At 70.3% G+C, this 56,168-nt stretch carries 55 protein-coding genes (2 of these 55 cut by a window edge); 31 read left to right on the top strand and 24 right to left on the bottom strand.

Annotated features, from left to right (window positions below; genetic code table 11):
* Positions 1–1,258, bottom strand: the 5' portion of a protein-coding gene (locus F4558_RS22715) for a serine/threonine-protein kinase (RefSeq protein ID WP_167945956.1). Its footprint begins 800 nt before the window's first position; only the first 1,258 of its 2,058 coding nucleotides appear in the window; its start codon is at positions 1,256–1,258; its stop codon lies beyond the left edge, outside the window.
* Positions 1,259–1,464: 206 nt separating this feature from the next.
* Here F4558_RS22715 and F4558_RS22710 point away from each other — a divergent pair, with 206 nt between their 5' ends.
* Positions 1,465–3,048 carry an acyl-CoA mutase large subunit family protein gene (locus F4558_RS22710; RefSeq protein WP_053659335.1) on the top strand — a complete coding sequence of 528 codons (1,584 nt, stop codon included), beginning with the start codon at positions 1,465–1,467 and terminating at the stop codon, positions 3,046–3,048.
* 448 nt (positions 3,049–3,496) lie between these two features.
* A complete protein-coding gene (locus F4558_RS22705; protein ID WP_053659337.1) occupies positions 3,497–4,756 on the top strand; it encodes an amidohydrolase in 1,260 nt (419 codons plus the stop codon).
* Here F4558_RS22705 and F4558_RS22700 read toward each other — a convergent pair.
* On the bottom strand, positions 4,713–5,675 hold the full coding sequence (locus F4558_RS22700; RefSeq protein ID WP_209274571.1) for a DUF4349 domain-containing protein: 963 nt from the start codon (positions 5,673–5,675) through the stop codon (positions 4,713–4,715). The two genes, F4558_RS22705 and F4558_RS22700, sit on opposite strands and share 44 nt — an antisense overlap.
* Positions 5,676–5,768: 93 nt before the next feature.
* On the opposite strand from F4558_RS22700, the gene F4558_RS22695 reads away from it, so the two are divergent.
* The 5 genes from F4558_RS22695 (at position 5,769) to F4558_RS22675 (ending at position 9,598) form a co-directional block, all read left to right on the top strand.
* The gene (locus F4558_RS22695; RefSeq protein WP_053659340.1) at positions 5,769–6,398 is read left to right on the top strand and encodes an MBL fold metallo-hydrolase; all 630 of its coding nucleotides are present in this window, start codon (positions 5,769–5,771) and stop codon (positions 6,396–6,398) included.
* 4 nt (positions 6,399–6,402) lie between these two features.
* Entirely contained in the window at positions 6,403–7,374 is a 972-nt protein-coding gene (locus F4558_RS22690; protein ID WP_053659342.1) for a hypothetical protein, read from the top strand.
* Between the two features lie 86 nt (positions 7,375–7,460).
* Positions 7,461–8,195 carry an SCO6745 family protein gene (locus F4558_RS22685; protein ID WP_053659344.1) on the top strand — a complete coding sequence of 245 codons (735 nt, stop codon included), beginning with the start codon at positions 7,461–7,463 and terminating at the stop codon, positions 8,193–8,195.
* Positions 8,196–8,293: 98 nt separating this feature from the next.
* The gene (locus tag F4558_RS22680; RefSeq protein ID WP_053659347.1) at positions 8,294–8,542 is read left to right on the top strand and encodes a type II toxin-antitoxin system Phd/YefM family antitoxin; all 249 of its coding nucleotides are present in this window, start codon (positions 8,294–8,296) and stop codon (positions 8,540–8,542) included.
* 96 nt (positions 8,543–8,638) lie between these two features.
* On the top strand, positions 8,639–9,598 hold the full coding sequence (locus F4558_RS22675; RefSeq protein WP_167945954.1) for a GNAT family N-acetyltransferase: 960 nt from the start codon (positions 8,639–8,641) through the stop codon (positions 9,596–9,598).
* Between the two features lie 96 nt (positions 9,599–9,694).
* Here F4558_RS22675 and F4558_RS22670 read toward each other — a convergent pair whose 3' ends face one another.
* Entirely contained in the window at positions 9,695–10,150 is a 456-nt protein-coding gene (locus F4558_RS22670; protein WP_053659351.1) for a gamma-glutamylcyclotransferase family protein, read from the bottom strand.
* A gap of 106 nt (positions 10,151–10,256) precedes the next feature.
* On the opposite strand from F4558_RS22670, the gene F4558_RS22665 reads away from it, so the two are divergent.
* Positions 10,257–11,660: an NAD(P)H-quinone dehydrogenase gene (locus F4558_RS22665; protein ID WP_053659353.1), complete on the top strand. Its 1,404-nt coding sequence runs from the start codon at positions 10,257–10,259 to the stop codon at positions 11,658–11,660.
* 38 nt (positions 11,661–11,698) lie between these two features.
* On the opposite strand, the gene F4558_RS22660 is transcribed toward F4558_RS22665, so the two are convergent.
* Together F4558_RS22660 and F4558_RS22655 are read right to left on the bottom strand one after the other, a co-directional pair.
* Positions 11,699–12,349, bottom strand: coding sequence for a DUF998 domain-containing protein (locus F4558_RS22660; RefSeq protein WP_167945953.1), 651 nt, complete (start codon positions 12,347–12,349; stop codon positions 11,699–11,701).
* A gap of 72 nt (positions 12,350–12,421) precedes the next feature.
* Complete coding sequence (locus F4558_RS22655; RefSeq protein ID WP_312877383.1) at positions 12,422–13,117, bottom strand: DedA family protein; 696 nt, start codon at positions 13,115–13,117, stop codon at positions 12,422–12,424.
* Between the two features lie 516 nt (positions 13,118–13,633).
* Between F4558_RS22655 and thrS the strand changes: the two genes are divergently transcribed.
* Positions 13,634–14,851, top strand: coding sequence for a threonine--tRNA ligase (gene thrS / locus F4558_RS22650; protein WP_167945952.1), 1,218 nt, complete (start codon positions 13,634–13,636; stop codon positions 14,849–14,851).
* A 39-nt stretch (positions 14,852–14,890) separates the two neighbouring features.
* Here the strand turns inward: thrS and F4558_RS22645 are convergent, their stop codons facing one another.
* From F4558_RS22645 to F4558_RS22625, 5 genes are all read right to left on the bottom strand, one after another.
* Entirely contained in the window at positions 14,891–16,981 is a 2,091-nt protein-coding gene (locus tag F4558_RS22645) for an ABC transporter ATP-binding protein (protein WP_082377643.1), read from the bottom strand.
* Positions 16,978–18,711 (bottom strand): ABC transporter ATP-binding protein, encoded by a 1,734-nt coding sequence (locus F4558_RS22640; RefSeq protein WP_053659354.1) that lies wholly within the window; start codon positions 18,709–18,711, stop codon positions 16,978–16,980. Before F4558_RS22640 ends, F4558_RS22645 begins: the two co-directional genes overlap by 4 nt.
* Complete coding sequence (locus F4558_RS22635; protein WP_167945951.1) at positions 18,705–19,187, bottom strand: MarR family winged helix-turn-helix transcriptional regulator; 483 nt, start codon at positions 19,185–19,187, stop codon at positions 18,705–18,707. The genes F4558_RS22640 and F4558_RS22635 overlap by 7 nt, the downstream gene beginning before the upstream one ends.
* A 276-nt stretch (positions 19,188–19,463) precedes the next feature.
* Entirely contained in the window at positions 19,464–20,903 is a 1,440-nt protein-coding gene (locus F4558_RS22630; RefSeq protein ID WP_053659358.1) for a GuaB1 family IMP dehydrogenase-related protein, read from the bottom strand.
* A 140-nt stretch (positions 20,904–21,043) separates the two neighbouring features.
* Positions 21,044–22,795, bottom strand: a complete 1,752-nt coding sequence (locus F4558_RS22625; RefSeq protein ID WP_053659360.1) for an acetyl/propionyl/methylcrotonyl-CoA carboxylase subunit alpha — start codon at positions 22,793–22,795, stop codon at positions 21,044–21,046.
* A gap of 147 nt (positions 22,796–22,942) precedes the next feature.
* Between F4558_RS22625 and F4558_RS22620 the strand changes: the two genes are divergently transcribed.
* From F4558_RS22620 to F4558_RS22610, 3 genes are all read left to right on the top strand, one after another.
* Positions 22,943–23,554, top strand: a complete 612-nt coding sequence (locus F4558_RS22620) for a PadR family transcriptional regulator (protein WP_053659362.1) — start codon at positions 22,943–22,945, stop codon at positions 23,552–23,554.
* Between the two features lie 122 nt (positions 23,555–23,676).
* Positions 23,677–24,636 carry an ATP-binding cassette domain-containing protein gene (locus tag F4558_RS22615; RefSeq protein WP_167945950.1) on the top strand — a complete coding sequence of 320 codons (960 nt, stop codon included), beginning with the start codon at positions 23,677–23,679 and terminating at the stop codon, positions 24,634–24,636.
* 18 nt (positions 24,637–24,654) lie between these two features.
* The gene (locus F4558_RS22610) at positions 24,655–25,410 is read left to right on the top strand and encodes an ABC transporter permease (RefSeq protein WP_053659366.1); all 756 of its coding nucleotides are present in this window, start codon (positions 24,655–24,657) and stop codon (positions 25,408–25,410) included.
* A 69-nt stretch (positions 25,411–25,479) separates the two neighbouring features.
* Here F4558_RS22610 and F4558_RS22605 read toward each other — a convergent pair whose 3' ends face one another.
* The 3 genes from F4558_RS22605 to mycP all read right to left on the bottom strand — a co-directional run bounded on the left by F4558_RS22605 (position 25,480) and on the right by mycP (position 28,170).
* Complete coding sequence (locus F4558_RS22605) at positions 25,480–26,133, bottom strand: O-methyltransferase (protein WP_053659368.1); 654 nt, start codon at positions 26,131–26,133, stop codon at positions 25,480–25,482.
* Positions 26,130–26,921, bottom strand: a complete 792-nt coding sequence (locus F4558_RS22600; protein ID WP_167945949.1) for a Maf family protein — start codon at positions 26,919–26,921, stop codon at positions 26,130–26,132. The genes F4558_RS22605 and F4558_RS22600 overlap by 4 nt, the downstream gene beginning before the upstream one ends.
* A gap of 160 nt (positions 26,922–27,081) precedes the next feature.
* Positions 27,082–28,170, bottom strand: a complete 1,089-nt coding sequence (gene mycP / locus F4558_RS22595; protein WP_053659503.1) for a type VII secretion-associated serine protease mycosin — start codon at positions 28,168–28,170, stop codon at positions 27,082–27,084.
* Between the two features lie 917 nt (positions 28,171–29,087).
* On the opposite strand from mycP, the gene F4558_RS32240 reads away from it, so the two are divergent.
* Positions 29,088–29,603, top strand: coding sequence for a hypothetical protein (locus F4558_RS32240; protein ID WP_157552895.1), 516 nt, complete (start codon positions 29,088–29,090; stop codon positions 29,601–29,603).
* Between the two features lie 23 nt (positions 29,604–29,626).
* On the opposite strand, the gene F4558_RS22585 is transcribed toward F4558_RS32240, so the two are convergent.
* Entirely contained in the window at positions 29,627–30,085 is a 459-nt protein-coding gene (locus tag F4558_RS22585; RefSeq protein ID WP_053659375.1) for a hypothetical protein, read from the bottom strand.
* Positions 30,086–30,170: 85 nt separating this feature from the next.
* Positions 30,171–30,365 carry an acyl-CoA carboxylase subunit epsilon gene (locus F4558_RS22580; RefSeq protein WP_053659377.1) on the bottom strand — a complete coding sequence of 65 codons (195 nt, stop codon included), beginning with the start codon at positions 30,363–30,365 and terminating at the stop codon, positions 30,171–30,173.
* 90 nt (positions 30,366–30,455) lie between these two features.
* Between F4558_RS22580 and F4558_RS22575 the strand changes: the two genes are divergently transcribed.
* Positions 30,456–32,432 (top strand): serine/threonine-protein kinase, encoded by a 1,977-nt coding sequence (locus F4558_RS22575; RefSeq protein ID WP_167945948.1) that lies wholly within the window; start codon positions 30,456–30,458, stop codon positions 32,430–32,432.
* An 89-nt stretch (positions 32,433–32,521) separates the two neighbouring features.
* A complete protein-coding gene (locus F4558_RS22570; protein WP_167945947.1) occupies positions 32,522–32,752 on the top strand; it encodes a hypothetical protein in 231 nt (76 codons plus the stop codon).
* Between the two features lie 120 nt (positions 32,753–32,872).
* On the opposite strand, the gene F4558_RS22565 is transcribed toward F4558_RS22570, so the two are convergent.
* Positions 32,873–33,628: a GH25 family lysozyme gene (locus F4558_RS22565; RefSeq protein ID WP_053659383.1), complete on the bottom strand. Its 756-nt coding sequence runs from the start codon at positions 33,626–33,628 to the stop codon at positions 32,873–32,875.
* Between the two features lie 179 nt (positions 33,629–33,807).
* Between F4558_RS22565 and F4558_RS22560 the strand changes: the two genes are divergently transcribed.
* The 3 genes from F4558_RS22560 (at position 33,808) to F4558_RS22550 (ending at position 36,017) form a co-directional block, all read left to right on the top strand.
* Positions 33,808–34,551: a M50 family metallopeptidase gene (locus tag F4558_RS22560; RefSeq protein ID WP_167945946.1), complete on the top strand. Its 744-nt coding sequence runs from the start codon at positions 33,808–33,810 to the stop codon at positions 34,549–34,551.
* 106 nt (positions 34,552–34,657) lie between these two features.
* On the top strand, positions 34,658–35,158 hold the full coding sequence (locus F4558_RS22555; RefSeq protein WP_053659387.1) for a sigma factor-like helix-turn-helix DNA-binding protein: 501 nt from the start codon (positions 34,658–34,660) through the stop codon (positions 35,156–35,158).
* A complete protein-coding gene (locus tag F4558_RS22550; protein ID WP_167945945.1) occupies positions 35,151–36,017 on the top strand; it encodes a hypothetical protein in 867 nt (288 codons plus the stop codon). Before F4558_RS22555 ends, F4558_RS22550 begins: the two co-directional genes overlap by 8 nt.
* Before the next feature lie 39 nt (positions 36,018–36,056).
* Here the strand turns inward: F4558_RS22550 and F4558_RS22545 are convergent, their stop codons facing one another.
* Positions 36,057–37,640, bottom strand: a complete 1,584-nt coding sequence (locus F4558_RS22545) for an acyl-CoA carboxylase subunit beta (protein WP_053659390.1) — start codon at positions 37,638–37,640, stop codon at positions 36,057–36,059.
* A gap of 84 nt (positions 37,641–37,724) precedes the next feature.
* Here F4558_RS22545 and F4558_RS22540 point away from each other — a divergent pair, with 84 nt between their 5' ends.
* Complete coding sequence (locus F4558_RS22540) at positions 37,725–38,600, top strand: biotin--[acetyl-CoA-carboxylase] ligase (protein ID WP_053659392.1); 876 nt, start codon at positions 37,725–37,727, stop codon at positions 38,598–38,600.
* 189 nt (positions 38,601–38,789) lie between these two features.
* Positions 38,790–39,362 carry a PH domain-containing protein gene (locus F4558_RS22535; protein ID WP_053659505.1) on the top strand — a complete coding sequence of 191 codons (573 nt, stop codon included), beginning with the start codon at positions 38,790–38,792 and terminating at the stop codon, positions 39,360–39,362.
* A gap of 67 nt (positions 39,363–39,429) precedes the next feature.
* On the opposite strand, the gene F4558_RS22530 is transcribed toward F4558_RS22535, so the two are convergent.
* The 3 genes from F4558_RS22530 to F4558_RS32380 form a co-directional block, all read right to left on the bottom strand.
* On the bottom strand, positions 39,430–40,209 hold the full coding sequence (locus F4558_RS22530; RefSeq protein WP_167945944.1) for a MaoC/PaaZ C-terminal domain-containing protein: 780 nt from the start codon (positions 40,207–40,209) through the stop codon (positions 39,430–39,432).
* On the bottom strand, positions 40,206–40,922 hold the full coding sequence (locus F4558_RS22525) for a GtrA family protein (RefSeq protein ID WP_053659395.1): 717 nt from the start codon (positions 40,920–40,922) through the stop codon (positions 40,206–40,208). The genes F4558_RS22530 and F4558_RS22525 overlap by 4 nt, the downstream gene beginning before the upstream one ends.
* A gap of 63 nt (positions 40,923–40,985) precedes the next feature.
* Positions 40,986–41,522, bottom strand: coding sequence for a GtrA family protein (locus F4558_RS32380; protein WP_053659507.1), 537 nt, complete (start codon positions 41,520–41,522; stop codon positions 40,986–40,988).
* Between the two features lie 438 nt (positions 41,523–41,960).
* Here F4558_RS32380 and F4558_RS22510 point away from each other — a divergent pair, with 438 nt between their 5' ends.
* The 4 genes from F4558_RS22510 (at position 41,961) to F4558_RS22495 (ending at position 47,397) form a co-directional block, all read left to right on the top strand.
* Entirely contained in the window at positions 41,961–43,805 is a 1,845-nt protein-coding gene (locus F4558_RS22510; protein WP_167945943.1) for a phosphoenolpyruvate carboxykinase (GTP), read from the top strand.
* 37 nt (positions 43,806–43,842) lie between these two features.
* The gene (locus F4558_RS22505) at positions 43,843–44,700 is read left to right on the top strand and encodes a hypothetical protein (protein WP_167945942.1); all 858 of its coding nucleotides are present in this window, start codon (positions 43,843–43,845) and stop codon (positions 44,698–44,700) included.
* A gap of 752 nt (positions 44,701–45,452) precedes the next feature.
* Positions 45,453–46,595 (top strand): NAD(P)/FAD-dependent oxidoreductase, encoded by a 1,143-nt coding sequence (locus F4558_RS22500; protein WP_053655407.1) that lies wholly within the window; start codon positions 45,453–45,455, stop codon positions 46,593–46,595.
* 31 nt (positions 46,596–46,626) lie between these two features.
* A complete protein-coding gene (locus tag F4558_RS22495) occupies positions 46,627–47,397 on the top strand; it encodes an isoprenyl transferase (RefSeq protein ID WP_053655404.1) in 771 nt (256 codons plus the stop codon).
* A gap of 18 nt (positions 47,398–47,415) precedes the next feature.
* Here the strand turns inward: F4558_RS22495 and otsB are convergent, their stop codons facing one another.
* The 3 genes from otsB to F4558_RS22480 all read right to left on the bottom strand — a co-directional run bounded on the left by otsB (position 47,416) and on the right by F4558_RS22480 (position 49,268).
* Positions 47,416–48,240 (bottom strand): trehalose-phosphatase, encoded by an 825-nt coding sequence (gene otsB / locus F4558_RS22490; protein WP_053655402.1) that lies wholly within the window; start codon positions 48,238–48,240, stop codon positions 47,416–47,418.
* 68 nt (positions 48,241–48,308) lie between these two features.
* Positions 48,309–48,662, bottom strand: coding sequence for a hypothetical protein (locus F4558_RS22485; RefSeq protein WP_053655400.1), 354 nt, complete (start codon positions 48,660–48,662; stop codon positions 48,309–48,311).
* Positions 48,663–48,824: 162 nt separating this feature from the next.
* The gene (locus tag F4558_RS22480; RefSeq protein WP_167945941.1) at positions 48,825–49,268 is read right to left on the bottom strand and encodes an XRE family transcriptional regulator; all 444 of its coding nucleotides are present in this window, start codon (positions 49,266–49,268) and stop codon (positions 48,825–48,827) included.
* Positions 49,269–49,532: 264 nt separating this feature from the next.
* Here F4558_RS22480 and F4558_RS22475 point away from each other — a divergent pair, with 264 nt between their 5' ends.
* The 6 genes from F4558_RS22475 (at position 49,533) to F4558_RS22450 (ending at position 54,908) form a co-directional block, all read left to right on the top strand.
* The gene (locus F4558_RS22475) at positions 49,533–49,877 is read left to right on the top strand and encodes a hypothetical protein (RefSeq protein WP_053655423.1); all 345 of its coding nucleotides are present in this window, start codon (positions 49,533–49,535) and stop codon (positions 49,875–49,877) included.
* Positions 49,878–49,908: 31 nt separating this feature from the next.
* Complete coding sequence (locus F4558_RS22470; protein ID WP_053655396.1) at positions 49,909–50,244, top strand: hypothetical protein; 336 nt, start codon at positions 49,909–49,911, stop codon at positions 50,242–50,244.
* Positions 50,245–50,684: 440 nt separating this feature from the next.
* Positions 50,685–52,100 (top strand): RNA 5'-3' helicase PhoH2, encoded by a 1,416-nt coding sequence (phoH2, locus tag F4558_RS22465; protein ID WP_167945940.1) that lies wholly within the window; start codon positions 50,685–50,687, stop codon positions 52,098–52,100.
* A 276-nt stretch (positions 52,101–52,376) separates the two neighbouring features.
* Positions 52,377–53,066, top strand: a complete 690-nt coding sequence (locus F4558_RS22460) for an aggregation-promoting factor C-terminal-like domain-containing protein (protein ID WP_167945939.1) — start codon at positions 52,377–52,379, stop codon at positions 53,064–53,066.
* Between the two features lie 114 nt (positions 53,067–53,180).
* On the top strand, positions 53,181–53,834 hold the full coding sequence (locus F4558_RS22455; RefSeq protein ID WP_167945937.1) for a rhomboid family intramembrane serine protease: 654 nt from the start codon (positions 53,181–53,183) through the stop codon (positions 53,832–53,834).
* A 105-nt stretch (positions 53,835–53,939) separates the two neighbouring features.
* Positions 53,940–54,908: an NAD(P)/FAD-dependent oxidoreductase gene (locus tag F4558_RS22450; protein WP_053655389.1), complete on the top strand. Its 969-nt coding sequence runs from the start codon at positions 53,940–53,942 to the stop codon at positions 54,906–54,908.
* Positions 54,909–54,938: 30 nt separating this feature from the next.
* Here the strand turns inward: F4558_RS22450 and F4558_RS22445 are convergent, their stop codons facing one another.
* The gene (locus F4558_RS22445; RefSeq protein ID WP_167945935.1) at positions 54,939–55,637 is read right to left on the bottom strand and encodes a TetR/AcrR family transcriptional regulator; all 699 of its coding nucleotides are present in this window, start codon (positions 55,635–55,637) and stop codon (positions 54,939–54,941) included.
* Between the two features lie 142 nt (positions 55,638–55,779).
* On the opposite strand from F4558_RS22445, the gene F4558_RS22440 reads away from it, so the two are divergent.
* Positions 55,780–56,168: the 5' portion of an NAD-dependent epimerase/dehydratase family protein gene (locus tag F4558_RS22440; RefSeq protein ID WP_167945933.1), read on the top strand. 529 nt of this gene lie beyond the right edge of the window; 389 of the gene's 918 nt are visible here — the first part of the coding sequence; the start codon lies at positions 55,780–55,782; its stop codon lies off the right edge, out of view.

Genomic DNA, 56,168 nt, shown 5'->3' with positions numbered 1-56,168 from the left:
CCCGCTGGGTGGCGTCCGGGTGTGCGCCCGCGTCCACCCGCTGGGTGGCGTCGGCGTTGCCGCCGTAGGTGCGACCACCTGCGGGACGGCCGGCGGAGGGCATCGCGCCGGTGGGCGTGTGCAGCGGGCCGGCGAGCGCGTCGGCGCTCGTCTCGTCGAGCCCGGCGGCGGCGGAGGCGGCGGCCGGCTGGGGGCGTTCGCCCTTGCGCAGCGAGGCCAGCCGGTCGGTGAGCGACTCGTTCGGGGCGAGCATGGCCCGGCCGCCGATCTGCTTGTCCGGCTTCGACTCCTGCGCGGCGGGCAGGGCGATCGGCGCGGGGCGCTGCTGCACCGGCACCACGGCGTACGGGTCGGTGACCGAGTGCACGGCGGTGGCGGTGCTGCCCAGCGGGCCGGCGAGCAGTTCGCGCAGCATCGCCCGGGAGGTGTGCACGTCCAGCCGCCGGGCCGGGTCCTTCTCCAGGAGGCCCATCAGCACCCGGGTCAGCGGGCCGCTGCGCTGCGGCGGGGCCGGCGGGTCCTCGACAACCGCGTGCATGGTCTCGATCGGGTCACCCTTGTCGAACGGGGGGCGCCCCTCGACGGCGGTGTAGAGCGTCACGCCCAGCGAGAACAGGTCGCTCGGCGGGCCGAACTCCTGACCCATGGCCCGCTCGGGCGAGATGAAGTGCGGCGAGCCGAGCACCATGCCGGGGGTGGTGAGCTGCACGTCGGTGGGCATCCGGGCGACACCGAAGTCGGTGAGCACGCAGCGCCCGTCGGTGCAGATCAGCACGTTGGCGGGCTTGACGTCGCGGTGCAGCACACCGATGGCGTGCGCGACCTCCAACGCGCCGAGCAGCGCGATGCCGATCTTGGCGACCGCGCGGGGTGCCACCGGCCCGTCCTCGATGACCATGTCGGCGAGGCTGCGGGCGTCCAGCAGCTCCATCACGATCCACGGGCGACCGGCCTCGGTGACCACGTCGTACACCTGCACCACGGCGGGGTGCTGGATGGCTGCGGCGGCGCGGGCCTCGCGCAGTGTGCGTTCGTACATGGCGTCGCGGTCGCTGGGGGCAAGGCCCGGGGGAAGGACCACCTCCTTCACCGCCACGTCGCGGCGCAGCAGGGTGTCTGTGGCGCGCCACACCGTGCCCATGCCGCCGTTGCCCACCGCGGACCGCAGCGAGTACCGGTCACCGATGGTGGTGCCGGGCGCCGCTCGTCCGCTGGCGGGACTTACCTGTCCGCCGCTCCACGTCGGGATCTGAGTCACAGAAAAGCCACCGGGGGAAATCGAGGGGGGCTGGGACACAACCCCCCTATCTTGCTGGTTCCGACGCCCGATGCGAAAGCCGACGCGGCGGACGTTTGGTGAAGTCGACAGATCGTGCTTGTCCGTTCACCTCCCGTCGACCGGTCGAGACGCAGTGTGCGGTATCCCTCACCCGGTGGGACGCCGACGCGCCATACCATCCGGAGATGAGCGAATGGCGGCCAAGCGAGTCCGGGTTTCCGATCAACGCCGTCTACACGGCGGCCGACCTCCCGGAGGACCTGGATTCCCGGCTGGGAGGCCCGGGCGAGTTCCCGTACACAAGGGGGGTCTACCCCACGATGTACACCTCCCGTCCGTGGACCATGCGCCAGTACGCCGGCTTCGGCACCGCCACCGAGTCCAACGCGCGCTACCACCAACTGTTGCGGGCCGGCACGATGGGCCTCTCGGTCGCCTTCGACCTGCCCACGCAGATGGGCTACGACTCGGACGACCCGATCGCGCACGGCGAGGTCGGCAAGGTCGGCGTGGCCATCGACTCCATCGAGGACATGCGGCTGCTCTTCGCCGACATCCCGCTGGACAAGGTCTCCACCTCGATGACCATCAACGCGCCCGGCTCGGTGCTGCTGCTGCTCTACCAGCTCGTCGCCGAGGAGAACGGGGTGCCGGGCGCCGCCCTCAACGGCACCATCCAGAACGACATCCTCAAGGAGTACATCGCCCGGGGGACGTACATCTTCCCGCCGAAGCCGTCGCTGCGCCTGGTGGCCGACACGTTCGCGTACTGCCGCAAGGAGGTGCCGAAGTGGAACACGATCTCCATCTCCGGCTACCACATGGCCGAGGCCGGTGCCACGCCCGCGCAGGAGATCGCGTTCACCCTGGCCAACGGAGTGGAGTACGTGCGGGCGGCGCTGGCCGCGGGGCTCGCCGTCGACGACTTCGCGCCCCGGCTGTCGTTCTTCTTCGTGGCCCGCACGACGCTGCTGGAGGAGGTGGCGAAGTTCCGTGCCGCCCGGCGGATCTGGGCCCGGCTGATGCGTGACGACTTCGGCGCCAAGGATCCGAAGTCGATGATGCTGCGCTTCCACACGCAGACCGCGGGCGTGCAGCTCACCGCCCAGCAGCCGGAGGTGAACCTGGTTCGGGTGGCGGTGCAGGGGTTGGCCGCTGTGCTCGGCGGCACCCAGTCGCTGCACACGAACAGCTTCGACGAGGCGATCGCGCTGCCCACCGAGAAGGCTGCCCGGCTCGCGCTGCGCACTCAGCAGGTGCTGGCGTACGAGACGGACCTGACGGCCACCGTCGACCCGTTCGCCGGCTCGTACGTGGTGGAGGCGATGACTGCCGAGATCGAGGCCGCCGCAGTCGAACTGATGGAGCGGGTCGCCGACCACGGTTCGGCAGTGGACGCCATCGAGGCCGGGTTCCAGAAGCGGGAGATCGAGCAGTCCGCGTACCGGATCGCCCAGGAGATCGATTCCAGCGAGCGCGTGGTGGTGGGGCTCAACCGGTTCACGGTGGACGAGGAGGAGCCGTACGAGCCGCTGCGGGTCGACCCGACGATCGAGGCGGCGCAGGCCGACCGGCTGGCCCGGTTGCGCGCCGAGCGGGACGCCGACGCGGTGACCCGTGCCCTCGCCGAGCTGCGGGCCGCCGCCGAGGGGTCCGACAACGTGCTCTACCCGATGAAGGAGGCGCTGCGGGCCCGGGCCACGGTGGGCGAGGTCTGCGGAACGCTGCGCGAGGTGTGGGGGCTGTACCGGCCCAGCGACCGGTTCTGACCGACTCCCGATCGCCCTTGGGGTGTGCCGAAGCGGCTTAGGGGGTACGCCGACCGGGTGCACCGTGACGCACATGGTGTGCGGTCACGGTTTGCCGTCGCATGTGAGCGTCCTAATCCGGTCGTTGCGGAGTGTGGTCGGTTAATTGTCGGAGTGTCAGTTCATCACCCCGACTAATGCGACAATTCGCAGCAAGGGCGTGTGAGTGGGACCCCCGCTCGCTGTCGCCGGTTTTGATTACGCGTTGTAGGAGGTGAGGGGGCGGATGGCAGCGTTCGACAGTGATCTACCTGCTGTCTCACACATCTCCGAGCGTCCTCAGCAGGGCATACGTGACGCTGCGCGGTCTGATCATCACCGTAACGAGGTTGCGCAGCGTCACCGCCGGAGGTCTAGGCTGTCTGCTGTCCCCGATGATCCATCCATCTCCAGTAATCGAGAATTCGACGTGACGAGTGCGTTGACGCTGCCCAATGGCGGCCAGCTGGCGTCGTCCTGGACGGACGCGCCGCCCGGTTCCCAGCCGCTGCCCCGCGACCTGGAGCACCTCCTCGCGCTCCGGGTACCCGGGCTGATCGCCACGCGCCGTCACATCCACTCGCACCCCGAGCTCTCCGGCACCGAGTTCGAGACGGCCGCCCTGATCGCGCGGGAGCTGTCGCTGGCCGGCCTGCAACCCCGGCTGCTGCCCAAGGGCAACGGGGTGATCTGCGACATCAACGGCCGCCCGGACGGGCCTGTCGTCGCGCTGCGCGCCGACATCGACGCCCTGCCGCTGCACGACACCAAGGACGTGCCCTACCGCTCCACGGTGGAGGGCGTCTGCCACGCCTGCGGCCACGACGTCCACACCACGATCATGCTCGGCGTCGGCATGCTGCTGGCCCAGCTCGCCGACCTCGGAGAGCTGGACGGCCGGGTCCGGCTCATCTTCCAGCCCGCGGAGGAGATCCTGCCGTGCGGCTCGCTTGAGGTCATCGAGGCCGACGGTCTGGACGACGTCGTGCAGATCTTCGCGCTGCACTGCGACCCGAACCTGCCGGTGGGCCAGATCGGCCTGCGCGTCGGCCCGATCACCGCGGCGGCCGACAACGTCACAGTCCGGCTCACCGGGCCGGGAGGGCACACCGCCCGCCCGCACCTGACCGTCGACCTGGTCGACGCGCTCGGCCGCCTGATCACCGAGGTGCCCGCCCTGGTCAGCCGCCGGGTGCCGGCAAACAGCGGGCTGCTGTTGGTCTTCGGCCACGCGTCGGCCGGCACCCGTTACAACGTCATCCCCTCCGAGGCGTCCGCCTCGGGCACCCTGCGGGTGATGGACCGGGACACCTGGGAGCAGGCGCCCAAGATCGTGGCTCAGGTGGTGCGGGACGTGATCGCCCCGACCGGTGCCACCGTCGACCTGGAATACCTGCGCGGTCGGCCGCCGGTGAGCAACGACTCCCGGGCCATCCAGGTGCTGACCGCCGCCACCACCGCCGCGCTCGGCCCGGAAGGCGTTGCCGAAACCCCGCAGAGCATGGGCGGCGAGGACTTCTCCTGGTATCTGGAGTACGTCCCCGGCGCCCTCGCCCGCCTCGGCGTGGGCCGTTCCGGCCCCAACGTCGACCTGCACCGCGCGTCCTTCGACGTGGACGAGCGGGCCATCCCGGCCGGCGTACGCGTCATGGTGCAGACCGCGCTGCGGGCACTGGCGGCGGCCCGCTGACCGGTGCAGTGAGCGCCGGGGTCTTCCGCCGCCTGCGCAGCACCAGCAGCAACACCACAAGCGGTACGCCGAGCGCCACCAGCCACGGCAGCAACGCCCCCAGCACGGTGAGCAGGACGGTCATCGAGGCGACGAACGCCTTCCAGCCGCCCTTCAAGCCGACCAGGAAGCCGGTCTCGGCCTTCTCGTCGCTTGTCTTCGCCGCCGGCCCGGCAAGCGAGACGGTGATCGTGGAGAGAGCCGTCAGGTCGGCCAGCCGCCGCTTCTTGGCCTCCAGCGAGGCCAGGTCCGCCTCCCGACGACCCAACTCGTTCTCCAGCGACACCAGGTCGGCGATCGAGGTGGCCCGGGCCAGCAGCCGGCGCGCGCTGTCCACACGCGCCCGCTGACTGATGATCCGGGCCTCCAGGTCGACGGTCTCCTCGGTGACGTCGCGAGTGTTGATGTCCCGGCTCTGCTGCCGGCCGAGCTTCGCGATCTCCTCCACCACCCCGGAGAACTTCGCCGCCGGCACCCGCAGTTGCAACTCCGCCTCGGCGTCCGCATCGGCGCTACGCCGCACGTCCCCGCCGATGAAGCCGCCGGCCCTGGTGACCACGGCGGTGACCTCGCGGGCAGCCGCGTCCACATCGGTCACCTGCACCCGCATCGCTCCGGTGTAGATGATCGCTCGCTGGTCGACCCGTAGGTCCGGAGCGCCGGCCCCGGCCGCCCCCTCCGCGTCGGTGCCGCTGTTCTTGTCCGCCGCTCCGCCCTCCGCGACGGCCCGCTCTGGCGCCGAGGCCGCCGAGTCCCGCGCGCCGCTGTCGTCGGCACCGCACCCCGCCATGGCCAGTGTCGCCGTGAGTGCCATCGCCGTCAGTAGTGCGCCGCGACGCCGTCCTGCCTGTCCGTCCATCCCCGCTCCCATCGTTGTCAGCTGGTGTGGCGATACCTCGGACGTGGCGCGCCCGCCGGCTGGTTCCGGCAGACTGCGCTGAGGACATCACGATTCGATAGTCGAGGAGTCACGATGCGGCTCACCAAGTACGCGCACTCCTGCCTCCGGGTGGAACACGACGGGGGAGTGCTCGTTGTGGACCCTGGGGTGTTCAGTGACCCCCAGGCGTTGGAGGGCGCGGATGCGGTGCTGATCACCCATGAACACCCGGACCACATGGACCTGGCAGCACTGCGTCTGCACCTCGACAGGCGGCCGGTGCCGATTCACGGGCCGGCCTCGCTCGCCGGCACCCTTGGCGACGCGGCCGAGGCGCTGAGCCCTGTCGCTCCCGGTGAGTCGTTCACCGCCGCCGGGGTCCCGATCCGCGCATACGGCGGGCGGCACGCGGTGATCCACCCGGACATCCCGGTGATCGACAACATCGGCTACCTGATCAACGACGTCGTCTACCACCCCGGCGACTCCCTCGTGGTGCCGGAGGAGACGCCTGTCGACACGCTGTTCGCGCCGATCCACGCCCCCTGGTCGAAGTTCTCCGAGGTCGTCGACTTCATCCGGGCGGTCGCCCCGCGCCGCGCGTACGCCCTGCACGACGCCCTGCTCAACGACAACGGGCTGACTGTGCTCAACCGGCAGTACTCGGCCCTGTCCGGCACCGAGTACCAACGTCTGGAGCCCGGTAGCCGGGTGGACGTCTGACGCGATGCCCGGCCCGTCCTCGGAGCTGGTGCAGCAGCTCTACCGCACCCCACCGGACCGGTTCGTGGCGGCCCGGGACGCCGCCGTGGCCGAGGCGCGGCGGGCCGGCGACCCGGGCACCGCCCGCCAACTGGCCCGGTTACGCCGCCCCACCGTCGCCGCGTGGCTGGTGAACCTGCTCGCCATCCACCGTCCCGAACTTGTCGCCGACCTGGTCCAGCTCGCCGACTCGTTGCGGGTCGCGCAGCGGGAGCTGCGCGGGTCCCGGCTGCGGGAGCTGTCGGCCCAACGTCGGGCGGTGGTCGGCGCGCTTGTCGCCGAGGTCCGCAAGCTCGCCGCGGCCGAGCCAGAGGCACCGCCGGCCAGCCGGCTGCCGCTGGGCGAGGTCGAGGCGACACTGAACGCGGCGCTCTCCGACACCGAGGTCGCCGAGCAGGTCCGGGCCGGACGGCTGCTGCGGTCGGCTCACTACGCGGGCTTCGGCGAGGTGCCCCGACCGCAACTGCGGCTGGTCACCGGCGACGACGACGAGCCAGAACCGGAACCTCGCCCCGTCGCCCAGCGCACACGCGCCGCAGGCCCTCGCGCCGACCCGGCCCGGGAACGTGCCGCGCAGGCCGAACGCGCGGCGCAGCGGGCGGCCCAGGCCGAGCGGGCACGGCGGCGTCGCGCACTGGACCGGGAACTGGACCGCGCCCACGCCGACCAGCAGCGGGCCGAGGCCGATCTGGCCGAGGCGACCGGGCAGGAGCAGGACGGGGTCGCCGTCCTCGACGGGATCGAGACCGAGCTGGCCGAGCTGGAGCGGCGGCGGGCTGTCGCGGAGCAGGATCTCAGCCGGGCACGGCTGGCCCGGCGGGCGGCTGAGCGGGCGGTGACTGTGGCCCGCCGACGCGCGGGCGAGGTAGAGGCCGCCGTCGAGGCGCTGGTGGCCGAAGAGGGGGATGCGGACGCGGGTGGTGGCGCGGCAGACTGACAATCGATGGACGACGACGAACGGGGCCGCCGCGTTCCGGCCGGGGCCGCCGCTGGCGTGCCGAGCCGTCTTCCGGGGGTGCCCGGATGACGCCGGAGCAGCTCGCCGCCGCCAGCAAACCCGTCGTCCTCGATCTCGGTGACGCGTTCAGCAGATGCCCGAGCACGCTTCGCCGGGCCCGGCTGCTCGGCATCTCCGGCTGGGCGTTCTACATCAGCGGCCGGGCCGGAGCGCTCGGCGACGTACGCGCGGAGACAGCCGCCGCCGCCATCGGCTTCGTCGCCCCGGACGCGGTCGCCGACGGGTGGGACGCGGCGGCCCGGGTCCTCCCGCCGGCCGACGTGGCCGCCGCCAGCCTCGCCGAGTGCTGCCGGTGGGGGACGGAACGGTTGGGCGCGCTGCCGGGAGCCGAGCGGCTGGCCGGGCTCGTCGAGCAGGCGGTGGTCGCCGCGAACGCCAGTGGGATGCCGCTCTTCGCCGCCTGGCGGGCCATGCCGCTGCCCGACCTCTCTCCGGGAGCCCGGAGCGCCGCCGGGCTGCGCGTGCTCCGCGAACACTTCACCGGCGCGTACCTGCTGGCGGTGCGCGCCGCCGGCATGACGCCGCTGGAGGCGGTGCTGGCCGGGCCGGAGGGGGTGGCCGGCGCGGTGGCGTGCGGCTGGCCACAGCCGTACCCGCCGATCGGGCCGCTTGTGCGTCGGCGGCTCTGGGCGGAGGCGGTGACGAACCGGTTGGCCGCGCCCGCGTTCGCGGCACTCGGCCCCGGCGACGGCGCCGAACTTGTGGAGTTGCTGCACCACACCCGCTCCGCCCTCGCCTGAAAAGGACGTTGTCGCTGGCGGCCCGATCCGGTGCGGTGCGAGGTCAGCCGGCCCAGGCGGGGCTAGGCTAAGGAATTGGCTAACCGATGAGGTGCGCCATGTCGGGTGAGGCCGTGCACTACAACATGCACGACGCCAAGACCCACCTGTCGCGCATCATCGAACGGGTCGAACGCGGCGAGGAGATCATCATCGACCGGGCGGGCACCCCGGTGGCGAAGGTCGTGCCGCTGGTGCGGCGCGCCAACCGCACTGCGGTCGGCTCCCTCGCTGGGCAGGTGGATCTCTCGGGCGACCGGGATTCATCCGAGACCAACGCTGAGATCGCCGCAGACTTCACCCGGTGACGTACGCCCACGCCATCGTCTGACAGGGACGGTCCCGACCTGGCCTGGCGAAAAATGGGCGGCACCCTCGACGGTCGGCTGTCAGGATGTGCTGCCGTGACGCTTCCCGCTGGCTGGACCGCGCGCCGGCCCACCCTCGACGACGTACCGGCGATCCTCACGGTCGTGCACGCGGCCGACACCTTCGCCATCGGCCATCCCGACTTCGACGCCGAGGACGTGGAGGCGTCGCTGACCGCCCCCTATGTCGATCCGACCCGCGACTCCTGGCTGGCCGTGGATCCGGACGGCACAGTGGTCGGCTGGGCGACGGTGGACAATCCGACAGGGGTCGGCCGGGAATTCGTGGAGGTCTACGTCGACCCGGACCGGGCGGGCATCGTCCGCGCGCCGCTGCTGGCCCGACAACTCGACCGGGTCGCCGAGCGCGCCGCCGAGCGAGGGCTGCCGGCGCTCACCGTCCGGTGCGCGGTCTTCGCACCCGAGCGCGACTGGGAACGGACACTGCGCGATAGCGGGTTCACCCTCGCCAAGCGGTACGTCCGGATGAACCGCTCGTTGGCCGACCTGCCGGCCGAGCCGCCTCTGCCGGCCGGGGTGACAGTGCGCCCGGTCCGACCCGACGACGAGGCCGAGTTGCGGGAGTTCCACAGGGTCCACGACACCGCCTTCGGCGACACCCCGGATCACGAGCCGTTGTCGTACGAGCGGTGGAGGGCCCGCATCGGCGACGTGACGGCCTGGGACGAGTGGTTCGTCGCCGAGGTGGACGGGGTGCTCGCCGGCGCGTTGCAGTCCTCCGACCAGGGGCTCGACCAGCAGGAGGGCTTCGTGCGGAGCCTGTCGGTGCTGCCCGCGTACCGTCGGCGTGGGGTGGGTGCGGCGTTGCTGCGCCGCGCGTTCGCCCGCTACGCCGAGAAGGGCCGGCTCTCCGTCGGCCTGGGTGTGGACCTCACCAACCCGACCGCCCCGGTGTCGCTCTACCGCTCGGTCGAGCTGCGGGAGACCTGGTGGAGCGACATGTACGAGCTTGTGGTCCCTGCCGCCGGTGTGTGATTGACGACGCTCGACCGGCCCGCCGACCAGCCCGACCGGTGACGGTTGCAGACTGTTCGGGTGCGAAAGGCGCTCAGAGGCTGCGGGGGGACCCGGTCAGGCCGAGGCGGTGCCGGTGGGACGGGAGCGAAGCTCGGTGACGTAGTCGTCAGGGGCACCCGCCTTCTCGGCGGCGTTCGCGATCTCGGAGAGGTACCAGGCGGTCGGCAGCCCGCCCTCGTAACCGTCGAACACGTAGATCCACGCGGTCACGTCACCGTCGAGGGTGGAGATCCGGACGTGCAGCTTGCGGTACGTGCCGGCGGCCACCCCCTCCAGCTCGTCGAGCTGGGCCGCGTCGTACGGATCGATGTCGTAGATCGCCACGAACACGCGGTCGCCGGGGGACTCGACGACGGTGGTCACCGCGCCTTCCCAGCCGATGACGTCCTCACCGGCGAAGGTCAGCCGCCAGCCCTCCAGCCAGCCGGTGCCCACCATCGGCGAGTGCGGGCAGTAGGCCCGCATCCGGGCTGGATCGAGGTTTGAGCCGTAGGCGGCGTGATGACCCACGGCGATGACGATAGCCCGGCGGACGGGTGGGGGAGAATACGACTGTGCGTGTCGGACGCGTTCGGGAGAAGAAAGTCACTGTGAGCATCAACGAAGGGCGAACGCTGTGAGCCGGATCGTGATCATCGGCGGTGGGCCGGCCGGGTACGAGGCGGCGCTTGTCGCCGCCCAACTGGACGCCGATGTCACCGTGGTGGAGGCCGACGGCGCGGGCGGGGCCTGCGTGCTGTCCGACTGCGTGCCGTCGAAGACGTTCATCGCCAGCTCGCAGGTGGTCACCGGCTACCGGGACACCGAGGAGTTCGGGGTGCACTCGGACGGGCTGGAGGCGGTCACCGTCGACGCGCGGGCCGTACACGAGCGGGTCAGGCGCCTGGCGCTGGCGCAGTCCGCCGACATCCACGCCAAGCTGCTCAAGGCGGGAGTCACCTTCGTGGCCGGCACCGCCCGGCTGGGCGAGGACGCCCTCGGGCACACCCACATGGTCATCATCACCCCGGCCGACGGAGGCGAGGAATACTCGATCGCCGCGTCCACCGTGCTGGTGGCCACCGGCTCGACGCCCCGCCAACTGCCGACGGCCGTGCCGGACGGCGAGCGCATCCTTACCTGGCGCCAGGTGTACGACCTGCCGGAGCTGCCCGAACACCTGATCGTGGTGGGCTCCGGTGTCACCGGCGCCGAGTTCGCAAGCGCGTACCTGGCGATGGGGGTCCAGGTCACTCTGGTGTCCAGCCGGGACCGGGTGATGCCGCACGAGGACGCCGACGCGGCGTCGGCCATCGAGCGGGTGTTCCGCAACCGGGGCATGACGATCCTCAACAACTCGCGCGCCAACGCGGTCCGGCGTACCGCCGACGGGGTGGAGGTGGAGTTGTCCGACGGCCGCAAGGTCGCCGGTTCGCACGCGCTCATCGCGGTGGGCTCGATCCCGAACACCGCCGACCTGGGCCTGGCCGAGTACGGCGTGGAGCTGGGCCGGGGCGGCTACGTCACTGTCGACAGGGTTTCCCGGACGAACGTTCCCGGCATCTACGCCGCCGGTGACTGCACAGGTGTGCTGCTGCTGGCAAGCGTCGCCGCCATGCAGGGCCGGATCGCGATGTGGCACGCCCTCGGCGAGGCGGTCCGGCCGCTGCGGCTGCGGACGGTCTCGGCGAACGTCTTCACCGACCCGGAGCTGGCCACCGTGGGTGTCTCGCAGGACGAGGTCGACGCGGGCAAGATCCCGGCCCGGCCGGTGATGCTGCCGTTGTCCGGCAACGCGCGGGCCAAGATGGACGATCTGTCCGACGGCTTCGTGAAGCTGTTCTGCCGGCCGGCGAGCGGGCAGGTGATCGGCGGTGTGGTCGTCGCGCCGAAGGCCAGCGAGCTGATTCTGCCGATCACGCTGGCAGTGGAGAACAACCTGACGGTCAACGAGCTGGCCCAGACGATCACGATCTACCCAAGCCTCTCCGGCTCGATCACAGAAGCGGCCCGCCAGCTGATGCTCCACGAGCTGGAATGACCCGTGCTCTCGTCGATCATGGAGTTGTGGTGGCCGGTTTACGCCGGCACACCCCTTTTGTGGGGCACCACAACTCCATGATCGACCAGGGGGCGGGTTTGGAGCACGGCCAGGGTCGCTAACACAGCTACCTCGGTCAGGATCAGCAGGCGTTCTATCAGGCCCAGCAGGACTCGGTCGCCGGGGTAGGCGGACCAGATCATCGCCGCCGCCAGGGTCAGGCTGAGCACGACCAGGGCACGAATGACCCCTGCGGCGGGTGCCACGTCGGGCCGGCGGGCGAGCAGCCAACCGGCGGCCGGCAGCGCCAGAAAGGCGACCACCGAGGCGTACCGGTGCAGGTAGGCGGCGGTGGTCATGGCGGTGCCCGGGTCGTTTGTCGGCACCACCGCGGCCAGCAGCAGCCCTGCCACCCACGCGACGAGCAGCAGGTCAATGGCCCGGCCGGCCCGTGTACGCGGGCGGGGCGGGCCGGTGCGGCGCAGCCCGTACAGCAGCGCGACGCTTGCGAGCGCGAGCACCACCATCGCGGCGTCGATGACGCCACCCCTGTCGGAGACGGCGAAGTCGCTGATCGTCAACGTCCACGGGTCGAGGTGGTCGACCTCGAGATGGCCGATCACTGTGAGCAGGGCCGCGAGGGCGATCCCGCCGAGGGCCAGCAGTCCGGTGTTCCGGGTTCCAGGCATGACCCAGCCTGTCGCCGGGAGCACCCGAGCCGGATCCGGGACAGCCACCGACATGGCCCCCAGAAACCACCCCTAGAGGCAGCTTCGTCGATCTTGCAGTTTCGGTCGCCGTTCCGCGTGCTTCGCGCCATTCGTCGGGGCACAAAGTGCAAGATCGCGGGGGATTGGGGCGGCGGCGGTGCGGGCATGGCGGGCGTTGATGAGCGTCATCGCCCATCCTGCTGCCGCGAAGCCGGCTGCCGCTGCGGCGGCGATGATGGCCAGGCGCCACGCCGACTGGGTGAGTGCCGTGCCGCCCAGGTGCCCCACCATCGCGCCGTAGGTGGCCCAGCCCAGCGCGGCCACGCCCTCGTAGAGCAGGAACAGCCGGTACGGGTACCGGCTGCGGCCGGCCGAGAAGCACGCCGCCATGCGTCCCCCCGGCACGAACCGGCAGAGCAGGAAGACCATCGGCCCCGGTTGTCGCAGACCCTGCGTGACCCTGCTGGCCATCCGCCGGGCACGGCTCAGTTCGCTGTGCCGGGGTGCCCGTCGATCCGGTGCGCTTCGGCCGAGCAGGTAGCAGGCCAGATCCCCGACGAAAACGCCAAGCGCGCCGACGGCGATGATGACCGGCAGGCTGAGGCCGCCGTACACGGTGAGCGCACCGCTGGTGATCATGATGAGCTGGGTGGGGATCACCGGGACGAAGGCGTCAGCGATCAGCAATCCGAGCAGCACCAGGTACGCCCACGTCGGTGACGCGACGTCAGTCAGTAGTTCGGGCACGCCTGCCACCTCGCCGGATGCGGCCGATTGTGTGTGTCGAGCCTGACGTCGTGCCCGGCGTCACCGTGCACGGCCCCGTCCCGTCGTGACCGTCGACACCACAGGCCACCCAGTTACAACGAGTTGAACCATCTTTAGGTGACGCCTCCAGGGTTGACGCACGGCGTCCGAGGCGGTCGGCGGATCGGCCCTCGTCGGCGTACCGTTGTCGGCGCGGCCGAGCCCGTCGGGTCCCCCGTTCCTGACGACTCGGGTTGCCCCGGGCCGCCGGCGGGTCCCGCGCCGGCGGCCCACCCCCTCTCCGACTGCCGCAAAACCCTGTGCGTCCTGCACCGCAGGGGCGGTAGCGTCGCCGCATGCGCAGCGCGGTAGTGATGACCACGACGCCGGGTGTCCCCGGCGTGCCGCTCTGACGTAACCACAGTCGACAAGGCCCCGGGGCGATCCGCCCCCGAGGGCCGCGCGGCGTTCGGAGTCCAGGTCGCCCCGGGGTCGTACCCGATCCAGGAGCGCGACATGATCGACCACCGAAGGCTTGGCCGTGAGTTGGACCTCTTCGTCTCCGATCCGCTTGCCGGGGCCGGCCTGCCGATCTGGCTGCCGGCCGGTGCCGCCGCCCGGCACGCCGTCGAGGAGTACGTCCGTGAGTTGGAGCGCCGGTCCGGCCACCAACACGTCTACTCGCCGCCGCTCGGCAAACGCGAACTGTTCGAACTCTCCGGGCACCTCGGCTACTTCGCCGACGACATGTTCCCCCCGATGCGACTGAGCGCCGACGACGAGGTAGTGCTGCGGCCCGCGCTCTGCCCGCACCATGCGCTTGTCTTCCGCGCCCGGGGTCGCTCCTACCGGGAGCTGCCGCTGCGGATCGCCGAGCTGGGCGGCATGTACCGCTCGGAGCGCTCGGGAGTGCTCGGCGGGCTGTCCCGGGTCCGCGCCATCTCGCTCAACGACGCGCACACCTTCTGCGCACCGGACCAGGTCGGCGCCGAGGTCGTCGAGATCCTCAGGCTGATCCGCGCCGCGCAAGCCGCGCTCGGCGTCCGTCCGGCCGGCTTCCGACTGTCGGTGCGCGGACCGGCCGGCAGGTACGTCGGCGACGACGCGCAATGGTCCTACGCCGAGAACCTGCTCCGAGGCGCGCTCGACGGTGCGGAGTACGTCGAGGTGCCGGGCGAGGCAGCCTTCTACGGTCCGAAGATCGACATCCAGATCGTCGACGCGGCCGGCCGGGAGTCGACCATCTCCACCATCCAACTCGACTTCGACAAGCCGGAGCGGTTCGACCTGTCGTACACCGATTCCGACGGCAGCCGGCGTCGCCCTGTGATGGTGCATCGCAGCCTCGTGGGCAGCATGGAGCGGCTGTTCGCGTACCTCATCGAGGTGCACGAGGGCGCCTTCCCGGCCTGGTACGCGCCGGTCCAGCTGGCGCTGCTGCCGGTGGGCGACGAGCAGGCCGGCGCGGCGGCCGAGCTGGCGCGGCGGGCACTCGACGCCGGGCTGCGGGTCGAGGTCGACGTGGCCGGCTCGCTGGGCGCCCGGGTACGGGACGCGGCTCGCCGCCGTATCCCGTACCTCGGGGTGTTGGGCTCTCGGGAGGTGGCCGACGGGCGGTTGGCGCTGCGCCTGCGCGGCGGCCGTGCTCTGGATCCGATGCCCGTCGCCGACGTGCTCGCCCTGATCAGCGGGCAGGTCGCCGCCCGCGCGGCCGACCTGCTGCCGCCGGGCTGACCCGCCCGCCGACTGCGGTGTGCACACGGCCGGCCGCCCTCAGACCGACGCGGGCTGCGCGGTGGGGGCGGCCGGCTCCTCGTCGACCACCGCCCCGGTGAACTGGGATCGGTAGAGCCGGTGGTACGCGCCCTTGGCGGCGAGCAGTTGCTCGTGGGTGCCCTGCTCGACGATGCGACCGTTCTCCATCATGAGGATCAGGTCGGCGTCGCGGATGGTGGAGAGCCGGTGCGCGATGACGAAGCTTGTCCGGTCCGAGCGCAGCGCCGCCATCGCCCGCTGGAGCAGCACCTCGGTGCGGGTGTCCACCGAGCTTGTCGCCTCATCGAGGATCAGCAGGGACGGTTCGGCGAGGAACGCCCGCGCGATGGTGATGAGCTGCTTCTCGCCGGCGCTGACGTTGCTGCCCTCCTCGTCGATGACAGTGTCGTAGCCGTCGGGGAGGCTCCGCACGAACCGGTCCACGAAGGTGGCCCGGGCCGCGGCGAGGATCTCCTCCTCGGTTGCGTCCGGCCGTCCGTAGGCGATGTTGTCCCGGATGGTGCCGCCGAAGAGCCAGGTGTCCTGGAGCACCATGCCGATCCGACCGCGCAGGTCGTCGCGGCGCATCGTGGTGATGTCCACCCCGTCTAGGGTGATCCGTCCGGCGTCCAGCTCGTAGAAGCGCATGACCAGGTTGACGAGTGTGGTCTTGCCGGCGCCGGTCGGCCCGACGATGGCAACCGTGTGACCCGGTTCGGCGACAAGCGACAGGTCGTCGATCAGCGGCTTGTCCGGGTCGTACCGGAAGGAGACGTGCTCGAACTCGACCCGCCCGTGCGGGTCGCTGACGCGGGCCGGCGCGACAGGGTCGGGGCTCTGCTCGTCGGCGTCGAGCACCGCGAAGACCCGCTCGGCCGAGGCCACCCCGGACTGGAGCAGGTTGGCCATCGAGGCGAGCTGCGTGAGCGGCTGGGTGAACTGGCGGGAGTACTGGATGAACGCCTGCACGTCGCCGAGGCTCATCGTGCCCGATGCCACCCGCAGCCCACCGACCACGGCGATCGCCACGTAGCTCAGGTTTCCGATGAACATCATCGACGGCATGATGATCCCGGAGATGAACTGGGCGCCGAAGCTTGCCCGGAACAGCTCCTCGTTCTTGGCGTGGAACGCGGCCTCCACCTCGCGCTGCCGGCCGAAGACCTTCACCAGCTCGTGACCGGTGTACGCCTCCTCGATCTGGCCGTTCAGCTCGCCGGTGTGCGTCCACTGCGCGATGAACTGCTTCTGCGAGCGCTTCGCGATGCGCTGCGTGACGAGCACCGACAGCGGCACCGCGACCAGGGCCACCAGGGCCAGCAGTGGCGAGATCCAGAACATCACACCGAGTACGCCGACGACTGTCAGCAGCGAGGTGAGCAGCTGGCTGAGGGTCTGCTGGAGGCTTGTGGAGATGTTGTCGATGTCGTTCGTGACGCGGCTCAGCAGCTCGCCGCGCGGCTGCTTGTCGAAGTAGGGCAGCGGCAGCCGGTTGAGTTTCTCCTCCACCTCGGCGCGCAACCGCAGCACTGTGCGCTGCACGACGCCGTTGAGCAGCCAGCCCTGCCACCACGACAGCAGGCTCGCCGCCAGGTAGAGCCCGAGCGCCAGCAGCAGCACCCGACTCAGGGCGCTGAAGTCGATGCCCACCCCCGGCACGACGTCCATCCGGGCCAGCATGTCGGCGAAGCTGTCGTTGCCGCTGGCGCGAGCCGCCGCGACGGCCTGCTCCGTGGTAGTGCCCGCCTCCAGGTTGCGACCGATCACGCCGTTGAAGATCAGGTCGGTGGCGTGGCCGAGGATCTTCGGCCCGGCCACGCTGAACCCGACACTCACCACCGCGAGGGTGATGATCGCGGTGAGGTGCAACCGGTGCGGGCGTAGCCGGCCGAGCAGCCGCCGCGCGGACGGTCCGAAGTTCATCGACTTCTCGGCGGGCATCCCGGCGCTCGCCCAGTGCGGTCCGCCGGCCGGGCGGCCCGGCGGCAGCCGTTTCGGCGCCGCCGCGTCGCCGCCGGGTTGCTCCGCGCCGGCTGCCGGCGTCCGTTCGTCGCCAGCCGGCTTCTGCGTGGGTACGGCCAAGGTCCGCGGCTCCTCGCGCTCGCTCATGCCGGCACCTCCGCCGTCTGCTGGGAGGCCACGATCTCGGCGTACGTCGGGCAGGTCTGCACCAGCTCCGCATGTCGTCCCACTCCGACGACTCCTCCGTCCTCAAGAACGATGATCTGGTCGGCGTCGACGATCGTGGACACCCGCTGGGCCACGATCACCACTGCGGACCGCGCGGTGACCGGGCGCAGGGCTGCCCGCAGACGCGCGTCGGTGCCGAGGTCGAGCGCGGAGAACGAGTCGTCGAAGAGGTAGATCTCCGGCTGGCGGACAAGCGCCCGGGCGATGGCCAGGCGTTGCCGCTGCCCGCCGGAGACTGTGCTGCCGCCCTGGGCGATCGGGGCGTCCAGGCCGCCGGGCATCTGGGCCACGAACTCGCTGGCCTGGGCGATCTCCAGAGCCGCCCACAGCTCCTCGTCGGTGGCGTCCGGGTTGCCGTAGCGCAGGTTGCTGGCGACCGTGCCGGTGAACAGGTACGGCCGCTGCGGCACCAGGCCGATCCTCTTCCACAGCTCCTCGGGTGCCATCTCGCGGACGTCCACGCCGTCGACAAGCACCGCGCCGCCTGTGACGTCGACCAGGCGGGGGATGAGCGACAGCAGTGTCGTCTTGCCGGCGCCGGTGCTGCCGATGATCGCTGTGGTTGTGCCCGGGGTGGCCCGGAAGGAGATGTCCCGCAGCACCGGGTCGACGGCGCCCGGGTACTGGAACCGCACGTCGCGCAGCTCAAGCTCGGCCCGGGTGGGCAACTCGGTGACCGGCTCGGCGGCGGGGACCACCGACGAGTCGGTGTCCAGCACCTCGATGATCCGCTCGGCGCAGACCGCCGCGCGGGGCACCATCATCATCATGAAGGTGGCCATCATGACGGCCATCAGGATCTGCATCAGGTACTGCAGGAAGGCGGTGAGCGCGCCGACCTGGATGGCGCCTGCGTCCACCCGCTGCGCGCCGAACCACAGCACTGCCACGCTGGAGACGTTCAGCACCAGCATGACCACCGGGAAGATCATCGCCATCAGTCGGCCGGTACGCAGCGCGGTGGCGGTCAGGTCGGCGTTGGCGACGGCGAAGCGATCCGTCTCGTACGGCTCACGGACGAACGCGCGAACCACCCGGATGCCGGTGATCTGCTCGCGCAGCACCCGGTTGACCGTGTCGATCCGGGTCTGCATGAGCCGGAAACCCGGCACCATCCGGCGGATGATCGCGCTCAGCACGATGGCCAGGACCGGCACGCTGACAAGCATCAGCCAGGAGAGCCCGATGTCCTCGCGCAGCGCCATCACCACGCCGCCGACGCTCATGATCGGCGCGGCCACCAACATGGTGCAGCTCATCAGCACGAGCATCTGCACCTGTTGCACGTCGTTGGTGTTGCGAGTGATCAACGACGGCGCGCCGAACCGGGCCACCTCGCGGGCGGAGAAGCGGTTGACGTGGCCGAACAACCGGGCGCGTACGTCCCGGCCGAAGCCCATGGCGATCCGCGCGCCCAGGTAGACGGCGGCGATCGAACAGATGATCTGGATGAGGCTGACCAGCAGCATCCAGCCGCCGGTGCGCACGATGTAGTCGGTGTCGCCCTGGGCCACGCCCTGGTCGATGATGTCCGCGTTGAGGCTGGGCAGGTAGAGCGAGGCCATGGTGCCCACGAACTGGAGCAGCACCACCGCGAGCAACGGCCGCCGGTAGGTGCCCAGTTGATCGCGTAGGAGTCGGATCAGCACGCCGGGTCCCCCGATCCGGTGGTGTGTGCGGTCATCTGCGGGTCGTCCGCGTTGGCGATGACCTCAAGGAGGAACTCGCGGATCACCTGGGCCTTCGCCGGGTCGGCGTCGACGGAGGTGAGCGGGCGTCCGGAGTGCATCAACGCGCTGAGTGCTGCCACACGTTCCCGCCCGGCGGGGGTGATGGCGAGTCGAACGCTGCGCCTGTCGCTGTCGTCACGCTGCCGCTCGACCAGACCGTCGCGGGCAAGCGTGTCCACGATGCCGGTCAGTGTGGCCGGGCGGACGAAACACCGCTCGGCCACCTGCCGGTGCGGCAGCTCGCCATGTCGGGCGAGCGTCATCAGCGTCACCATGCCGGCCTGGGTGAGGCCGTGGTCCTCGGCGAGATAGCGGTTCCACCGTTGCCCGACGAGGTGCCCGGCGACCACGAGCAGTCGGCCGAGCGGAGCGTCCTGGAGGGTCACGAGTTTCACCCAAGCAGGTTAGCTCCCTGATAGTCAGGTCCCAAACGAATTCCCCAAACCCTCGCGCCCCACCCCGCTCCGCGCCGCGCCGCGCCCCTCCTCCGCGCCAGCCCTCTCCTCCGCCGACCCTCTCCTCCGCAGTGTCGATCATGGAGTTGTGGTGGGCGGTTCACCCATCAGTGCCCCCTTTGTGAGGCACCACAACTCCATGATCGACGCGGGAGGCGGGCGGGGACGGCGGAGGTGGGCGGGGACGGCGGGGACGGGCGGGGCGGGCGGGGTGGGTTACCAGCTCGTGGGCAGCGGCATTCCCTCGGTGAAGCCGGCGGCGCTCTGCACGCCGACGATCGCCCGCTCGTGGAACTGCTCCAGGTTCCGTGCCCCCGCGTAGGTGAAGGCGCTGCGCACCCCGGCGATGATCTCGTCGATCAGGTCCTCGACGCCGGGCCGGGCCGGGTCCAGATACATGCGGGCCGACGAGATGCCCTCCTCGAACACCGCCTTGCGGGCCCGGTCGTACGCGCTGTCGTCGGCGGTACGGGCGCTGACCGCGCGCGCCGAGGCCATCCCGAAGCTCTCCTTGTACCGTCGACCGTCGGCCTCGGTGTACAGGTCACCGGGCGACTCGCAGGTGCCGGCGAACCACGAGCCGATCATCACGTTCGACGCGCCGGCCGCGAGCGCCAGCGCCACGTCGCGCGGGTGCCGTACGCCGCCGTCGGCCCACACGTGCCGACCCAGCGCCCGGGCCGCCGCCGAGCAGTCGAGCACTGCGGAGAACTGCGGGCGGCCCACACCGGTCATCATCCGGGTCGTACACATGGCACCCGGCCCGACGCCGACCTTGATGATGTCGGCGCCCGCCTCGACCAGGTCGCGTACCCCCTCGGCGGTGACCACGTTGCCGGCCGCCACCGGGACGCCCGGGTCCAGCTTCCGGACCGCCCGCAGCGCCGAGATCATCCGCTCCTGGTGGCCGTGCGCGGTGTCCACGACAAGCGTGTCCACCCCTGCCTCCAGCAGGGCGCGGGCCTTGCCGGTGACGTCCCCGTTGATCCCGACCGCCGCGGCGATGCGCAGCCGGCCCTGGTCGTCCACCGCCGGCGTGTAGAGGGTGGCGCGCAGCGCGCCCTGCCGGGTCAGCACCCCGACCAGCCGGCCGTCGGCGTCCACCACGGGGGCGAGACGGCGCCGGCCTGCGGAGAGCAGGTCGAAGCCGGTACGCGGGTCCGCGTCCGCCGGGACGGTGTGCAGCGCTGTGGACATCACGTGCCGCAGTTGGGCGAACCGGTCCACGCCCACCGTGTCCGCCTCGGTGACCACACCCACCGGTCGCCCCGCCTCGTCGACCACGATCACCGCGCCGTGCGCACGCTTCGGCAGCAGGTGGATGGCATCTCCGACGGTCTCGGTCGGGCCGAGGGTGATTGGCGTGTCGTAGACCAGGTGGCGCTGCTTGACCCAGGCGACGACGTTCGCGACCACCTCGATCGGGATGTCCTGCGGGATCACCGTGATCGCGCCCCGCCGGGCCACCGTCTCGGCCATCCGCCGCCCGGCGACAGCCGTCATGTTCGACACCACGAGCGGAATCGTGGTGCCGGTGCCGTCACCGGTGGACAGGTCGACGTCGAGGCGGGATCCGAGGTCGGAGCGGGCCGGCGCCATGAAGACGTCGGTGTAGGTCAGGTCGTGCGCGGGGGCCGCGCCGTGAAGGAAACGCACCCGGCCATCATTCCCGCCTCCGGCAATCCGCGCCCACGACGGTGCCGCAAACCACCCCCGCGACGTGCTCCGCGCGGCCGGCCAAAGCGTTAGGAAGGGCCCCTTCTTATGCACCAGGCGTTAATAAGGTGCCCTTCCTTTCAGGCGATGGTGCAGATCGGGGCACCGGCGGTGATGACCGCGCCCACCTCGGCGCTGAGCCCGCTGACAGTGCCCGCCTTGTGGGCGTGCAGCGGCTGCTCCATCTTCATGGCCTCCAGCACCACGACCAGGTCACCCTCGGCCACCGTGTCGCCGTCCGCCACCGCGATCTTGACGATCGTGCCCTGCATGGGCGAGGTGAGCGCGTCACCGCCGACCGCTGCGCCACCCTTGGCACCACCGCCACGACGGGTCGGCTTGCGGGCAGCGGGCGCGGCTGCGGCCGTACCCCCGCCGAAGCCGGCGGGGAGGCTGACCTCGAGGCGCTTGCCGCCGACCTCGACCACGACGGTCTCGCGTTCGGCCGGCGCCTCGGCGGCGCCGGCAGCGGCGGCGAACGGCGGCACCGTGTTGTCGAACTCGGTCTCGATCCACCGGGTGTGCACGCTGAACGGCTCGGCGGTGAACGCCTCGTCGCGCACCACGAGCCGGTGGAACGGCAGTGCGGTGGCCATCCCGTCGAGCACCATCTCGTCAAGTGCGCGGCGGGCGCGCTCCAGCGCCTCGGTCCGCGTCTCACCTGTGATGATCACCTTGGCGAGCAGCGAGTCGAAGTTGCCGCCGATCACGTCGCCGGCCGAGATGCCGGTGTCGACACGCACCCCCGGGCCGCTGGGCAGGCGCAGCGCCGTGACAGTGCCAGGCGCGGGCAGGAAGTTGCGGCCCGGGTCCTCGCCGTTGATCCGGAACTCGATCGAGTGCCCGCGCGGCGCCGGGTCCTCGGTGATCCGCAGCTTCTCGCCGTCGGCGATGCGGAACTGCTCGCGGACCAGGTCGATGCCTGCGGTCTCCTCGGTGACCGGGTGCTCGACCTGGAGCCGGGTGTTGACCTCCAGGAAGGAGATGGTTCCGTCCACGCCGACCAGGTATTCCACGGTGCCGGCACCGTGGTAGCCGGCTTCGCGGCAGATTGCCTTGGCGCTGTCGTGGATCTGCGCCCGCTGGGCGTCGGTGAGGAACGGCGCGGGTGCCTCCTCGACAAGCTTCTGGTGGCGTCGCTGCAACGAGCAGTCGCGGGTGCCCACCACGATCACGTTGCCGTGCTGGTCGGCGAGGACCTGCGCCTCGACGTGCCGCGGCTTGTCCAGGTACCGCTCGACGAAGCACTCGCCCCGGCCGAACGCCGCGACCGCCTCCCGGGTGGCCGACTCGAAGAGTTGCGGGATCTCCTCCATGGTGCGGGCCACCTTGAGCCCGCGCCCGCCGCCACCGAAGGCGGCCTTGATCGCGACCGGCAGGCCGTGGTCCACGGCGAACGCCATCACCTCGTCGGGGCTGGCCACCGGGTCGGGGGTGCCGGGCACGAGCGGAGCGCCCGCCCGCTGGGCGATGTGCCGCGCGGTGACCTTGTCGCCCAGGTCGCGGATCGCCTGCGGGGTGGGGCCGATCCAGGTGAGCCCGGCGTCCATGACCGCCTGGGCGAAGTCGGCGTTCTCGCTGAGAAAGCCATAACCCGGGTGTACGGCGTCAGCGCCGGCCCGTGCGGCGACGTCGAGCAGCTTGTCGATGCGCAGGTACGTGTCGGTCGCGCTGTCCCCGCCGAGGGCGAACGCCTCGTCGGCCAGAGTGGCGTGCAGGGCGTCGCGGTCGGAGTCCGCGTACACCGCGACACTGCTCAGGCCGGCGTCACGGCAGGCGCGGACAACCCGGACAGCGATCTCTCCGCGGTTGGCAATGAGTACCTTGCGCACCTTTGTGACTCCTCCCGGCAGGTTACTGACCGGGAGTTTAGCGGTCACGCAGGAAACCCTAACGGTCGCTCAGTGTGGGATGCCGCACTGTTGACGTAGGCCCTAGTCAAACTTGTCTATTACTCTTATTCAGTGTCTGCAACTCGGATGATGATTCTCGGCCTGGTGCGGTGGATGCAGCCCGTGCACGGCTACGACGTGCGCCGTGAGCTGCTGAGCTGGGGTGCCGACAAGTGGGCGAACGTGCAGCCCGGCTCGATCTACCACGCCCTGCGCAAGCTCACCGAGGAAGGGTTGCTGCGGGCGGTGGCTACCGAGCAGGTCGGTGCCCGCCCGGCGCGTACGACCTATGAGGTGACCACCAAGGGTGACGACGAGTTCGAGACGTTGCTGCGCAACCTGTGGTGGGGCCTCTCGGAGCCGCTGGACCCGTTCTCGGCGGCGTTCTCCTTCCTGCCGGCGATGCCGCGCTCCGAGGCGGCGGCTGCCCTGCGTAACCGTGCCAACCTGCTGCGCGCCAACGTCGCCTCGATGCGTGCCTCGATCGAGTCGGACTGGATCCGCAACGCCAAGCCGGTGCATGTCAGTTGGATGTTCGAGCTCTGGGCCGCGCGCGCCGAGGCGGAGCTGAGCTGGTGCGAGCGGATCGCGGAAAGAGTGGAGTCCGGAGTGTCGTACCTACCTGCTGAGCTGGAGAGCGCGGAGGGTTGGCCAGGGTGGAGAGACGGCGAAGAGCGCCCCGATCCCAACGCGCATTAATCAACATTGACTATAAGAGTTATATCTCGTTAGCCTGCTGACGGGCACATCGGGGGAGTGCGCCGCCCGGCGTCGTCCCTCTCGACAGCCGGCCCGGCCGGCCCGGACGACCAGGAGTAGAAATGATCGAGACCAGGGGGCTGCGGAAGTCGTTCCGCTCCCGCGCGGGTCGAGAGACGAAGACGGTGGACGCCGTACGCGGTGTCGACCTCAAGGTCGCCGAGGGCGAGATATTCGGCTTCCTCGGCCCCAACGGTGCCGGCAAGACCACCACCCTGCGGATGCTCGCCACGCTCATCGAGCCCGACGGCGGCGACGCCACGATCGCCGGCGCCGACCTGCGGAAATCTCCCGCCGAGGTGCGCCGCCGGATCGGCTACGTCCCGCAGGGCGGCAGCACCTGGGACGAGTCCACCGCCCGCGAGGAGTTGGTGCTGCACGCCCGGATGTACGGCATCAGCAAGGCCGACGCGCAGCGCCGCGCCGCTCGCGCGCTTGCCGCCTTCCAACTGACCGAGTACGCCGACCGCAATTGCAAGACCTACTCCGGCGGCCAGCGGCGGCGTGTGGAGATCGCGCTCGGCATCATCCACGAGCCGAAGATCGTCTTCCTGGACGAGCCGACGACCGGCCTCGACCCGCAGAGCCGCGCGCACATGTGGGACGAGATCCGGCGGCTGCGCAGCGACGGCATGACGGTCTTCATCACCACGCACTACCTCGACGAGGCCGACGCGCTCTGCGACCGCATCGCGATCATGGACAACGGCGAGGTCGTCGCCGAGGGCACCCCCGCCGAGCTCAAGCGCGAGATCTCCGGCGACGTGGTGCTCGTCGGACTCGACCTGGCCGCCACACCGCAGGCCGCCCAGGCGCTCGACGGCGAGCCGTACGTCAACAAGCTGGAGACCGCCGACGAGGGCAGCCTGCGTCTCTACGTCGACGAGGGTGCCACCGTCATTCCGCAGGTGCTGCGCCGACTCGACCACGCCGGGCTGGAGCTGCGCTCGATCGAGCTGCACCGCCCCAGCCTGGACGATGTCTTCCTGACCAAGACCGGCCGCTCGCTGCGCGAGTCCTGACCACCGGAGAGACGACTCATGAAACTCGCCCGTGACACGTGGCTGATCTTCGAACGACAGACCCAACTCCTGCTGCGCAACCCGGTCTGGGTCTTCGTCGGCGTGTTCCAGCCGGTGATGTACCTGCTGCTCTTTGCCCCGCTGCTCAAGCCGGCACTCAACGCGCCCACCCAGGCCGCCGCCTACAAGATCTTCGTACCGGGCCTGCTGGTGCTGCTTGCCATCTTCGGCGGCCTGTTCCAGGGCTTCGGCCTGATCGCCGAGCTGCGCGCCGGCATCATCGAACGCTCCCGGGTCACCCCGATCAGCCGGCTCGCCCTGCTGCTCGGTCGTTCGCTGCGCGACGTGGTCTCGCTGCTCGTGCAGGCCGTCATCATCACCCTGCTGGCGCTCCTGTTCGACCTGCGGGTGTTCATCGGTGACCTGCTGCTGGCGTACCTGATGCTCGCCCTGATCGCCCTCATGACCTCGGCCGTCTCGTACGGCGTCGCGCTCAAGGTCAAGAGCGAGGACGCCCTCGCCCCGCTGATGAACACAGTGGCGCAGCCCGTGCTGCTGCTCTCCGGCATCCTGCTGCCGCTGACCTTCGCACCCGGCTGGTTGCAGGGCATCGCCGACTGGAACCCGTTCTCCTGGGCTGTCGACGGCACCCGGGCGCTGTTCGCCGGTGACCTGGGCAGCGACAAGGTCTGGCAGGGCCTTGCCATCACCGCCGTACTCGCAGCCCTTGGCGTCTTTTGGGCAGCCCGCCAGTTCGCCCGCAGCGTCCGCTGACGCGCAGGTTCTCGGGGTGCCCTGTTGGTGGTTCGGGGCACCCCGATTGCCGCGTGGTGGTGGCGTTCCTCAGTGCACCCGGGCGAGAGTCAGGCCGTCCGCGATCGGCAGCATCACCGGGTCCACCCGTACGTCGGCGAGGACCTCGTCGTTGAAGGCGGCGATGGCCCTGTCGCTTTCGTCCTGCGGGGCGATCACCCGGCCGCCGCGCAGCACATTGTCCACAGCGATCACCCCGCCGGGGCGCATCCGCGGCACCAACTCCGCCCAGTAGACCGGGTACCCCGTCTTGTCCGCGTCGATGAACGCGAAGTCCAGGTGACGCTCGTGCGGCAACTCCCGCAGCCGGTCGGCGGCCGGGCCGATCCGCAGGTCGATCCGGTCCTGCACGCCGGCCCGAGCCCAGTAGCGCCGGGCGATGCCGGTGAACTCCTCGGAGATGTCGAAGCAGGTCAACCGTCCGCCGTCGGGCAGACCCCGGGCGATCGCCAGCGACGACAGCCCTGTGAACGTACCCACCTCGACCGCCTGCCGTACGTCGAGCAGCCGGGTCAGAAAGGTCAGAAACGCGGCCTGCTCCGGCGCCACCTGCATGGTCGCCTGGTCCGGCAGCACCGACCGGGTCTCCTCGGCCAGATCCCGGATGATCTCATCAGGTGGGGCGCCGTGCGCGACCAGGTACGTGTGCAGCTCGTCGGTGAGCGGGATCGACTTAATGGTCATGACCGGACGTTACCGAGCGGCTCGACCGATTGACCGCCCGGCGCGACCTTTGTCCACAAGTCGGTGATCTGTAGGCCCAACTCGGCGAGAAGACGACGCAGCAACGGCATCGACAGGCCGACGACCGTCCCGGGATCACCCTCGATCCGCTCCACGAACGGCCCACCCAACCCGTCGATGGTGAACGCGCCGGCCACCGCCAGCGGCTCCCCACTGGCGACGTACGCGGCGATCTCGTCGTCGCTGATGTCAGCGAAGTGGACAGTGGTCGAAGCGACTGCCTCCGCGCGTCGCCCGGCCGCCATGTCGATCAGGCAGTGCCCGCTGTGCAGGACCCCGCTGCGCCCTCGCATCCGCTGCCAGCGCCGGGTGGCGTCCGCCGGATCGGCAGGCTTGCCGAGGATCTCCCCGTCGAACGCGAGCACCGAGTCACACCCGATCACCAGCGTCCGCTGGTTGGTGCTGGTGCTGGTGCTGGTGCTGGTGCTGGTGCTGGTGCTGGTGACGGGGCCGGCGCTGAGGCCGGGGTCCGGGCTGGCGCTGAGGCCGGGGTCGGTGCCAGGGCTGGGGCTGGTGGGCGGGGTGGACGGGCTCAGCCTGGTCAACACCGCCTGCGCCTTGAGGCGTGCCAACTCCAGGCACAGATCCTCGGCCCGGTCGGTCACCACCACCGACTCGTCGACCCCGCTGACCAGCACATCCGGCTCAATACCGGCGGCCTGGAGCGACTTGCGACGGGCAGGGCTGGCCGAAGCGAGCACAAGACGGAGCGGCAGAGAATCAGACACCCGCCCGACGTTACCGCCTCTCCCCGCGACGCCCGCATGGTCGACACGGGTGCCGCCTGCCGGTGCCAGGCCGGAAAACCCTCTTGATCGACTCGGGTTCCTTGAAATCGCGGTGTCTGTGGGATAGCCCGATTTCAAGGAACCCGAGTCGATCACCACGTCAGCGACTGATCCTCGGCGGCGGATCGTCGCCACGACGCCGACGGCGCAGCACCATCACCCATGCGACACCGGCGGCCACGATCACGCCGAGAGTGACCAGGCCACGCATGGTCGCTGGGCCGTCATCACCCGGCTGGGCAGCGGCCGTCGTACTCGCCCCGCCCCCGGCCGGAGCGCTCACCGATTCAAACCCCAGTGGGGGTACGTCTGCCGTCAGCGCTGCCACTAGGTCGATTACCCCATACCCGTACTCGTCGTCCCGCCCGGGCGGACCCTTGTCGATGGCGGTAGCGGTGAGCCGGTGCGCTACCTCCTGCGCGGGAAGGTGCGGATACTTCGACCTGATCAGCGCCGCCGCCCCGGCGACAATCGCCGTCGCGTCAGAGGTGCCGGTGCCTTTGCGGTACTTGCCGTTGATGCTCGTACTGTAAATATCAACAGCCGGCGCAACAACATCAATCTCCGACCCAGTAACTGCGATCGCCGCGTGATTTCCCCTTCTGTCGACTCCGCCCACGGCGAGGACGCCTTCTTCGCTTGCTGGATAGCCAACCTCTGAGTCGGTTGGGCGGTTGCCCGCAGCGGCCACAACAAGAATATTTGAGGATATTGCTGCCCTGATCGCACTCCTGAGGCGAGGGCTTGAACTACCTGCACTTGAAATGTTGATGATGTCCGCGCCTGAGGATATAGCATATTCTATCGCCTTGGCCAAGTCATCCGAGCTACTTCGGTTATCGGAAGTAGATGACATGACTGGCAGGATCTTGGCTTCCGGAGCGATTCCACGGGCGCCCTGATCGTTGTTTTGCCCATGCGCAGCGATAAGCCCTGCCATGCCGGTGCCATGGCTATTCTGGTCGCCTTTACCATCCCCGGTTCCGCCGCTGACAATGTCGATTCCCGGAAGAAGGTTCCGCACCAAGTCAGGATGTGGATAGACGCCCGTGTCGGGTATTGCCACTATAACTCCGCTTCCTTGACTGACTTCGAGCGCCTGGTCGGCCGCAAGCGACGTTAAGTGCCATTGATCTGTCCGAACTGATCCGGGGCTGCCGGAGAGTGTCGCAGCTTGCGAAGTCGCAATTGCTGCGCTCGCCCCGAGGGTGCTCGCGACAAGAGTCGTGATAATTACTAGAGTGACGCGGATTGCCGGAGGATTCACCGGCCAATGCCAATGGCTGGACCAGGGTCTATAGGGCCATCTTCTTCGGGGGATCGGACAACTGGGTCAACCCCCTGCCTGGTCCTCCAAGGGTTGTCCGGGTCCCAACGACTTGGCTCCGCCGTATGGTCGTCGTGCCTACCGGTGCGACCGGTGCGACCGGTGCTGCCCATGAATCCAGGGCTTCCATAGCCGGGTAGCCCGCCGGTCGGAGGCAGCCCATTTGAAACGGAGAAGCCTTTTCCCCCAGACGGGCGGGATCCGGCCCCGCCGGTAGGTGACGTTCCCGCCCCGCCACCTCCTATCACGCCGCCAATCGGATTGACTCGACGTGGCGAACCGGCGCTGGCGTCAGGGCGGGGGAGGGGTGTTGCGGGTTGCCCTCCGATAATTCCGGCTGGAGGACCCCCGCGATGTGAGTCCCCCAACGTAGATCGAAAAGAACGATCCGGCCTGTTGGGGTTGGGTGTTCCGATCGAGCCCTCCTGCCGTCGGAACCCCCTAGGTCCAAGAGGTATTGGTGAAGTTGCAACGGGCTGCGACACCGACGGTGCGGGTGGTGGTGATCCGGTTGTCGGGAAAGTCGTGCTTGGCGGAATGGATCCGACTCCGGCCCCACCAAGGATTGGACCCGGTCCAGGCGCCGTTGGCATTGACGGCGGGCTGGCGCCGCTCGGTACATTATTGGTTGGGGTCTTAGTATTGGCTGTTGTCGCCGGGATGGGCACCGGGATGATGGGTGGAATAGTGGGTGCCGACGCGGTGCTGTAGACATCTGAGTTTGAGATGTCTCTGCCGGATTGTTGGGGCGGAATCGCTGGGGGTTTTTGGAGCGTGGCTTGGGCTTGTTGGAGTTCCCCGCTCAGGCTGAACATCATCGCCCGCGCCCGCACATTCAGCCGCTCCAGCTCCGCATCGGTCACCGGCGACTCGGTGGCCCGGTTACCCATGACCGCCTTGGGGTCGGCGGCGATCTCCTCGAACGCCTGCTTCTGCTGGAGCTTGGCGGCGTACTCCTCGTGGACCTGGCGGAGCGCGGCGCGGGTGGTGCCGATGGCCTGGGTGGCGGCGGACAGCGCCGTGTAGTTGGCTGCCGCTGCGTCGTGGGTGTGCCGCACCTTGTCGATGAGTTCGTCGAGTTGGGCGAGGTATGTGCTGGAGGCGGCGCTGGTCGCGGGCGGCCAGGCTTCGGCGAGGCCGCGACGGTATTCCTGGAGGCGGCCGAGGTGAATCTGGGCGAGGTCGCAGACCTTGCGCCAGCCGGCGACCTGCTTCCAGTGGTTTGTGGTGTCGTGGTCCTGGAGGCACGCCCACATGCTGTTGACGTCCATCAGTTGCCAGTCGGTGAGGCCTGAGGTGCGGCCGCTGCCCCGTTCGATCACGGTAGGACCACCGGCCTCTGGCTGTCGGGGCCTGTGGGGTCGCTCAGTGTCGGTGTTCGGCTGCCGTGCAGGGCGGTGCTCGGGTCGGCGAGGGCTCGCTGGACGTCCGAGGCGCGTGCTGCCGAGAAGGCGTCGGAGTCGGCGTACTGCGTGGCGACCCGGTCGGCGACGGCGGCGAGGTGGCCGGTGGCGCCCCGGACGGCGTACACCATGTCGGTGGTGGCTTGCTGCGTCTCGTGGTGGGCGTGCAGGAAGGTGACCAGTTCGACGAAGGCGTCGCAGGGGTTCGGCACTTTCGCGGACATGTCGTCGGCGATGTAGGACAGGTGGGGCGCGTAGTTGCCGTGGACCTCGGCGGCGAGCCGGTCGGCGAACTCCCGGAGTTGGCGGATGTCGGCCTCGATGCCGCCGTAGTTGCGCAGCCAGGGCGCTGGCGCGTCCTCTTCGGGGATCATCGATCCTCCCTACCGTCACGGCACCGTTTCCCTGAGTGAGATTAACGGCTCCGCTCGCCCCTGGCAGCCCCGCCAGGCGACCGTGTCAGCGCGGGAGGCCGGCGGTGCGCCACGTGGTGCGGGCGGCCGGGCGTCCGCTGCGCGCCCAGGCGGACGTGGCCACCGGCGCGGGGGTGGCGGAGGGGCGGGAGCGGACGACGATCGCCCCCACCAGGGCGGCCAGTTCCTCGGCGGTTGGCACGCCGCGGACGACCCGGAACAGTGGCTGGTCAGCAGACATGCCGCCAGGGTACGCGGCCCGAAGTCACGGGAAGCGCACAGTGGCGTGCCGGCGGTGTGAGCGTCGGCGGGTCCGGGTACCGTCACACCGATGTCGAACGCGCTTCCCCAACTCGTCGCTGACCGATACCGGCTTCTGTCGCCGCTCGGCCAGGGTGGCATGGGCCGGGTGTGGAAGGCGCGCGACGAGGTGTTGCACCGGGACGTCGCGATCAAGGAGTTGGTGCCGCCGCCGGGCCTCACCGACGAGGAACGCCGCGAGATGCGGGAGCGTTCGCTGCGTGAGGCGCGGGCGATCGCCCGGCTCAACCACGTCAACGTGGTGCGCATTTTCGACGTGCTGCGCACGGATGGCGACCCGTGGATCGTCATGGAGTACGTGGCGTCGAAGTCGTTGCAGGACACTCTCGCCGAGGACGGCCCGGTCACGCCGGCCCGCGCGGTCGAGATCGGGCTCGGCGTGCTGGGTGCGCTCAACGCGGCCCACAAGGCGGGCGTCATGCACCGCGACGTCAAGCCCGGCAACGTGCTGCTCGGGGACGACGGCCGGGTCGTGTTGACCGATTTCGGTCTCGCCACCATCCCGGGCGACCCCAACGTGACCCGCACCGGAATGGTGCTCGGTTCGCCTGCGTACATCTCTCCGGAACGCGCCCGGGAGGGCACCGCCGGGCCGGAGGCCGACCTGTGGTCGTTGGGCGCGACGCTGTACGCGGCGGTGGAGGGCAAGTCGCCGTACGCGCGGCCGTCGGCGATCGCCACGCTTGCCGCGTTGGCCACCGAGCCGATGCCGCCGCCGAAGAACGCCGGCCCGCTCAAGCCGGTGCTCAACGGGCTGCTGCGCAAGGATCCGAACGAGCGGATCACCGCCGAGGTGGCGGAGCGGATGCTGCGCCGCGCCGGTGGCAGGCGGTCGCGCGGGATCTCACTGCTTGATGGCGTACGCCGGCCGGGGCCGAACGGTCCGCGCGAGCCGCGCCCGCCGCACGTGCCGGTGCCTCGGCCCGCCGAGGACACCGCTGACCGGTCGGTGTCGCCGCCGGTCGCCGCTGCTGCGACGTCCGCCGCCGCGGCCGCGGCTGCCGATGCCTCGCCGACGGCCGTCGTCGGGTCCGGTGCGGACGCCGACCCGACGGCCCTGGTGCCGGCGGAGCCGACCGCGACGATCGCCGGCCCGGCCGCCGCCGAGGCCGATCCGACGGAGAAGGTCGCGGCCTCGGGCGACACGACCGGTGTCGGTACGTCGTACGACGACGAGCCGACAGCCGTTGACGGCTCACCGGTGGCACCGGAGCAGCGCAAGCGGTCGACGCCAACCTCGGTGATGCCTCCGGTCGGTCCGGCGGGGCGCGCGGCGGTGCCGCCCTCGACGGGTGACAAGCCGAGCAACACCCGGCGCAATCTGCTGATCGGGGCCGTGGTGGCCCTGCTGCTCATCGCTCTCGTGGTGATAGTGCCGCGGCTCGGCAGCGGGGACGACAACGAGACACCGCAGGCTGAGCCGACCGGGGCCGCCGCCGCGACGTCCGCACCGGCGCCGACGTCGGCTCCCGCCGTGCCGCCGCCCACAAGCGCAGCGCCCAGTCCGACGGCATCGGCCACCCCGTCGGTCGACCCGAACGCCCTGCCGGCGGGTTGGAAGCTGCACAAGGACCCGGCCGGCTTCACTCTGCCGATCCCGGACGGATGGGTGCGTAAGCAGGTCGACGGCAGCACTGTCGTCTTCGACGAGGCCAATGGGCCGGGTGAGCTGCTGGTGCAGTGGACCTCGACGCCGAAGAACGACGCCTACAAGGACTGGCAGAGTATCGAGCCGGACCGCAGGAAGTTCGTGAACAACTACCAGAATCTCGGCATCAAGCGCTGCAACTTCTGGAAGACCTGCGCCGACTGGGAGTGGCTGGAGACCCGCGACGGGCAGCGGATCCACGTCCGTAACCGTGGGTTCGTGACGGCCAGCAACCGGGGCTACGCCCTGCGGTGGGAGATCGCGGAGAAGGACTGGCAGGCCAACCTGCCGAACTTCGACCGGATAGCCGCGGGCTTCGTGCCCGACCGCAGGGACTGACCTGCGGGATTCGCGCCGGGGCGAAACCGTTTCGCATGACCTTGCGTCGTTCGGGGTATCTGACCCTCGACGACGGAAGGAGGTGCGACATGGGTCACCGACGGAGGGACGCCCGGCCCCGGCTGGCACTGTGGATGCTCGTCGCGCTCGGCGACGCGGTTCTGCTGCTGGTCAGCGTGGGAATGCCGGTGCTCGTCGCGCTGCTCGGCGTCGTGACAGTGGCCGCATCCGGGGTTGCTGCGTGGCGGCTCAGCCGCAAGCCTGCTCTGGCCCGTGAGGACGCACCTGTGGTGCCGGCGATGAGCCGGCGGCGGGCCTGACCTGATATTGGCGAAAGTGGCGGCAGCAGGAGCGATTGTCAACCGTGTGGTGACAGCCGATCCCGCTGCCGCCAACCGCCTCCCCAGGCGAGTTCAGGCGGATCAGGCGGACTGACCCGGTCAGGCCGTGTTGTTGGCCAGCGCGATCAGTCGGCTCCGGTCACCGTTCCAGTAGTTGCGGTCCACGTTGCCGCTGATCCCGGAGACGGCGCCGGTGCTGGTGTACTGCCAGAAGCTCCACACAGGAGCGCCGGCCGGCAGCGTACCCGGCGCGCTCGCCCAGCGGGCCAGCCACAGCGGGTGGTTGCCCCACGGGCCGGACCAACTGCCTGTGCACTGGTTCCACCAGCTCGTGGTGGTGTAGATGACGGCGTACCGGCCGGTGCGGGAGCGGTAGGTGTTCAGGAAGTCCTGCACCCAGTTGCGCATCGCGGTCGTGCTGAGGCCGTAGCAGTAACCGCCGCTGTACGGGTTGCCCTCGATGTCCAGCGCGGCCGGCAGGGTGCGGCTGTCCGCCGACCACGCGCCGCCGTTGGAGGCCAGGTAGTTGGCCTGGGTCGAGCCGGCGGAGATGTTCGGGCGGGCGAAGTGGTACGCCCCGCGGATCACCCCCGCGTTGTACGCGTTGACGTAGTTCGCGTTGAAGTTCGGGTCCTTGTAGCTGGTGCCCTCGGTCGCCTTGATGAACGCGAACTGGATGCCGGCGTTACGGACGCTTGTCCAGTTGATGGAACCCTGGTAGCGGGACACGTCGATGCCGGGCGTGGTTGCCGCGGCCGCCGGTCCGGCGGTCGCGACCAGAGCCGTCGCTGCGGTGGCGAGGACGGTGAGGCTGGCTGCGAGCACGCGGCGCAGCGGTGATCTGGTACGGGCCATGAGTGCCTCCAAGGACGCAGCTATTGATGTCCATCTTTGGAGCTAAGTGCCCTAGATCGCAAGACCCATAGAAGAAACTTTCATCGACGGTGCAGTGCATGCCGTTTACGGCAGCCCCGCACCGTACGAGCCGGTGGCCGGGAATCGACACCGGAGCGCCGCCGGTAGGCTCGCGCCCCATGATGTCGATCGACGGACTGGGCGAGAAGTGGGACACGCTGTTCGGCGCGCAGCCGGACCCGCCCCCACTGCTGGTGCTGATCACCGCCGCCGTCGCGCTGGTGGTGGTGTCGACGCGGCTGCCGTGGCGGATCGCCCGTAACGCCATCACCATCGCGCACGAGGGCGGGCACGCGCTCGTCGCCCTGCTCACCGGCCGGAAGTTGCGCGGCATCCGGCTGCACTCGGACACCTCCGGGCTGACGCTGTCCGCCGGCCGTCCCACCGGGCCAGGAATGATCCTCACCCTGCTCGCCGGTTACGTCGCCCCGCCGCTTGTCGGGTTGGCTGGCGCCTGGCTGCTCGGCGGCAACCGGATCACACTGCTGCTCTGGGTCGCGGTGGTGCTGCTGCTCGCCATGCTGGTCATGATCCGCAACGCGTTCGGCGTGGTGTCGTTGCTGGTCACCGGCGCAGTGGTGTTCGCCGTCTCCTGGTACGCCACTCCGCAGGTGCAGGCCGCGTTCGCGTACGCCGGGGTGTGGTTCCTGCTGCTCGGCGGCGTGCGGCCTGTGGTGGAGCTACAGCGGCTGCGGTCGCGCGGTCGGATGCCCGCCTCGGACGCCGACCAGCTCGCCGGGCTGACCCTGTTTCCGGCCCTTTTCTGGGTGGGCTTCTTCGCACTTGTCAACATCGCCGCCCTGGTCGCCGGTGCCCTGCTGCTCGCCGGCCCGATCCTCACCGACGCCGGCTTGACCATCTGACCCGACGCCCGGAACGGAGTGCCCGGCGTAGATGGTCTGCTGACCAGGGCAACCGATTGACCTTCCCGGCGCGTGTTCCCTGCGACCGACACGGGGAGGTAGCGGGGTGCCGGACGTCGACGGGTTCGACGAGTTCTACCGCGGAAGCCGGCAACGGCTGCTTGGTTTCGTCTACGCGCTGACCGGGGACCGGGTCGAGGCGCAGGACGCCGTGCAGGAGGCGTACATCCGTGCCTGGCAGCGCTGGTCGACCGTCGGCAGGTATGACGACCCCGAAGCGTGGGTACGGGTGGTGGCCAGCCGGGTCGCTGTCAGCCGGTGGCGCAGCCTGCGCAGCCGCGCCCGCGCGTACCTGCGGCACGGGGCCGTCGAAGCCGTCCCCGGGCCGGGCACCGACACCGTCGAGGTGGTCGCCGCCCTGCGTCGGCTGCCCGAGGAGCAACGCACCGCCATCGCCCTGTACTACCTGGTCGGTATGCCCGTCGCCGACGTGGCCCGGGAGACCGAGGCCCCGGTGGGCACCGTCAAGGCCCGACTCTCCCGGGGGCGCGCCGCGCTCGCCGGCCTGCTCGCCGTCTCTGACCTGGAGGAGGCAACCGATGCGTGACGACATGACGTTCGTCGAACGGGTCCACCGGGACCTGAACGACGTGCGGTGGGCGGAGCCGCAGGAGATCCGGGCCCGGGCCCGGCGACGCAGCCGGCGTACGGCCGCGCTGGCGGCGGTCGCGGTGCTCGCGGCGGTGACCGGCCCGGCGTACGCCCTGACGGCCCGGACGACGACACCGGCCGAGACGGCGGTGCCGATACCCTCCGGAACCATTGCCAGCGCGGGGGACATCCCACAGGAGTCGCTGCTGACGCCGAGCGAGGTTCCCGTCGTCACCGGTGTGCAGCTCGGCGACGCCGGTCTCGGTGAGGTCGTCCGGCTGGACCCGATGCTGCAACGGTGCGGCGACGACCGCGGCGTACCGGAGGTGCGCGCGTACTCCCGCTATTCGCGGTCGCAGACCCTGCTGTCACCGACCACCGACGGCGGCGGGCCGGTGCGCGCGGAGCTCAGCCAGGACGTCTACCGGCTCGACCCGGCCGAAAGCGGCCAGCTCTTCGCCCAACTGAGGGCGCTGCTCGACGCCTGCCGCAAATGGCACTACGCCGGGTCCATCACTGTCGACGGCGAGACGATGCCGGCCGAGATCGCCCACTCCTGGGAGACGGCGGCGAGCAACTTCGCCGGCGACGAGTCGATCCTGATGCGGCACGTGCCATCCGCCCCGCTCGGCCCGCCCGCCGGAAGGAAGCTGCGGCCCGGCGGACGGGTCGACACCACCCTCGTGCTCCGGGTGGGCGACCTGGTCACGGTGCTGGTGCCCGGCATCAACCTGAGCCTGAGCGACACGGACCTCAAGGCACTCGGCCGGGCTGCCGCCCAGCGGATGTGCGGCGCCGCCGTCCCCTCCTGCTGACAAGTCGCCCCTGGCCACGGCCAGGGGCGACTCGGCAGGTCAGAGCGGGATGTTGCCGTGCTTCTTCGGCGGGAGGGTCTCGCGCTTGGTACGCAGGACGCGCAGCGCCCGGACGATCTGCGTGCGTGTTTCGTGCGGCGGGATCACCGCGTCGATGTAGCCACGTTCGGCGGCCACGTACGGGTTGGCCAGGGTGTCCTCGTACTCCGCGATCTTTTCGGCCCGGACCGCCGCCGGGTCCTCGGCGCCGGCCAACTCCGACCGGTAGAGGATGTTCACCGCGCCCTGCGCTCCCATCACCGCGATCTGCGCGGTCGGCCACGCGAAGTTCAGGTCCGCGCCCAGGTGCTTGGATCCCATCACGTCGTACGCGCCGCCGTACGCCTTGCGGGTGATCACGGTGACCTTGGGGACCGTCGCCTCGGCGTACGCGTAGATGAGCTTCGCGCCGCGGCGGATGATGCCGTCCCACTCCTGGCCGGTGCCGGGCAGGAAGCCGGGAACGTCCACGAAGGTCAGCACCGGGATGTTGAACGCGTCGCAGGTGCGGACGAACCGGGCGGCCTTCTCCGAGGCGGCGATGTCAAGGGTGCCGGCGAAGTGCATCGGCTGGTTGGCAACCACGCCGACCGGGCGCCCCTCGACGCGGCCGTAGCCGACCACGATGTTCTGCGCGTAGAGCGGCTGGACCTCCAGGAACTCCCCGTCGTCGAGGACGTGCTCGATGACCTTCTGGATGTCGTACGGCTGGTTGGCCGAGTCCGGGATCAGCGTGTCCAGGTCCCGGTCCTCGTCGCTGATCTCCAGCGAGGCGGGGGCCTCGACCACTACCGGCTCGTCGAGGTTGTTCGACGGCAGGTACGACAGCAGGGCCTTGACGTAGTCGATCGCGTCGTCCTCGTCGGAGGCGAGGTAGTGGGCGTTGCCGCTGCGCGCGTTGTGCGTGCGGGCCCCGCCCAGCTCCTCCATGCCGACGTCCTCGCCGGTCACCGTCTTGATCACGTCGGGGCCGGTGATGAACATGTGCGAGGTCTGGTCGACCATCACAGTGAAGTCGGTGACCGCGGGGGAGTAGACCGCGCCGCCGGCGCAGGGCCCCATCACCAGCGAGATCTGCGGGATCACGCCGGAGGCACGGACGTTGCGGAAGAAGATCTCGCCGTACAGGCCGAGCGAGACCACGCCCTCCTGGATGCGCGCCCCGCCGGAGTCGTTGATGCCGACCACCGGGCAGCCGATCTTCATGGCGAGGTCCATCACCTTGACGATCTTCTCGCCGAAGACTTCGCCGAGCGAGCCGCCGAAGACCGTGAAGTCCTGGGCGAAGACGCACACCTGCCGGCCGTCGACGGTGCCGTAGCCGGTGACCACACCGTCGCCGTACGGCCGGCTCTTCTCCAGCCCGAAGGCGGTGGAGCGGTGGCGGGCAAGTTCGTCCAGCTCGACGAAGGAGCCCTCGTCGAGCAGCATCTCGATCCGCTCGCGGGCGGTCTTCTTACCTCGCTTGTGCTGCTTCTCGACCGCACGAGCCGACCCGGCGTGCACCGCCTCGTCGACCCGGCGCTCCAGGTCCGCCAGCTTGCCCGCCGTGCTGTGGATGTTGGTCCCGGTCTCGGTAGTCACCCTGGGAATATAACGATGGTTAAGGGCAATGCGGCTGTGCAGTACGCCTCACTGTCGCCGCTGCCAGCGCCGTAGGCTGGCGGAATGCCCGGCTCCCCGTACACCGATCTGGACCGCCCACCGCTGTCGGCGGCCCGGCTGCGGCGCGCGCTTGTCGCGCCGCACGGCCCGTGGGCCAGGCTGGAACTGCGCACCGAGACGGGCTCCACGAACGCCGACGTGGCCGAGGCGGCGGCGGCCGGCGAGCCGGAGGGTCTTGTCGTGGTCGCCGAGCGGCAGACCGCCGGGCGCGGTCGCCGCGGCCGAGTGTGGCAGTCGCCGGCACGGGCCGGGATCGCCACAAGCGTCCTGCTGCGGCCCGGGGATCCGGTGCCGGACCGCGGTTGGCCGGCGGTGCCCACCACGGGGTACGGGTGGCTGCCGCTGCTGGCCGGCGTCGCGCTGGTCGAGGCGGTGGCCCGGCTGGCAGAGCTGGAGGCCGCTCTGAAGTGGCCAAACGACCTGCTGATCGGCGACGCGAAGTGCGCAGGAGTGCTGGCCGAGGCGGTGCCGGGAGGTGCGCCCGCCCAGCCGCCGGCCATCGTTCTCGGTATGGGCCTCAACGTGACGTTGCGCGCCGACGAGTTACCCGTGAACCCGACCGGGCTGCCGGCGACCTCGCTGCAACTGTCCGGCGCGGCGGCCACCGATCGGGACCCGCTGCTGCGGGCACTGCTGCGGGCGCTCGCCGACTGGTACGCCCGCTGGCGTTCCGCTGGCGGAGACGCCGTGGCCAGCGGCCTGCGCGACGCCTACCTGGCGTCCTGCGCCACAGTCGGCCGCGAGGTGCGCGTCCTGCTTCCCAACGGCGACGAGGTGACCGGCACCGCCACAGGCGTAGACCCAGGTGGCCAACTCCTACTGACAACCCCCGCCGGCAACCAAGCAATATCCGCAGGAGACGTCCTCCACGTGCGCTAGCGCTCCTCGCCGCCCTCCGTCTTCGCCGCGATCTTGCAGTTGTTGTCCGGGCGGATCGGGCGAAGGCCGCGAAACGGCGACCGAAAGTGCAAGATCGCGGAGACTTCGGGTGGGCCGCGTGGCGGATGCCGTCGGAGCCCCTGGGGGGTTTACCGTCTGCGCGGCAGACAAACGGCGATGGAGGTTTCCGTGGCGTTTCCCGAAGACGTGCTTACCGAAGACGAGCACGTCGTGCTGCACCTGCACCCGCACTGGAAGGCGTTGATCCGGCCGATCGCGGTGCTGGTGCTGGCCATCGCTGCGGTGGTGGTCGGTGTGCTCATGCTGCCCCAGAGCGGTGGTGGTTCGATCGCGCTGGCCGTGATCGGTGCGATCGCACTGGTCGCGGTGCTCTGGTTCGGGCTGTGGCCGTTCCTGGTCTGGCGCACTACGCACTACCTGTTCACAAACGAGCGGGTGCTGCTGCAACACGGTGTCTTTTCCCGCGACCGGCGGGACCTCCCGCTCACCCGGGTCAACGACCACTCGATGAGCCAGCGCTTCATCGAGCGTCTTGTCGGATGCGGCACGCTCACCATCGAGTCCGCAGGTGAGCGCGGCCAGTCGGTACTCGTCGACGTGCCGGGGGTCAGCCGGGTGCAGACCACCCTGTACGAGCTGATCGAGGCGCAACACGACAAGCACTCGCTGGGTGACGGCGAGATGCGCGACATCCTCGCCGACATGCGGGAGGGCAAGCCGCTGCGCGACCCCACCAGCTGATCCCGACAGTCCGCGACCGCCCCGGCCGACGTGCTGGGGCGGACCGGTCAGGGGCGTTCCGCCCCCGTCAGTGGGGAGTTTTCGTCCCGGCGCGGTCACTGTCCGGGCGGGGGGCCGGGACGCCTTCGGCCCGTCCGGCCTGGGCCGCGCCGACTCCGGGCCGGCTGGTTTCTGCCGTGCCGCCCTCGGGCTGATCGGTTTCCGCCGGGCCGCTTCCGGGCTGGCTGGTCTCCGCCGGGCCGCTTCCGGGCTGGCTGGTCTTCGTCGGGCTGCCTCCGGGCTGGCTGGTCTTCGTCGGGCTGCCTCCGGGCTGGCTGGTCTTCGTCGGGCTGCTTTCGGGCGTTGGCTCCGCCGGGCGCAGCGCGAACCAGCCACGGAAGCGGGTCCGCATGACCTCCTGCTCCGGCCGATTGTCCGGGCCGAGCCTGAGCATCGTGCCGGTGAGGCTGACGGTGCCGAGCCCCGGGCGGGCCGTCGACGGTCGGGCGCCCATCACGTCCACTCGGACGGCGAGGCGGTCTCCGGCGCGTACCGGGGCGAGCCACCGCAATTCCTCCAGGCCGGGGGAGGCGTCGGCCGCTGCGCGGGACAGCAGGTGATCGACGTACGCCCGCATGAACAGGCTCACCGTGTAGAAGCCGCTGGCGATCACGCCGCCGTGCCGGCTCGCCCCGGCCAGGGCGCTGTCGACGTGGTACCACTGCGGGTCGAAGCGGCGGGCGAACGCCAGCATCTCGTCCCCGTCCACGGTCACCGTGCCGAGGTCGACGGTGAGCCCCGGAACGAGGTCCTCGAAGAACAGCTCGGCGGGCGCCCCCGTGCCGGAGCGGGTTTCAGGAGTCGTCACCGGCGGGGCGCGCGACGGGTGCCGGCGTGCAGCTCCGCGGCGAGTTCCGCGGACAGGTCCGCGGGGACGCCGGGGGTCAGCGGTGTGTGTCGTCCCTGGGCTGGAGCGCCGCCGGCCGGGCCGGGAGCGGCCTCCGGGCGGTCACTGGACTGTGCCTCTTCCAGCTCGGAGACGGATTCGGCCAGCTCGGCGATCGGGTCCATCTCGGCCATCGTGTCCCATTCATCGCGCGGGATGCTGTGCCAGGTGGATTCGGGCTTGGCGTCGGGCTCGACAGGTGCGATGGGCTGGAAGACGAAGGTCCGGTACGACCAGAAGCGGAACAGCGTGGCCAGCAGGACGCCGACGGTCTTTGCCACGTTCAGTGCCAACAGGCTGTTCATGCCGAGGCCGTACTTGGCGGCTGCCAGTACGCCCAGCTCGATGAGCAGGCCCGTCGCGTTGAACAGGAAGAACAGGACGTACTCGCGCCGAAGTGCAGATTTCGGGCGATCCCGGTACGTCCAATGGCGATTCATCAGATACGACGTGATCGTCGCAACGATCGTCGCGATGACAGTCGCCTTCAACTGACCGTCGGCAAAGACGGTAAGTGCAAGGGCATTGAACACCGCGTAATTGATGACGGTGTTGATGCCACCGACGATGCCGAATTTGAGCGCCTCGTTGATGAACTTCTGCCAGCGCTCAGGCAGCAGACGGACAAGACGCATGCGAAACACCTTAGGTCAGTCGATGAAGCCGGCGGTCACCGGCCGGACGGGGTGGGCGGCAGGTCACGCCCCGTAGTCGCGGTCGTGCTCCCCCTGCGGAACGGGCTGACTTCCCGCTTCGACGAAGACGAACCGCCGGTAGGACCAGAAGCGAAACAACGTGCCGAGGCCCGTGCCGACCACGAAGCTCGCGATGTTGTCGGCCAGCTGCGTCTGGAACACGGCCGGCCAGATGCTGCCGAGCCCGTAGCGGCTGACCGCCAGGCAGGCCACCGCGATGCCGAGGCCGACGGCGTTGAAGAAGAAGAACAGCGCGTACTCGCGGGCCGGGTTGTTGCGCTGGCGGTGCCGCCAGGTCCAGAACCGGTTGCCGAGGAAGGCGAATGTGGCAGCGATCACCGTTGAGATCGTCTTCGCGGTGATCTGCTCGACCCCGCGCGCTGTCGTCAGGTAGTTGAACAGGGCGAAGTCGATGAGGAACGCGATCCCGCCAACCGTGGCGAACTTGCTCAGCTCGCGGACGAGGTGACCGAAACGGTCGCGCAGTGCGCGGACCAGACCAGGTCTGGTCTGCCGGGGACCCGGTTGCTCCCCGGTCATTGTGGCGGCCACAGGCCGAGCCTACCGGCTGCCGACCAGTCGGAGGGGGAGCAACGCGAGTCGACGCCGTCGCTCGGGCTGCCCTGTCGCCGGGTGTGCGCCGTTGAACGCAGCGTAACCAATTCGCAGGCTTGAGGCGGCCCGGAACGGGAATCCGCGAACCGGTCGGCGAGGCGGGTCCACGGCCCGACCGCAACGCACGTCGGCCGGGGCGCACGACAAGATTTGCGTGAAACTGCGCAGGAAAGCGGGTATCAGCTCGTGATACCGCAGCTAAGCCGTACCTTGTGCAGTTCTTCACAACCAGTCCCACTGACTCGGAAGGCTGCCCGGTTTACGCTGAGGCCAATCCCAGGTTTCCACGAAGGCGACGCATCGGCGCCGCTGAGACTCGTGCACCCCATAGATCGGTCAGCGTCGACCACAAGGAGATGTGTCATGGTTGCTCCGGCTGTTGTGCGGGGTATCGATCAGGCCCCGACATCCCATCCGAAACTGCTCGCCTGGGTCCGTGAGGTGGCAGAACTGACCACCCCTGACCGGGTGGTCTGGGTCGACGGATCCGATGAGGAATGGCGTCGCCTCACAGACGAGCTGGTCGATGCCGGCACGCTCGTCCGACTGAACCCCGAAAAGAAACCGAACTCGTTCTACGCGCGTACCGACCCGACGGACGTCGCTCGGGTCGAGGAACGCACCTACATCTGTTCCGTCGACGAGGCGGACGCCGGCCCCACCAACAACTGGATGGCGCCGGCCGAAATGAAGCGGACGATGACGGACCTGTACCGCGGCTCGATGCGCGGTCGGACCATGTACGTCATCCCGTTCGTCATGGGTCCGGTCGAGGCCGAGAAGCCCATGTTCGGCGTCGAGATCACCGACAGCCCGTACGTGGTCGCGTCCATGCGCATCATGACCCGGATGGGCGCCAAGGTCCTCGAGGCCATGGGGGACGACGCGGACTTCGTGCACGCGTTGCACTCGATCGGCGCCCCGCTCGCCCCCGGCGAGCAGGACGTGGCGTGGCCGTGCAACGAGACGAAGTACATCTCGCACTTCCCGGAGACGCGGGAGATCTGGTCGTACGGCTCCGGCTACGGCGGCAACTCGCTGCTGGGCAAGAAGTGCTACTCGCTGCGGATCGCCAGCGTGATGGGGCGCGACGAGGGCTGGCTCGCCGAGCACATGCTCATCCTCAAGATCACCTCGCCGGAGGGCAAGGTCTACCACATCGCCGGCGCCTTCCCGTCGGCCTGCGGTAAGACCAACCTGGCCATGGTGGAGCCGACCATCCCGGGCTGGAAGGTCGAGACCATCGGCGACGACATCGCTTGGATGCGGTTCGGCCCGGACGGCCGGCTCTACGCGGTCAACCCGGAGTACGGCCTGTTCGGCGTCGCGCCCGGCACCGACTGGAAGACGAACGCCAACGCCATGCGCACGCTGGACCGCGGCAACTCGGTCTTCACGAACGTGGGCCTCACCGACGACGGGGACGTCTGGTGGGAGGGCATGGGCGAGCCGCCGGCGCACCTGATCGACTGGAAGGGCAACGACTGGACGCCGGAGAGCGACAGCCTCTCCTCGCACGCCAACAGCCGGTTCTGCACCCCGATCACCCAGTGCCCGATCCTCGCCGACGAGTACTTCGACCCCAACGGCGTACCGATCGACGCCATCCTCTTCGGTGGCCGCCGCAAGGACACGATCCCGCTGGTGACCGAGGCCCGCGACTGGGTGCACGGCGTCTACATGGGTGCCACGCTGTCCTCGGAGACCACCGCCGCCGCGTCCGGCGCGGTCGGCGTGGTCCGCCGCGACCCGATGGCGATGCTGCCGTTCATCGGCTACAACGCCGGTGACTACTTCCGGCACTGGATCGAGATGGGCAAGGGCACCGACGGCGACGAGTCCAAGCTGCCGAAGATCTACTACGTCAACTGGTTCCGCAAGGACCCGGACGGCTCGTTCCTCTGGCCCGGCTTCGGGGAGAACTCCCGGGTGCTCAAGTGGGTCGTCGAGCGGATCGAGGGCACGGCCGACGCGGTCGAGACCCCCGTGGGCATGGTGCCGGCACCCGACGCGCTCGACGTCGAGGGCCTGGACATGACCCCGGAGGACGTCCGGATCGCGCTCAAGGTGGACCCGGACGAGTGGCGCAACGAGTTGCCGCTGATCACCGAGTGGTTCGAGAAGTTCGGTGACAAGCTGCCCGGCGTGCTCTGGGCCGAGCTGGACGCCCTGCGGGCCCGGCTGGACGCCGCGCAGCCCCAACGGTAGGTGTGAAAACCGCCCGTCACGGGCATCATCGGATTCCATGAGGACGGCCGCCGAGACCGAGGTCCGGCGGCCGTCCGCCGTCCGGGCGCTCACCATCCTGCTGGCGACCACGGCGGCGGCCACCGTCGTGGTCGAGCTGATCAATTGGTGGTACGCCCCGGAGCAGGGCTTCGGTCTGGCCGTACGCACCGGCTGGGCGATGCTGCGCTCGTTCGGCTTCCTGCTGCTGATCGGACACGTGCGCCGGGGTCGGACGCTGGCCCGCCCGTTCGGCCTGATCCTCGCCGTCACCACAGTCTTCGCTGTCGGCCGGCTGATAGTGCCCCGGCAGGGGGTGCCGCCGCTGCCCGGGCTGCTCGGTTTCGCCGTACTCACCGGGCTCTGTGTGGCGGTCGTCTGGCTGCTCTACCGCTCGTCGGCGCTGGCCGGGCACCTCGTCCGGCACCGGCAACGGCTTGTCATCGACAGGGCCGGAATCTCCTGGCGGGAAACCCCGCCGCGCCGGCCGGCGGCCAGCGGCTGGCTGCTGACCAGTAGGGCGGCAGCGTTCACCTACAGCCCGCTGATGCTGGTGCCGGCACTTGTCGCCGGCGGGTCCATCCTGGACGGTCGGCTGTCCGCCGTACCCGCCGTGCTCTTCTGGTTCTGCGCGGGCATCACGGTCAGCTACGCGGTGCTGTTCTGCACCGCGTTCCTGATGCGTGGCAAGCAGTGGGCGGGCCGTCTGCTTGTCGTCGTCACGGTTGCTGTCCTCGCCGTGGACCTGCCGCTGTGCTGGTGGCTGCTCGGCGTGGACGGCCTGGTCCGTGACGGCGCCCCGCTACTCGCCGCAGCCACCCTGACCCTGTACGGCCTCCACCGAGCATCCCGAGCCCCCGAAGCACCCCCAACCTAAATCCACCCCGCGCCCTCGCGCCCTCGCCCTCTCCGCGCTCGCTCTCTCGCTCGTCGATCTTGCACTTCCTGCCGGTACTTAAGGCATGAAAGGCGCAAACCGGCGACACAAAGTGCAAGATCGCGGGGGAGTGAGCCCGTCTCCGCGCCCCGAGGGCGTCTGGTCCGCTCCGCCCTCGCCCGAGCGTCCGAGCGCCCCGCCCTCGCTCGGCTGACCCGGTCCTGCCGTGCTGGATCGACCCCGTCTGGCCGTGCGGCTGCCCGCTCGGCCGCTAGCCCGCCTCGCCGCCTAGCCCGCCTAGCCCTCCTCGTCGCCTCGCCGTCTCGCCGCGTCGATCATGGAGTTGTGGTGGGGGATGAAAGTGGCCAACCAGGATAAGGCAGGCACCACAACTCCATGATCGACGTGTTGGGCGGGGCGGGGCGAGGTGGGGCGAGGCGAGGTGGGGCGGGGCGAGGTGGGGCGGGCGGGGCGAGGTGGCCGGGCGGGAGTGGGTGGATGGGTGAACCGGGTGGGCGAGCGGGGTTGGCGGGTCGTTTGGATCGGTTGGTTTTCGGTGGGCTGGTGCAGGATGGCGGGTGGTGTCGGTCACAGGGGATCGGGTTGAGTTGGTTGGGGTGGTCGGCGGCGGGCGGGCGCTGTCGCCCAGCAGCGGTGATCGGGGCGGATCGGAGCGGGATCGGGGCGGGGCGGGGCGGGGCGGGGCGGGGCGGGGCCAGGGTGACAGTGCCGTTTGAGCGGGAGGAGGCGCCGTGGGTGACGAATTTGATGTGGTGGTGGTGGGGGCGGGGCCGGCCGGGGCAGCCGCCGCGCTGACGGCCCGCCGGGCCGGTGCCAGCGTGCTGCTGCTGGACCGGGCCGACTTTCCCCGCGACAAGGCGTGCGGTGACGGGATCGCCGCGCACTCCGTCGACGTGCTTGCCGAGCTGGGCGTCACCGAAGCCGTGGCCGGCTACGCCCCGCTGCCCGCACTGCGCATGGTCGCCCCCGGCGGCGGGTCGGTGGCCCGGGCACTGCCCCGGCCGGCGTACACCGTGCCCCGGCAGGTTTTCGACGCGCGGCTGGTCGCCGCGGCGGTGGCCGCCGGCGCGCAGCTGCGTCGGCACACCGTCCGCCGGGTCGAGGCGCGTGCCGACCGGGTGGTGCTCGACGGGGAGTTGTCCGGCCGGGTGGTGGTGGGCGCGGACGGCGCCGGGTCGGTGGTGCGCCGGGCGCTCGGCCATCCGGTCAACCCGGACCGGCATCTGGCACTGGCCATCCGGGGGTACGCTCCGGCGCTGCCCGGCCCGCCCGAGCAGCTCATCGTGACCTCGAAGGCGCGCTGGCCGGCGTACGCCTGGTCGTTTCCGATCGGCGACGGGCGGGCGAACGTCGGGTACGGGGAGGTGCTGCGCGGCGAACCGCTGAGCCGCGGCTACCTGCTGGATCGGCTCGTCGCGCTGCTGCCCGGAACCGACCTGTCGACGGTGACCGCGTTGCGGGCCCACCACCTGCCGCTGTCCACGCATCGCCCGGCGCCGGGGCGGGGCCGCACCCTGCTGGCCGGGGACGCGCTGTCGTTGATCAACCCGTTCACCGGCGAGGGCATCTTCTACGCACTGCTCTCCGGGGCGTTGGCCGGTGCCGCCGCGGCAGGCGAGCCCGAGAACGCCGCCCGCCGCTATGCCCACGGGTTTCGCCGCCGTCTCGGCACCCACCTGCGGCACAGTTCGGTGGCGGCCTGGCTGGCCCGGCGTCGACGGGTGGTCGACGCGGCGGTCCGGGCGGCCCGCCGGGACGACCAGGTGTTCGACGATGTGGTGGAGTTGGGACTCGGCGACGGTCGGCTCACTGCCCGTACGCTGGGCATGATCGGCATGGAATTGCCGGCCAGGGATCGGCCTCCGAGGCGGTGAGCTGACCGGCGGGTCGCTACGCTGCTAGGTGATGACGCTGCGGAACCTTATCTACTCCGTCTACGAGCGCCGGCTCACGGCGAAGCTCGCGGGCAAACCGGTGCCACGGCACGTCGGGGTGATGTGCGACGGCAACCGCCGCTGGGCGCGGGAGATGGGTTTCGTCGACCCGAACGACGGGCACCGCGTCGGCGCCGCGAAGATCAAACACGTTCTGGGCTGGTGTGACCAGGCCGGTATCGGGCACGTCACCCTCTACCTGCTGGCCACCGACAACCTCCGTCGTCCGGCGAGCGAGCTGGACCCGCTGCTTCAGATCATCGAAGACCTTGTGGTGGAGCTGGCGGAGGAGGGCAATCCGTGGCGGCTACGCATCGTCGGCGCTCTGGACCTGCTGCCCGCCCAGACGGCTGTGGCGCTCAAGGGCGCGGAAGAACGCACCGCGGATCGCACTGACGGCGCCGTGGTCAACATCGCTGTGGGTTACGGCGGCCGACGGGAGATCACCGACGCGGTCCGCTCGCTGCTGCTGGAGCACGCCGCGGCCGGTGGCACCCTCGAAGAGCTGGCCGAGGTGCTGGACGTAGAGCACATCTCCGAGCATCTCTACACCCGCGGCCAGCCCGATCCCGACCTGGTCATCCGCACCAGCGGCGAGCAGCGGCTGTCCGGTTTCATGCTCTGGCAGTCAGCGCACTCGGAGTTCTACTTCTGCGAACTCAACTGGCCGGATTTCCGGCACATCGACTTTCTGCGGGCGCTGCGCTCGTACGCCAACCGTCAGCGTCGCTACGGCGTCTGAGCGGGCGCCCGCGCCGGCTCAGGGTAGGTGATTGAGCGCCCGGGTGAGGAAGTCGCCGAGCGCGGCCGGAGACTCGATGGTCAGGTCGGCGGCGTTCGCCACCTCCTGACCGGTTTCGGAGTTGGCGACGGCCACGCACACGCCGAAGAAGTCCGGGTCAGCCTCGCTGCGGGCTCGCAGCGCCGCGAACGCCTTGATGTCGGAGACGTCGTCGCCGAAGTACCAGGCGCCGGTGGCTTCCTGGACGACCTCGCCGATCACCATGCCCTTGTCCCGGTCGACGGGGGGCTTGAGTTCCAGCACCATCCGCCCGGCCTGCACCCGCAGCCCCAGCCGGTCGGCCTGCGCCTGCCCCCACTCCTGGACTGTCGCGCCGAGCTGCGGCGCGGTACGCCAGTGCAGCGCGACGGAGAGCCGCTTGTATTCGACGAGCGTGCCGGGGGGCAGCTCCGCTCGGGCCAGGTCGGCCAGCTCCTCCATCGTCGGCACCCACGGCAGGGCGGCCGGCTCGGTGACCGTCTCGCCGCCGGAGTGGCTGTGCTCCAGGCCGTAGAGGCCGTAGAGGTCGACGCCGCTGAGCTCGCCGAGGCGCTCGCGGAGGAAGTCGACGGGTCGCGCTGAGACGATGGCGATCCGCCGGACCACAGGGGCCAACGCCTCGATGGCGGCCAACGCCTTGGGGGCGGGCCGCACCGCGGTCGGGTCATCGTCGACGGGCGCGAGCGTCCCGTCGAAGTCGAAGAAGAGCACCGTTCCGGCGGCCCGGCCTGCGGTGACCTGCCAGGCCTGGTCGGCGTTCAACGGGGTCTTCGGCTGCTGGTTGCCCAGATTCAACGGCGGCACGCGCGTCAGCGTACCCCGGCGATGTGGGCCTATTCCTGGCCGAGCGCACCCGGCCCAGCTGGGCGCCGTCAGCGTTCGGCGGCTCCTCGTCCGCGCCGGCCGAACGGCACCACCGTGGCCTCCTGGCCGTGGCTCAACAGGTAGCCCTCCACGAACCCGGTGTTGCGATCTCCGGTGCGGGTCTCGATCTCGTTGAGCCGCGCCACCAGGAACTCGGTGAGGGCGCTGAGCCGGTTGTTGAGGCGCTCGTGCAGCTCCGCGATGACGGCGAGGATGACCGCCGTGCCGGCGCTGATGAGCGCGAGGAGGTTGACGAGCAGCGGAAGCTGACCGCCGTTGACCACGAAGGTCACCACGTTGCCGGTCGCCCACAGTGTCATCGACACCGTGGCGACCACGACTGCCAACCACTTCAGGGTCATGGACAGACCCCTCCTTCTGTCCCGCAGGGCTGGGTTCGGCCTTGTCCCGTCCCCCCGCCGACGACGAGCCCAAGCAGTACGACTAGGGACGCTAGCGTGCCCGTTCCGGCCCCGGAGCGAAACGAATGAACCTGACCAGGCGTTCTTTCGCCATCTGAGGAACTAGCCTGCCTGATTCCCTCTTTTTCGGACATCCACCGGCAGCGTTGGGCGATACGCGAGGTACCTGATGGTTTCGCGGATGTGGAACTTCTCCGCGTCCGACACGTCGGGGTCGACCAGGCGGCGCAGAAGAGCCTCCACGTCCGGGTCCATCGGAGGGGCGGGCTGGCTGGCCCGCGGACCGGTCGCGGTGCGGTCCCAACCGAGCGCGGCGAAGGCGGCTGCGGGGTTCAACCCGAGGCCCTCGCAGAAGGCCACGACCCGTTCGGCCTCGGGGTCGCTGGCCCAGTCGCCACGGACCCACCTGTTGATGGTCTGCCGGGAGACGCCGGTACGTCGGGACACCTCGGTGCCGCTCCAGGCCCGGGTGGCTCGCGCCTCGTCGAGGGCACGCCGGACGAAGGTGGCGAAGGCGATCTTTCGCGCATTGGCCGTCTCGGTCACCCCGTGACGGTACGGCCAAGCGGGAACCGGCGTGCGGCCAGGCACGCTGTTGTCACGCGGACGTGACGGGATCCTCGGATCTCCCGTAAACGATCCAGGGCCACTCTTGAGGGGTGTCACCCGGGCAGAATAGATGCCCGTAGTGGCGAAGGTAAACAGACGAAAAGCTGATACTGTCACGTCCATGGGACAATCTACGGTGTGTCACGTGCATGAGACGATTGGTGCTCGCATGCGTCACGCCCCCGGCGCCAGGGGGGTGTGGTGACCGAGCTCGCCACCCGAGCCCAGGCCTTCGGGCTGATCGCCGACGGGGTGGCCGCAGGGCTGAGCGCCCCGTGGCGCCTCTACCTCGCCCGAGGCTGCCGATACCTGTCGTTGAGCGTCAGCGACCGTACCGAGTGGAACGCCTGGCGTACCCACCTCGGCTGCCCGGAGCTGAGCGTCCGGGTCTACGACGCCGGCGGGGAGATCCGCCGTTCCTCAGTGGCCGAGGTCGTGCTGGACGGCTGCCGGATCAGCGTCGAGCTGGTCGAGGAGGTCAGCACCGACGACCTGGACCGGCTCCTCGTCGTGGACCCGACCGCTGTCGAGCCGGAGGAACGATGAAACGGCGTACGGGCAGCGTCGGGGCCGCCCGATGAGCCCCTTCCTCGCGGTCTTCCTCGTCCTGGTGCTCGCCGCCACCAGCTATGCGGCCGGCCGGCTGCACGGGCAGCTGAGCTATCGCATCGGCTACCGCTTCGGTTACCGGCAGGGCTACTTCGACGGCGACAGGGGTGCCTGGAACCGGCGCCGGCGTGACGCCCAGGCGGCGATCGCCTCCGCTCTGTCGGTCTCCTCGGGGGGCTCCGTCCGCTCCGCAGGCACCGTGGCCCGCCCTGGCACCACCTACACCGGCTCGTCGTTCACCGCGCCGGCCGCCCCGATCACCGGGCGGCACCCGACCGGCACACTCGTTCGACGCACCGGTTGAGCCGGTCGGCGGACCGCTCGGGGGGAGCGGTCCGCCGACCGGCGCCACGAACGCGGTGCGTCGTCCGCGGCGGACACGCACCGTCGGGGTCACGTCAGACCGGTGACGGTGGCCCCGCCGGCCGGGATGCGCGCAGGGGGCATGCATCCCGGCCGGCTCGCCGCGCCCGCTGCCGGCACCTCGCCGCGCCCCGCTGCCGGCACGAGATGTCGACCCGTCGGCGCGGTGTTCACAGGGCTGTCTCCGGAGATCCACGATCACGGCACTAGCCGGGACGGGCCGCCGCCGCTAGCGTCTAGGCATGGCGCGGGGTTCTCCCGGGCCAGCCGGTCCGCCCGGATCTGCGACCTCGCACACGGGGTTCCGCATCCGACCCCGTGTCCCGGGCACCGGACGAGGCGGAACGCGGGTGGCGGGTGCCCATCCGTCGGAGCAGGCCTGTGACGACTCGCCGTATCACCGCCGGTGCCGACCAGACCCCGGCCGCGACTGCCACGACCCGCCGCGCCACCCGGAGCCGCCGTGCGCCGGCCGTCGCGCCGGTCGAGCCCGAGGAGCCGCGACCAGCCGGGCAGGCGTTCGTTCTGGACACGTCCGTGCTGCTGTCCGACCCCGCGGCTTTCCACCGGTTCGCCGAGCACGAGGTGGTGCTGCCGCTTGTGGTTATCACCGAGTTGGAGGGCAAGCGGCACCATCCGGAGCTGGGCTGGTTCGCCCGGCAGTCGCTGCGGATGCTCGACGAGCTGCGGATCCAGCATGGCCGGTTGGACACCCCGGTGCCCGCCAACGACGCCGGCGGCACGCTGCGGGTGGAGCTGAACCACACCGACGACGGGGTGCTGCCACCCGGCTTCCGTACCGAGAGCAACGACGCCCGCATCCTCTCCGTGGCGCTCAACCTCGCCGCTGAGGGCCGGGAGGTCACGCTCGTCAGCAAGGACATGCCGCTGCGGGTCAAGGCCGCCTCGGTGGGCCTGCGGGCCGACGAGTACCGGCACGGCCAGGCCAGCGACCCGACCTGGACCGGCATGTCCGAGCTGGACCTGAGTGAGGAGCAGATCTCCTCGCTGTACGCCGGGGAGTCGCTCGACGTCGACGAGGCCGCCGGTCTGCCCTGCCACACCGGCCTGGTGCTGCACTCGACGCGCGCCTCCGCGCTCGGCCGGGTGCTGCCGGACAAGTCCGTCCGGCTGGTGCGGGGCGACCGGGAGGCGTTCGGTCTGCACGGCCGCTCGGCAGAACAGCGCGTCGCTCTCGACCTGCTGCTCGACGAGTCGATCGGGATCGTCTCGCTGGGCGGTCGGGCCGGCACTGGCAAGTCGGCGTTGGCGCTCTGCGCCGGCCTGGAGGCGGTCATGGAGCGCCGCCGGCACAAGAAGGTGATCGTGTTCCGCCCTCTGTACGCCGTGGGTGGCCAGGAGTTGGGCTACCTGCCGGGGTCGGAGTCGGAGAAGATGTCGCCGTGGGCCCAGGCGGTCTTCGACACGCTCGGTGCGGTGGTGCACGAGAACGTGCTGGAGGAGGTCACCTCGCGGGGCATTCTCGAGGTGCTGCCGCTGACCCACATCCGGGGGCGCAGTCTGCACGACGCCTTCGTGATCGTGGACGAGGCCCAGTCGCTTGAGCGCGGGGTGCTGCTGACGGTGCTGTCCCGGATCGGGCAGGGCTCCCGGGTGGTGCTCACCCACGATGTGGCGCAGCGGGACAATCTGCGGGTCGGCCGTCACGACGGTGTGACCGCCGTCATCGAGGCGTTGAAGGGCCATCCCCTCTTCGCTCATGTCACGCTCAGCCGTTCGGAGCGCTCGCCGATCGCCGCGATGGTGACGGATCTTCTGGAGGACATCCCGCTTTGATGGGTGCTTTGTAGGGTTTCGTCCGCATTTTAGTTGTGGTGCAGATCACAAAGCGGCTTGTTGGTTTCCCATCAGCCTCACTGTGCGCGATGGTGTCCAACGAGCGCCCACGCACCACGGGGATCGCTGGTGATCGTTGCCCAGGGATGGGCAGCGTCGGTGACGATCGGTGCGTCGGCGCGACCGGCACACCGGTCGGGGCGCTCGCGGCACGGCTGACGGCCTCTCTGGCCCGGCGTCGCGCCGTGTCCTTGCCCCCGACGAAGGGACCACTTCGTGAGTCGGCTGTGGAGCCGGTTGGGTGCCCGTACGGCTGCTGTCGCCCTGCTCTCCGTGGGCGTTGCCGGTGGCTTCTACCTGGGCGAAGACCGCGAAACTCAGCAACAAGGCCTGACCGCTCAGGCCGGCCTTGAGGTAGACCGGGTCGACATCGCCTACCAGCGCGAGCGGCAGTCCACCCACCAGGTCGCGTTCGCCAAGCAGCGGGCCGCCGAATACCAGGCCAAGCTGCGGGCCGAGCAGGCCGCCAAGGAGGCCGCCGAGCGGGCCCGCAAGGCCGAGGCCGCCGCGGCCGCCCGCAAGGCCGAGCGGAAGGCGGCCGAGAAGGCTGCCACGCAGGCCGCCAAGCCGTACGACGGGCCGATCCCGGAATCCTGCGCCGAGTACAGCGGCAACCGCAAGATCGGCTGCGCGATGATGATCGACGCGGGCTTCGGCATCTCCGAGTTCCCCTGCCTGGAGAAGCTCTGGACCAAGGAGAGCGGCTGGAACCACAAGGCCCGCAACTCATCGTCCGGCGCGTACGGCATCCCCCAGGCGTACCCCGGTAGCAAGATGGGTTCCGCCGGTGCCGACTGGCAGACCAACCCGGCTACGCAGATCAAGTGGGGGCTGGGCTACATCAAGGGCAGGTACAAGACGCCCTGCGGTGCCTGGACGTACTTCCAGAACAACAACACGTACTGACGATCTCCACGGCGGGGCGGGTGGGCGACCACCCGCCCCGCCGTCGTCGTACACCTGACTGCTCGGACGGGACGTGAGTGGCGGTTGGGCCTTTTTGCTGATAGCAGTTGGGGGGTGACCCTGCACCCGTCAAGCGGCGACCCGTTCCGATTCGGCACCGAGGCGTTCTACGCCGCGCTCGGTCGGGCCTTCGTCGCGATGTGCGCGGTGGTCCCGTTCCTCTTTTTCATCGAGGCCATCGACCAGGGTCTCGACTTCGGCCTGGACGCCACGGCCGGCATCATCCCGCAGCGCATCGACGGGCTCGACGGGGTCTTCTTCTCGCCGTTTCTGCACCACGGCTTCGACCACCTCTACAGCAACAGCATCCCGCTGATCCTGCTCGGCACCTTCGTGCTGGCCGCCGGTGCCCGCCGGTTCCTCTGGTCGACCCTGATCATCATCCTGGTGAGTGGGCTCGGCGTGTGGTTCACCGGCTCGCCCAACTCGGTGGTGGTCGGCGCCAGCGGGGTGATCTTCGGCTACCTGGGCATCCTGCTCACGCGGGGCATCGTCGAGCGCAGCTGGTGGAACTTCGCTGTCTTCCTGCTCGTCGGTCTGCTCTACGGGTGGCAGTTGGTCGGCATCCTCCCCACCGACGAGCGGATCTCCTGGCAGGGGCACCTGTTCGGGCTGCTCGGCGGCGTCGTGGCGGCGATCCTGTTCCGTCGCCGCCGTCCCACCGTCGACGGGTCGGACTATTCGGGATCCACGCTCAGCCTGCCCTGACCTGCCCGTCGGCGCGCCTCTGGGACGTGCTTGCCCGACCGCTGCGACCCGCTTACCGTCGTGATCAGCACGCGTTGATCCGTGAGCGGAAAGCGACGGTACGCCATGCACGAGGTCGATGTTGCCGTGATCGGGGCCGGCCCGTCCGGGCTCTTCGCCGCGTACTACGCCGGTTTCCGTGGTTTGTCGGTGGCGGTGATCGACGCGCTGCCGGAGCCGGGCGGCCAGGTCAGCGCCATGTATCCGGAGAAGCTGATCCTCGACGTGGCCGGGTTTCCCTCCATCAAGGGCCGCGACCTGGTGTCCAATCTGGTCGCCCAGGCGGCCCCGTTCGGCCCGCAGTACCTGCTCGGCACCCGGGCCGAGAAGCTCTCCTACGCCGATGGCCGGCCGGTGCTCGGCCTCGCTGGCGGCGACCAGCTCGCCTGCGGCGCGGTCGTGATCACCGGCGGGCTGGGCAGCTTCAGCCCACGCCCGTTGCCCTGCGCCGACGGCGCGCCCGGCACCGGGATCGTCTACTTCGTCACCGACCCGACCGAGCTGACCGACCGGGACGTGCTGATCGTCGGCGGCGGGGACTCCGCATTCGACTGGGCGCTGGCCCTGCAACCGCTGGCCCGCTCGGTGACGCTCGTGCACAGGCGGGAGAAGTTCCGGGCGCACGCCTCGACTGTCGCCCGGGTGCTGTCGCTGCCGGTGCGGGTGGTGGTCAACGCCGAGGTCACCCGGCTGCTCGGTGACGGCGCGGTGACCGGCGCGGAGGTGACAGTGCGCGGTGGCGCCGCCGAGACGCTGCCGGTGGACACGGTGGTGGCCGCGCTCGGTTTCACCGCCGACCTGGGCCCGCTCGCCGAGTGGGGACTGCGCCTGGACCGTCGCCACATCCTTGTCGACAGCGCCATGGCCACGAACCTGCCCCGGGTCTTCGCGGCCGGCGACATCACCGAATATCCGGGCAAGGTCCGGCTCATCGCGACCGGCTTCGGCGAGGCCGCCACGGCAGTGAACAACGCGGCGGTGGCCATCGATCCGAGCGCACACCTGTTCCCTGGGCACTCCTCCGACGCCGGCTGAGCGACGCCGCGAACCGCGACGTCTCCTGCGTCAGCGCGACGGGGGTAGGCCGATCAGGTCGGCCAGCAGCCCGACCTGATGGTCGAAGTACGCGTCCCGGTGTGCGACGGTGCGGTTGAGCCGGCCGAACAACTCGAAGCTGATCAGCCCGAAGAGCTGGGTCCAGCCGGCCATGCCCCGGGCCAGCAGGGCCGGGGGCAACCCGGGAAAGAGCGTGTCGGCCAGCTCGGTCAGGTCGTCGTGTAGCAGCGGCGGCAGCCCATCGGCAGGCGGAGGGCTGAGCAGTCCGGCCTCCAGCCCTTCACGGAGCAGGCCGACCAGGGCCAGCGGCGGACGTTGGGCCGGGCCGACGGTGTCGTCGGGGGCGGCGTATCCGGGGACCGGGCTGCCGTAGAGCAGGGCGTACTCGGAGGGGTGGGCGAGCGCCCAGTCCCGGGCCGCCCGGCACGCCGCCTGCCAACGGGCGCGCAGGTCGAGCTGGTCGCGGTCGGCGGCGGCGATCTCCACCGCCTCGCCGAGGGCGTCGTACGCCTCGATGATCAGCGCCGTGAGCAGGTCGTCCCGGCTCGGAAAGTAGCGGTAGATGGCCGACGAAACCATGCCCATGTCCCGCGCCACAGCGCGCAGCGACAGGTTGGCGCCGTCGGTGGCGAGGTGCCGGCGGGCCACCGCCTTGATCTCGTCGAGCATCTCGGTGCGGACCCGGGCGCGGATCGAGGAGGCGGGCATGGGAGGAGTCTGCCATGAGATGGATCGCCGATCCAAAAAGAGAGCAGTGCTCTTGACGTGAGTCCCCGCAGCGGATCATGCTTGTCAGGTCAGCCGAGAGCAGTGCTCTCTATTCGGATCATCGCTTCGAAAGGTCTATCTCATGGCGCTCCACGTGATCGTCGGCACCGGTCCGGTCGGCACCGCGACCGCCCGCCTCCTCGCCGAACGAGGTGAGCAGGTCCGGGTCCTGAGCCGGCGGGGCGCCGGACCGGAGCACCCGGGCATCGAACGCGTCGCTGCCGACGCTGCCGACGCCGACCGGCTCACCACGCTGGCCAGCGGCGCGCAGGTGCTCTACAACTGCGCGAACCCGGCGTACCACCGCTGGCCCATCGACTGGCCGCCGTTGGCCGCCGCGCTGCTCACCGCCGCCGAGCGATCCGGCGCGGTGCTCGCCACGGTCGGCAACCTCTACGGGTACGGGCCGGTCGACGGCCCGATGACCGAACAGACCCCTGCGGCGGCAGCCGGGATCAAGGGGCGGGTCCG

This window comes from Micromonospora profundi, assembly GCF_011927785.1.
Classification (GTDB): Bacteria; Actinomycetota; Actinomycetes; order Mycobacteriales; family Micromonosporaceae; genus Micromonospora; species Micromonospora profundi.
Note: the sequence above shows the minus strand (reverse complement) of the source record. Positions and strands in the feature narration are given on the sequence as shown.

Excerpts from the sequence above, each read along its gene's own strand:
- F4558_RS22445 (WP_167945935.1), bottom strand. The coding sequence starts at position 55,637 with ATGCCCGCCTCCTCGATCCGCGCCCGGGTCCGCACCGAGATGCTCGAC.
- F4558_RS22660 (WP_167945953.1), bottom strand. The coding sequence starts at position 12,349 with ATGCCTGGAACCCGGAACACCGGACTGCTGGCCCTCGGCGGGATCGCC.
- F4558_RS22685 (WP_053659344.1), top strand. The coding sequence starts at position 7,461 with ATGACGCCGGAGCAGCTCGCCGCCGCCAGCAAACCCGTCGTCCTCGAT.
- F4558_RS22485 (WP_053655400.1), bottom strand. The coding sequence starts at position 48,662 with ATGACCCTGAAGTGGTTGGCAGTCGTGGTCGCCACGGTGTCGATGACA.
- thrS (WP_167945952.1), top strand. The coding sequence starts at position 13,634 with ATGATCGACCACCGAAGGCTTGGCCGTGAGTTGGACCTCTTCGTCTCC.
- F4558_RS22580 (WP_053659377.1), bottom strand. The coding sequence starts at position 30,365 with ATGTCTGCTGACCAGCCACTGTTCCGGGTCGTCCGCGGCGTGCCAACC.
- F4558_RS22540 (WP_053659392.1), top strand. The coding sequence starts at position 37,725 with ATGCCCGGCTCCCCGTACACCGATCTGGACCGCCCACCGCTGTCGGCG.
- F4558_RS22565 (WP_053659383.1), bottom strand. The coding sequence starts at position 33,628 with ATGGCCCGTACCAGATCACCGCTGCGCCGCGTGCTCGCAGCCAGCCTC.
- F4558_RS22550 (WP_167945945.1), top strand. The coding sequence starts at position 35,151 with ATGCGTGACGACATGACGTTCGTCGAACGGGTCCACCGGGACCTGAAC.
- F4558_RS22680 (WP_053659347.1), top strand. The coding sequence starts at position 8,294 with ATGTCGGGTGAGGCCGTGCACTACAACATGCACGACGCCAAGACCCAC.
- F4558_RS22495 (WP_053655404.1), top strand. The coding sequence starts at position 46,627 with ATGACGCTGCGGAACCTTATCTACTCCGTCTACGAGCGCCGGCTCACG.
- F4558_RS22690 (WP_053659342.1), top strand. The coding sequence starts at position 6,403 with ATGCCCGGCCCGTCCTCGGAGCTGGTGCAGCAGCTCTACCGCACCCCA.
- F4558_RS22645 (WP_082377643.1), bottom strand. The coding sequence starts at position 16,981 with ATGAGCGAGCGCGAGGAGCCGCGGACCTTGGCCGTACCCACGCAGAAG.
- F4558_RS22605 (WP_053659368.1), bottom strand. The coding sequence starts at position 26,133 with ATGACCATTAAGTCGATCCCGCTCACCGACGAGCTGCACACGTACCTG.
- F4558_RS22570 (WP_167945947.1), top strand. The coding sequence starts at position 32,522 with ATGGGTCACCGACGGAGGGACGCCCGGCCCCGGCTGGCACTGTGGATG.
- F4558_RS22585 (WP_053659375.1), bottom strand. The coding sequence starts at position 30,085 with ATGATCCCCGAAGAGGACGCGCCAGCGCCCTGGCTGCGCAACTACGGC.
- F4558_RS22615 (WP_167945950.1), top strand. The coding sequence starts at position 23,677 with ATGATCGAGACCAGGGGGCTGCGGAAGTCGTTCCGCTCCCGCGCGGGT.
- F4558_RS22470 (WP_053655396.1), top strand. The coding sequence starts at position 49,909 with ATGAGCCCCTTCCTCGCGGTCTTCCTCGTCCTGGTGCTCGCCGCCACC.
- F4558_RS22575 (WP_167945948.1), top strand. The coding sequence starts at position 30,456 with ATGTCGAACGCGCTTCCCCAACTCGTCGCTGACCGATACCGGCTTCTG.
- F4558_RS22450 (WP_053655389.1), top strand. The coding sequence starts at position 53,940 with ATGCACGAGGTCGATGTTGCCGTGATCGGGGCCGGCCCGTCCGGGCTC.
- F4558_RS22560 (WP_167945946.1), top strand. The coding sequence starts at position 33,808 with ATGATGTCGATCGACGGACTGGGCGAGAAGTGGGACACGCTGTTCGGC.
- F4558_RS22505 (WP_167945942.1), top strand. The coding sequence starts at position 43,843 with ATGAGGACGGCCGCCGAGACCGAGGTCCGGCGGCCGTCCGCCGTCCGG.
- F4558_RS22620 (WP_053659362.1), top strand. The coding sequence starts at position 22,943 with ATGATGATTCTCGGCCTGGTGCGGTGGATGCAGCCCGTGCACGGCTAC.
- F4558_RS22525 (WP_053659395.1), bottom strand. The coding sequence starts at position 40,922 with ATGCGTCTTGTCCGTCTGCTGCCTGAGCGCTGGCAGAAGTTCATCAAC.
- F4558_RS32380 (WP_053659507.1), bottom strand. The coding sequence starts at position 41,522 with ATGACCGGGGAGCAACCGGGTCCCCGGCAGACCAGACCTGGTCTGGTC.
- F4558_RS22510 (WP_167945943.1), top strand. The coding sequence starts at position 41,961 with ATGGTTGCTCCGGCTGTTGTGCGGGGTATCGATCAGGCCCCGACATCC.
- F4558_RS22610 (WP_053659366.1), top strand. The coding sequence starts at position 24,655 with ATGAAACTCGCCCGTGACACGTGGCTGATCTTCGAACGACAGACCCAA.
- F4558_RS22710 (WP_053659335.1), top strand. The coding sequence starts at position 1,465 with ATGAGCGAATGGCGGCCAAGCGAGTCCGGGTTTCCGATCAACGCCGTC.
- F4558_RS22695 (WP_053659340.1), top strand. The coding sequence starts at position 5,769 with ATGCGGCTCACCAAGTACGCGCACTCCTGCCTCCGGGTGGAACACGAC.